Below are 57,022 nucleotides of genomic sequence, written 5' to 3' on the forward strand. Positions count from 1 at the left end.
GAGAAGGACGTCGAGCAGATCCGTCGCGCTCGCAAGATCCACGAGATCCAGACCATCGAGCAGGCCAACCAGATCAAGGGCCAGCTCGAAGGCGTCAAGGTTCGCCTGGCCGTCCGCTCCGGCGAGGCCGGTCGTCTCTTCGGTTCCGTCACCCCGGCCGACGTCGCTTCGGCGATCAAGGCCGCCGGCGGTCCCGACGTGGACAAGCGTCGCATCGAGCTGGGCACGCCGATCAAGACGCTGGGCGCCCACGAGACGTCCGTGCGTCTGCACCCCGAGGTTGCCGCCAAGGTCAACATCGAGGTCGTCGCTGCCTGAGCTCCGCTCACGCTGAAGCGATGAGAAGGGGCCGCATCCTCGCCAGGGGATGCGGCCCCTTCTTCACGGGCGGCCTAGGTGGGACCTGGCCTGCTCTTCGCGGTTCTGTTGCCACCCCTGCCGGGAAACGTCGTGTTTCACGTGAAACGGTCAGCGCGTCGCACCGGTGACGACCCAGCGTCCCGAACGGGTGCGAAGCCACAGGGTCACCAGGCGCACCGCCATCATCAGCGTCATGGCCGCCCACAGCGCGGTGAGCCCGCCCCCGAAGGCTGGGACGAGGAGCGCCGCGGGAGTGAAGACGGCCAGGGTCAGCAGCATGGCCCAGGCGAGGTAGGGGCCGTCGCCCGCGCCCATGAGCACGCCGTCCAGGACGTAGACCACTCCGCAGATCGGCTGCGAGACGGCCACGATGACAAGGGCCGGCAGGGCCGCGTCCGTCACCGCGGAGTCGCCGGTGAACAGGGGCAGGAAGACCGGACGGGACAGCACGACGAGCAGACCGAGTGCGATGCCGACCGCGACGCCCCACTCGACCATCCTCCGGCAGGCTTCGCGGGCACCGCGGGCGTCACCGGCCCCCAGGTAACGCCCGATGATGGCCTGGCCGGCGATGGCGATGGCGTCGAGGGCGAAGGCGAGCAAACTCCACAGGGACAGGATGATCTGGTGCGCCGCGATGTCGGCGTCTCCCAGGCGCGCCGCCACGGCCGTGGTGATCATGAGAATCGCCCGCAGGGAGAGCGTCCGGACGAGCAGCGGGACCCCCGCCTGGGCGGAGGCTCTGATCCCGGCGACGTCGGGACGCAGTGAGGCGCCGTGGCGGCGGGCCCCGCGGACCACCACCCACAGGTACACCGCGGCCATGCCGCACTGTGCGATGACGGTGCCCCAGGCGGAGCCCGCGATGCCGAGGCCGGCGCCGTAGACGAGAACGACGTTGAGGACGGCGTTGGCGACGAAGCCGGCGATGGCCACGTAGAGCGGGGTCCGGGTGTTCTGCAGCCCCCGCAGGACACCGGTCGCGGCCAGCACGACCAGCATGGCGGGGATGCCGAGGGCGGAGATCCGCAGGTAGGTGATGGCGTACGGTGCCGCGGTGTCGGAGGCGCCGAAGAGCTCCACGAGGGCGGGCGCGGTCGGCAGCACCACGGCGATGACGGCGGCGCCCAGCAGCAGGGCCAGCCAGATGCCGTCCATGCCCTGGCGGATCGCCGATTGCAGGTCGCCCGCGCCGACGCGCCGGGACACGGCCGCGGTGGTGGCGTAGGCGAGGAAGACGAAGACGCTGACGGCGGTGGTGAGCAGCGCCGAGGCGATGCCGAGGCCGGCCAGCTGCGCGGTGCCGAGATGGCCGACGATCGCACTGTCGGCCATGACGAAAAGAGGCTCGGCGACGAGTGCGCCGAAGGCCGGGACGGCCAGCGCGATGATCTCTCGGTCGTGTCGGCGCCGGAGGGTCCGCGAGCGCGCTGGGGCCTGTGTCATGAGCACCAATCTAATCGTCCACAGGTAAGAGATGCAAAGCCTTTGCAACCCTTACGCTTCGTCTCACCGTGTGTGCTTCTGGGCACGGTTCGGAACGATCTTGATCCGATGGGGAAAGTTTTTCTTCTGCACAGGCCGTGGACGGTGAAAGTGCAGTTCAGAGGCGTTCTTTCGGGCGGAGGGAGTGCTTGTTCACAGGGCTGTCCACCGGCTCGTGCACAGGTTTGGCCGAGTTCTCCACAGCATCTGGCCCGTCGTCCACATGGCCTGTGGATAACCAGATTGGCTGACGGTGCCCGCAGGCCTACGGTGGTCCGGCACCTGCTCCGTCCGTCGACCTGCGAACCAGCCCAAAACCGACGCGCCAGAAGCGAAGTGGGGCGTCTTATTTGTCAGTGCCGTGCCGTAGAAATGAGAGGCACGGCGAGGTCCGCTCGGCGGACGGGAGGAGGTTGCTCGGTGAGCATTTCCGAGCCCTTGGACGACCCGTGGGCCGACAGCGGGCCCAGTGATCGTCTGCCCGCTTCCCGCCGTCGCGGTGACGGAGGACGCGGCCGCGACGAGCAGCACGAGCGCGGCTCGGACAACGGCGCGTGGGACGGCGGCGGTCCGTCGTTCGAGCGGGTGCCACCGCAGGACCTGGACGCCGAGCAGTCCGTCCTCGGCGGCATGCTCCTCTCCAAGGACGCCATCGCCGACGTCGTCGAGATCCTCAAGGGCCACGACTTCTACAAGCCGGCCCACGAGACCGTCTACCAGGCCATCCTCGACGTCTATGCCAAGGGCGAACCGGCCGACCCCATCACCATCGCGGCCGAACTCACCAAGCGCGGTGAGATCAACAAGGTCGGTGGCGCCTCCTATCTGCACACCCTCGTCCAGACCGTGCCGACGGCCGCGAACGCCGCGTACTACGCGGAGATCGTGCACGAGCGGGCCGTTCTGCGGCGCCTGGTGGAGGCCGGCACGCGGATCACCCAGATGGGATACGCGGCCGACGACGACGTCGACGAGATCGTCAACCGTGCCCAGGCGGAGATCTACGCCGTCACCGAGCAGCGCACGAGTGAGGACTACCTGCCGCTCGGCGACATCATGGAGGGCGCGCTCGACGAGATCGAGGCGATCGGGTCGCGCAGCGGCGAGATGACCGGTGTGCCAACCGGCTTCACGGACTTCGACTCGCTGACCAACGGCCTGCACCCCGGTCAGATGGTCGTCATCGCCGCGCGACCCGCCATGGGCAAGTCGACGCTCGCGCTGGACTTCGCGCGTGCCGCCTCGATCAAGAACAACCTGCCGAGCGTCATCTTCTCGCTCGAAATGGGACGCAACGAGATCGCCATGCGTCTGCTCTCCGCCGAGGCGCGCGTCGCGCTGCACCACATGCGGTCCGGCACCATGACGGACGACGACTGGACCCGCCTGGCCCGCCGGATGCCGGACGTGTCGGCCGCCCCGCTCTACATCGACGACTCCCCCAACCTGTCGATGATGGAGATCCGCGCCAAGTGCCGCCGCCTCAAGCAGCGCAACGACCTCAAGCTGGTCGTCATCGACTACCTCCAGCTCATGCAGTCCGGAGGCTCCAAGCGCGCGGAGAGCCGCCAGCAGGAGGTCTCGGACATGTCCCGTAACCTCAAGCTCCTGGCCAAGGAGCTGGAGATCCCGGTGATCGCGCTCTCGCAGCTGAACCGTGGTCCCGAGCAGCGCACCGACAAGAAGCCGATGGTCTCCGACCTGCGTGAGTCCGGGTCGATCGAGCAGGACGCCGACATGGTCATCCTGTTGCATCGCGAGGACGCCTACGAGAAGGAGTCGCCGCGTGCCGGCGAAGCGGACCTGATCGTGGCCAAGCACCGTAACGGCCCCACGGCCACGATCACCGTCGCCTTCCAGGGCCACTACTCCCGCTTCGTGGACATGGCCCAGACCTGATCCCCGGGCGCGGGCGAATGGGCTCGACGTGCCGCGCACGGGCCGATGGACTGGGGGCATGACGACACCTCAGGAAGACGTGCAGGACTTGCTCCCCGCTACGCGCCGGGCGTTGCTGCACCGGATCGCCGTGGCGCAGTCCGCAGGGCGCACGCCGTCGCTCGTGGCGGCGGTCGTCCGGGACGGGCGAGTCGTGTGGCACGGTGCGCGGACCTCGGTCGACGGGCACGGCCCGGACGAGGACGTGCAGTACCGGATCGGCTCCATCACCAAGACCTTCACCGCCGTGCTCGTTCTGCGCCTGCGTGACGAGGGGGTGCTCGACCTCACAGACGCCTTGGAGAAGCATCTGCCGGGCACCGGCGCGGGCGAGGCCACGATCGCCGAGCTGCTGGCGCATTCGGGCGGGCTGGCCGCCGAGTCGCCCGCGCCGTGGTGGGAGCGGACGCCGGGATCCCTGCGGCCGCAGCTCGCCGATGTGCTGGGCGAGAGGCCGCTCGTGCACCCGGTGGGCCGTCGGCACCACTACTCGAACCCCGGCTACACCCTGCTCGGCGCGCTGGTCGAGCGGCTGCGCGGTGCTCCCTGGGAGGAGGTGTTGCGGCGCGAGGTCCTGGAGCCGCTGGGGCTGGACCGTACGAGCGCCCAGCCGCGGGCTCCGTACGCCGGTGGCTGGGCGGTACATCCGTGGGCGGACGTGATGCTGCCCGAGCCCGCCGAGGATCTCGGGCGGATGGCTCCGGCCGGTCAGCTCTGGTCCACCACCGGGGACCTGGCGCGGTTCGCCGTCTTCCTGACGAAGGGGGACGACCGGGTACTGAGCGCGCGGACCGTACGGGAGATGCGGGCACCGGCGGCACCGAGGCCGCGGACGTCATGGACGGCGCGGCCTACGGACTGGGCCTGCAGATCCAGTGCCGGGACGGTCGGCTGCTCGTGGGCCACTCCGGCTCCCTGCCGGGCTTCCTGGCCAACCTCACGATCAGTGTGGAGGACGACGTGGCCGCCGTGGTGCTGACCAACTGCACCTCCGGGCCACTGACGGCCGAGGTCGGTGCCGATCTCGTGCGCATCGTCGCCGAGGCGGAGCCCCGGATCCCCGAACCGTGGCGTCCCTCGGCGGAAGCCGACGCCGCCGTGCTGGAGCTGGCCGGGCAGTGGTACTGGGGGACGCATGCCTTCGCGCTGCGGTTGACGCCCGACGGGGGAGTGTCGCTGGAGCCGCTCGCCGGCTTCGGTCGCCGTTCGCGCTTCCGCTTGAACGGCGACGGTACGTGGACCGGGCTCGAGGGCTACTACGCCGGAGAACTCCTCCGAGCCGTGCGGCGCCCGGACGGCACCGTGAGCCATCTGGATCTCGGGTCGTTCGTATTCACGCGGCAGCCGTACGACGAGGGGGCCCCGGTGCCGGGAGGCGTGCACCCGGAGGGATGGCGGGGGATCGGCTAGCCACTGCCACCCGGGCGTCCCTATCGGCCCTGTTTCACGTGAAACAGGGCCGACAAGGCGCATATGGGGTGCCCTCGGACGAGGGCCGGACCGGCCGTTCAGAGCGAGAGCTTGAAGCCCGTGTGCGAGGCGGAGAAACCGAGGCGCTCGTAGAAGCGGTGGGCGTCGACGCGGGTCTTGTCGGAGGTGAGCTGCACCAACTGACATCCCTGGCGACGGGACTCGTCGACGGCCCACTCGATGAGCTGTGTTCCCAGGCCCCCGCCACGCTCGTCGGTGTGGATGCGCACCCCCTCGACGATCGACCGGGTGGCGCCGCGCCGGGACAGGCCGGGAACGATCGTCAGCTGCAGCGTGCCGACCACGCGGCCGTCGCGTACGGCGACGACCAGGTGCTGGTTCGGGTCGGTGCTGAGCCGTTCGAACGCGGCCAGGTAGGGGCCCAGGTCGTCCGGTGACTCGCGCTCCGCGCCCAGCGGATCGTCGGCGAGCATCGCGACGACCGCGGGGATGTCGTCCTCGGTGGTGGGTCGTATCTCAAGATCTCCCATGGCCGCACCCTACGCAGAGCCGCCAGAGAGGCACAGCACGGGCGGGCACCACTCCTGCTAGGCGGGCACCGGCGTCTTGAGGGTCTCCACCGCCCGGACCAGCGGGGCCAGGTCGGGATTCTCGGCAGCCTCGTCGAGGGCCTCTCGGAGGGCGGCGTCGTTGGTGGGCCGCGCCTCGTCCAGCAGCTTCAGGCCCGCCGCGGTGACGTTGGTGTAGATGCCGCGACGATCGGTGGGGCACAGGTAGCGCTCCAGCAGCCGGCGCTCCTCGAGTCGGGTCACCAGGCGGGTGGTGGCGCTCTGGCTGAGGACGACGGCGTCGGCGACCTGCTTCATCTGCAGGTGCCCCCCGTCGCCGTCGTGCTGCCGGCTGAGCACGTCGAGCAGGGAGTACTCGCGCACGCTCAGGTCGTGCCCGGCCTGCAGGGCTCGCTCGATGCGGGCCTCGATCCTCCCGTGCAGCAGGGAGAGGGCGCACCAGCCTTGGGAGAGGGCGGTGAGCGCGGGGTCCGTCGTTGTCATGTGGTTCCTCCGTCCCGGAGTGGCTGACACCAGGGTAGACCAGCGCCGCAATTGTCGGCGGTTGCATATTGCCCGCGTCTGCAATTATTGTGAACGCACGCAAAGCGCTCCTGCAATCTCTTGGGAAGGTGTACCCCCTCCATGCCTCTCGCGCTTCTGGCCCTCGCGATCGGGGCCTTCGGGATCGGAACGACCGAGTTCGTGATCATGGGCTTGCTGCCCGAGGTCGCGAGCGACTACGGGGTCTCCATCCCCACCGCCGGCTTCCTGGTGACCGGATACGCGCTCGGCGTGATGTTCGGCGCCCCGCTGATGACCGTGCTCGGCACCAAGGTCTCGCGCAAGCGGATGCTGATGCTGTTGATGGGCCTGTTCATCGTCGGCAACCTGCTCTCCGCCCTCGCCCCCGCCTTCTCCGTCATGCTGGTCGGCCGTGTGGTCGCCTCGCTCGCCCACGGTGCCTTCTTCGGCATCGGCTCGGTGGTCGCGGCCGATCTGGTCGCTCCGCAGAAGAGGGCGGGCGCTATCGCCATGATGTTCACCGGACTGACCGTCGCCAATGTCGTCGGTGTCCCGCTGGGGACACTCGTCGGCCAGTCCGTCGGCTGGCGCGTCACCTTCGCCCTCGTCGCCGCGCTCGGCGTCGTCGGCCTGGCGGGGGTCGCCAAGCTGGTCCCCGACGTACCCCGGGCGGAGGGTGTGCGGCTGCGCCACGAGCTGGCGGCCTTCAAGAACGCGCAGGTCCTGCTGGCGATGGCCATGACGGTCCTCGGCTTCGGCGGTGTCTTCGCGGCCATCACCTACATCGCGCCGATGATGACCCATGTCGCGGGATTCGCCGACGGCTCGGTCACCTGGCTGCTGGTCCTCTTCGGACTCGGCATGGTCGGTGGCAACCTCATCGGCGGCAGGTTCGCCGACCGTGCCCTGATGCCCTTGCTGTACGTCTCACTGGGCGCACTGGCCGTCGTGCTCGCCCTGTTCACGCTCACCGCGCACAACAAGATCGCCTCTGCTGTGACCATCGTCCTGATCGGCGCCCTGGGCTTCGCCACCGTCCCGCCGCTGCAGAAGCGCGTCCTGGACCACGCACACGGCGCCCCGACCCTGGCGTCGGCCGTGAACATCGGTGCCTTCAACCTCGGCAACGCGCTCTCCGCCTGGCTCGGAGGTGTCGTCATCGCCGCCGGCTTCGGCTACACCGCGCCCAACTGGGTCGGTGCCGTGCTCGCCGGCGCCGCTCTGGTCCTCGCCTTCCTCTCGGCCGCACTGGAACGGCGTGACGTCGCTTCCCGGCCGGGGTCCGCGGGCGCCGCGCCCGCCGAGCCGCGGGCCGTCGCCCACCACTGAACCACCGGCCGCAGGGGGCGGGGGGCGGGGCCAGCGTCGTCCCCCTCCCCTGTGGCTCCCCGCCTCACCGACCACCGAGGCACCGCACCACCGACAACCGATCCGACACGGCCACCGAAAGCCGGCATGACCGCACCACCGAGTACCGACCCAGGAGCATCCCCATGAGCACCACCGCTGTCGCCCCGCTGACCATCCAGGACGCCGAGGCCCTGGTCGCCGCGGCCCACCGTGCCGCTGAGGCCGCCGGGGTCGTCGTCAGCGTCACCGTCCTCGACGCGGGCGGTCACCTCCTCGCCTTCCGGCGCGACGACCGGGCCGTGCTGATCTCCGGCGAGACCAGCACCCGCAAGGCCTACACGGCGCTCCAGCTGAACGCCGCCACCGCCGACCTGGTCGACGCCGTCCAGCCCGGAGGCCTCTTCCACACCCTGCCCACCGCGCTCGACCGGCCGCTGCTGTTCATCGCGGGCGGCGTGCCGGTGCACCGCGACGGTCGGCTGATCGGCGCGGTCGGGGTGGGTGGCGGAGCACCCGAACAGGACCACTCCTTCGCCACCGCCGCCGTGCGGACCCTCGCCTGACGGCAGTCATGCGCGCACGCGGCCGGTTCCCGGGATGCCCCGGGAACCGGCTTCGCCGTGCGGCGTCGTACCGCAGGGACCGCCGGTCGGTCAGCCCGCCGCCACCGTCAGCGGAGCGAACCGCCGGTTCCAGTCCCCGGGCAGCTCGGTGATGCCGTACGTCATGACCGAGTTGAAGGCGACGGAGGCGAGTCCGCGTTCCTTGGCCCAGTCCAGCAGCTCTTCGTGCCGTACGTCGATGTCCGTACGCAGTGGACGGTCCGTGCGGGCGGCGAGGGAGGCGAGCAGCGCCTTCGCGGTCTCGGTGTCACGGGCGATCAAAGGGCCCACCACATGGGTGTCCATGTTGGGCCAGGCCGCCGCGTACCCGATGAGGCGGCCGTTCTCCTCGGCGACCCGCAACTGGTCCGCGAAGGCGGGCAGCCGGGTGATGATGTGGGTGCGATCGGCGCCGAACACCTCTTCGTCGAGCCGGAGGATGGCGGGGAGGTCCTCGGCCGTGGCCGCGCGCGTGGACACGCCGGGCTCCGACCCTCCCGGGGTGAGACGCCCGCGCACCATCTCCGCCCGGCCCGTCGCCTTGAAGCCCAGCTCCTCGTAGAGCGGCCGGCCGTACGGGGTCGCGTGCAGCGTCAGGGGCGTCGTGCCCAGTGCGGCGACGACGTGACGCATCAGACGCCGTCCGACGCCCTGACGGGCGTGCCGCTCGGCGACCAGCACCATGCCGATGGCAGCGAGGGAGGGACGCTCGTGCGGTCCGTACTCGGTGACCGCGCAGACGCTGACAAGGCCGCCACCGGGATCGTCGATGCCGTAGCCCTTCCCGGCCGTGAGGAGGAACCCCCACTTGTGCTCCTCGCGGGGCCACCCCCGGTCCTCGGACAGGTCGGCGCACGCGGCGAGGTCGCGGAGCGTCAGACGGCGGATCGGCAGCGAGGCGAGGGAAGGTGTCGGCACGCAGGTCAGGCTGTCCGACAGGAGCCCTCCGCGTCCACCACTTTCCGCTGGAACGGGCGAGCTTTTGGCCACGTCGTGGGCGAACCCACAGTCGCCCGCGACGCGCTGGGCGGCCTGCGGACCGGCAGACCGCCGCTCGCCGCCCGCAGTGGGTCAGCCGAGATCAGGCGCGTGCATCGCGCGCACGCCTTCGATGTTGCCGTCCAGATAGTGCCGCAACGACAGCGGTACGAGGTGGACGGAGGCGATCCCGACCCTGGTGAACGGCACCCGGACGATCTCATACTCGCCCGCGGGCTCGTCGACCTCGGGGCCGTGCCGCAGGGACGGGTCCATGGATTCCAGGCGGCAGACGAAGAAGTGCTGCACCTTCACGCCGGTCGCGCCCTCGTCCTCGCCGATGTGCTCCACCGTGTCGACGAAGCAGGGGACCACGTCGGAGATCTTGGCACCGAGCTCCTCGTAGACCTCACGGTGCAGGGCGTCGACGACGGTGCTGTCGTCCGGCTCGACCCCGCCCCCGGGAGTGACCCAGTAGGGATCGACACCGGGTTTGGTGCGCTTGATCAGGATCAGGTGGTCGCCGTCCAGCAGGACGGCACGGGCGGTGCGCTTGACCACGGGTCGGACGGTCATGGGAGAAATGTGGCCCGGCTGGTTCCACGTGAAACATCGCGGGCGCCCCGCGGTTTCGCGGGCTCAGTTCCAGTCGGAGGCCGCGCGCAGCAGCCACTCGTGGGCTCGGGCGACGTGCGACATCGCCAAGGTGCCGGTCCGCACGATCAGGAAGTACGTCCGCAGCGGCGGCACCACGGGATCGTGCAGGGCGACGACGTCACCGCGCTCCAGCGCGTCGGCGCACAGATAGCGGGGCAGGACCGCTAGTCCGGCGCCGGCGACCGCACAGGCGAGCACCGCACGCAGGTCGGGGACGACGACCGTCCCTGGAAAGGCCGCACGGGCGTCGAAGACGGACGCCCAGTAACGGGCGACGAAGGGCAGCGATTCATGCACCTCGACCACGGGGACGCGTTGCAGAGCGAGTGCGGTGGTGCGGTGGGGCGGCCTCCCGCCACCGGTCCGCTCCACCCAGCGGGGCGCGGCGATCAGGACATGCTCCTCGTCGCAGAGCGGGGTCGCCGTGAGCAGCGCGCCGCGCGGACGGGCCGTGCCGATGGCCAGATCGTGGTGCCCGGCGGCCAGGCCCTCCATGATCGCCTCCGCGTTCCCGAACGAGGCACGCAGGGCGAACGCCTGTCCGTCCTCGCCGGTGAGCCGCGTGAGCGCGGGCAGCGCTCGCTCGGCGATGAACTCGGGTGGTCCGGCGAGATGCAGGGAACGCAGGGACGAGTCGATCTCCAGCCCGGTCTCGGTGATCTCCACCAGTGCGTCCAGGTGCGGTGCGGCCTTGTGGGCGAGCTCGTCCCCGATGGTCGTCGGTGTCACGCCCCGGGCCTGGCGCAGGAACAGAGGGCGGCCGAGTTGCCGCTCCAGCGTGCGGATCTGCGACGTGACGGCCGGCTGGGAGAGGCCGAGCAGGGCTGCCGCGCGCGTGAAGGAACCGGCTCGGTGCACGGTCACGAAGGTGCGGAGCAAGGCCAGATCCACGGCAGCCCTCCCCTCGGCTGTTCTCCTCCAGCCTTTCGGCCGCGCTCAACTATAAATATGTCGATAGGTCGCTGTCGCTCCTGTGATTGGACACTGACACAGAGTCAACTAGCCTGGATCGCGCGGTTCTTCGCGCGCGGAACCGGAGGACGGTCCGAGCCACGAGGGGGGAGGCTCGGACCGTCCGTCGTAGCGGGTCCACACGGCACGCAGGAGGGTGGCGGCGATCAGTCCGCCGATTCCTCCAGCGCGCGCAGCAGGTCCGCCACCAGGTCCTCGGGGTCCTCCGCACCGACCGAGAGCCGGACGAAGCCCTCCGGTACCGCGTCCCCGCCCCAGCGGCCGCGCCGCTCGGCCGTGGACCGCACCCCGCCGAAGCTCGTCGCGCCCTCCACCAGCCGCAACGCCTCCAGGAAACGATCGGCACGCGCGCGTGAGGGCAGCGTGAACGAGACCACGCATCCATAGCGCAGCATCTGCTGCGAGGCGATCCTGTGCGAAGGGTCGTCCGGCAGCCCCGGATACCGCAGCCCGGTGATCTCGGGGCGCGTCCGCAGGGCTTCGGCCACCTTGAGCGCGGTGGCGTTCTGCCGGTCCACGCGCAGATGGAGGGTGGCGATCGAGCGGTGCGCGAGCCAGGCCTCCATGGGGCCCGGAATCGCGCCGACGATCTTGCGCCAGCGCCGTACGGCGGTCATCGCGGCGGCGTCGCGGCCGGTCACGTAGCCCAGGAGGACATCGCCGTGGCCGGTGAGCTGCTTGGTACCGCTGGCCACCGAGAAGTCGGCGCCGAGCTCCAGCGGGCGCTGCCCGAGGGGCGTGGCGAGCGTGTTGTCGACAGCCACCAGGGCGCCGTGCGCGTGGGCCGCCTCGGCCAGCCGCCGGACGTCGCAGACGTCGAGCCCGGGGTTCGAGGGGGTCTCGATCCACAGCAGCTTCGCCCCGGCCAGGACGTCGAGCTGGGCGTCCGCACCGGTCGGCGCGGTACGCACCTCGATGCCGTACGCCTCGAGCTGGGCGCGGACCAGGGGCAGCACCTGGTAGCCGTCGTCGGGCAGAACGGCCACGTCACCGGCGCGCAGCTGCGAGAAGAGCACCGCGGAGATCGCGGCCATGCCGGAGGCGAACACGAGCGTCTCGACGTCGTCCCGCCCTGGCGCCTCCAGCTCGGTGATGGCGCTCTCGAGACGGGTCCAGGTCGGGTTCTCGTCGCGGCCGTAGGCGTACGGACCGGTCGGCTCACCCGGCAGGTGGAAGTGGGCGGCGAACACGGGGCCGGGCAACGTCGGTTCGTGCTTGACGGGCTCGGGCAGCCCGGCCCGTACGGCGCGCGTGCCGTCCCCGGTGTGCGGGCGGCCGTCCTCGCCCGTGCCGGCCTCGTCGTTCTTAGCGGAATCACTCATGCCGCCCGTCCCTCCACTTGCTCGCGTACCGCGGCGAGCAGTCCGGTGCTCGCCGCCTCCACCATCTCAAGGCACTCCTCGAAACCGTCCGCGCCCCCGTAGTAGGGGTCCGGTACGTCGAGATCGGCGCGGTCGGCGGCGGGATCGTAGGACCGCAGCAGCCGTACCTTGGCGGCGTCCTGTTCCGAGGGCGCGAGGCGGCGCAGTTCCCGCAGGTGTTCCGCGTCGAGGGCGATGACCAGGTCCAGGCGGGAGAACCAGGAGGGCCGGAACCGGCGGGCCGTGTGGTCGAGGTCGTAGCCGTTCTCCTCCAGGACGGCCAGAGTGCGCGGGTCGGCGCCCTCGCCCTCGTGCCAGCCGCCGGTGCCGGCGCTGTCGGCCTCCACCAGGCCGTCCAGCCCGGCGTCCGCCACGCGCGCGTGGAAGACGGCCTCGGCCATGGGGGAGCGGCAGATGTTGCCCGTGCACACGAAGCAGACGCGGTAGGTCATCGGGATCAGTCCCCGTCGGGGAGGAACGCGTTGAGGGCCCAGGAGACGATCGAGATGATCAGACCGCCCAGGACGGCGGTCCAGAACCCGTCGACGTGGAAGCTCAGGTCGAGCTTGTCCGCGACCCATGACGTCAGCAGCAGCATCAGCGCGTTGACCACCAGCGTGAACAGGCCGAGGGTCAGGATGAACAACGGGAAGGTCAACACCTGTACGACCGGCTTCACCAGCATGTTCACCAGGCCGAACAGCAGGGCGACCACGATCAGCGTGGCGGCCTTCTCGCCGGTACTGCCCCCGGTCAGTGTGATCTTGTCGAGCAGCCACACGGCGACCGCGAGGGCACCGGCGTTGGCGATCGTCTTGACTAGGAAATTCTTCATGTGTCTGATCGTGGCAGACGCGATCGTGAACGAACGGTGAGGCAGGGGCGGACGAGGCGATGAAGGCATTCCGGCTGGACGAACTGGAGGCGGAGCGCGCCGCCAACGACGGTGCCTACCTTCAGTTCCTGCGTGAGCGGAACATGTCGGTCGGTCTGTACGCCCTCGACGCGGGCGCGGCCGACCCCCAGAAGCCGCACGCGCAGGACGAGGTGTACTTCGTGGTGAGCGGACGGGCCGCGATCACCGTGGGCATGGAGACCACGCAGGTCGCCCGCGGCAGCGTGGTGTACGTGCCGGCCGGGGTCGCCCACAAGTTCCACCACATCAGCGAGGATCTGAGGGTCCTGGTGGTGTTCTCTCCGCCCGAGAGCTGAGCCGCGCCCTCCGGGTTCCCTAGGGGATCGGTCAGGGTGAGACAAGGGCCACGAGGGCCCCGCCGACGCCTTCGCGGTCCTAGCATCGAGTGCAGTGCACAGGTGATTCCCCGAGGGATCCCGGGCCGCTGGAGGTCCCGGCACTCGAACGGGCGGAAAGGTAAGGACGAGGGCGATGCGAGAGATCTTCACGGGACTGCCGTGGTGGGTGAAGTGGATCGCGGTGCCGGTCATCGCCCTGGTCGTGTTCGGCGGGCTGATCGCCAGCGTGGTCGGCTTCGTGATCGGACTGCTGTTCAAGCTGCTGGTCTTCGTCGCGCTCGTCGGCGGACTGATCTACGTCGTACGCAAGTTCATGTCGAGTTCGTCGTCGCGCAGCGACTGGTGAGAGGGGTGGGAGACCGGTGGCGGTAACAGGAACCACCGGTTCCCTCGCGAGGGGGAAGTTTGCCGGACGGGGCGTCGGCGGTCGGTGACCGGCGGTTAGAGTCCGGAACTCCACGCGGGGGCGACCCCGCGAGTGGCGTCCACCCCCACCCGTGTTCCCCGCACGGGCTGCCCCCCTCGCGCCCCGGGAGTGCCCCTTGGCCACGGCTGACACCGCGTCCGTTCCGCTCACCCTGCCCGCGCAGCCCCACTCGACGCCCCGGACACCCACCGCCCCTCCCACGGACGCTCCCTCCGCGACCCTCATCGGCTCCGTGCAACGGGCGATGCGCCTGATGGAGTGCGTCGCCGGCCACGCGTACGGGGCCCCCGCCAAGCAACTGGCCCGGGAGACCGGGCTGGCCCTGCCCACGGCGTATCACCTGCTGCGCACGCTGGTGCACGAGGGTTATCTGCGCCGCGAGAAGGGTCTGTTCTTCCTCGGTGAGTCCGCCGAGCGGCTGAGCAGCAGCGGGGCCGCGCAGAAACGTCGCAGCACGGTGGTCGACGCGCTGGCGCGCTGGCGGGACGCGATCGGCGTGCCCGTGTACTACGCCATGTACCGGGAGGGCGAGATCGACGTCCTGTGCGTCTCCGACACCCCGGCCAACCCCGCGGTGGAGGAGTGGGCGGACTTCCGCGAGACCGGGCACGCCCATGCCATCGGCCAGTGTCTGCTGTCGCAGCTGGACGAGGAGGCCCGCCGGGACCACCTCGACCGCTACCCGGTGCAACCGGTCACGCCGTACACGGTGCGTGATGGCAATGCCATGCTCAAACGACTGGAACGCATGCGTCGGATGACGCCAGTGATCGAACGCCAGGAGTACGCACTGGGGACCGTCTGTGCCGCGATCCCGATCACCGTCGGCACGACCGCCGCGACCATGGCCTTGTCCCTGCCCGTCCACCAGGCCGATCGGCTGCTGCCCGCGGCGCGGCGATTGCAGGACGAAGTGGGGCGGCTTCTGGGGTCGCTCGCCCTCTCTATCAGTATCTGAAAACTCACTCCTTGTGATCTGGTGTGTACGTTGAGCAAGATGCCACCAGTGTTAGAGGTTTGATTCCCGGACAGTCGACGGCGAATGACGGGGTAGGCGATGGGCGAGTCCGTACAGGCAGAGGTCATGATGAGCTTTCTCGTGTCCGAGGAGCTCTCGTTCCGCATCCCGGTGGAGCTGGGGTACGAGACCTGTGATCCCTATGCCGTGCGACTGACCTTCCACCTGCCCGGGGACGCCCCGGTGACCTGGGCCTTCGGCCGGGAGCTGTTGGTGGACGGGGTGGGCCGGCCGTGCGGCGACGGTGACGTGCGCATCGCACCCGTCGATCCCGAGCCGCTCGCCGAGGTGCTGATCCGACTTCAGGTCGGCACCGACCAGGCGCTGTTCCGTTCGTCGGCGGCGCCCCTGGTGGCCTTCCTCGACCGGACCGACAAGCTGGTGCCACTGGGGCAGGAAGGCGCGCTCGCCGACTTCGACGCCCACCTCGACGAGGCGCTGGACCGCATCCTGGCGGAGGAACAGAGCGCGGGCTGAACCGTTCCCGCAGCTCGACCGGGAGTGGCGTAACGCCTCACCGGAACACCTCAGCGCTTGCGGCGACGACCCCGCCCGCCGCGTACGGGAGCAGCGCCCGCACCCGGTGCCGCTCCGGCCGCCTGCGCCGCCGACCTGTCGGCCGGGCGGTCGGCGGACACGACGAGGGCCGCGAGAGCCGTGGTCACCGGCACGGACGCCACCAGGCCGATCGAACCGACCAGGGTGCGCACGATCTCCTCCGCGACCAGTTCACTGTTGGCGACCGTCCCCACTCCGCTCTGCGCGATCGAGAACAGCAGCAGCAGTGGCAGCGCGGCGCCCGCGTAGGCGAGGACGAGTGTGTTGACGACCGAGGCGATGTGGTCACGGCCGATACGGATGCCGGCGCGGTAGAGCCCGCGCCAGCCCATCGTCGGATTGGCCTCGTGCAGCTCCCATACCGCCGACGTCTGGGTGACCGTCACGTCGTCGAGCACGCCGAGCGAACCGATGATGACGCCGGCGAGCAGCAGACCGCTCATGTCGATCGTCGGGTACAACCCGTGGATGAGGCCGGTGTTGTCGTCCGTGTTGCCGGTGAGCGCGGCCCAGTCGATGAACAGCGATCCGAGAACGCCGATGAGCAGCAACGAGATGAGGGTGCCGAGCACCGCGACGGACGTCCGGGCCGACAGGCCGTGGCACAGGTACAGCGCGATCAGCATGATGGCGCTCGCCCCGATGACCGCCACGACCAGCGGATTCGACCCCTGCAGGATCGCGGGCAGGATGAAGAAGTTCAGCAGCAGGAAGCTGATGGCCAGCGAGATGAGGGCCATGAGGCCCCGCAGCCGACCGACGACCACGACGGCGAGCGCGAAGATGCCGGCGAGCAGGGCCAGCGGCAGCCGGCGGTTGATGTCGGTCACCGAGTACTGCAGGTCCTCGGGGGCGGAGGGCTCGTAGGCGACCACGACCTCCTGGCCCTGGTGCAGTTGCCGCGACTGGTCGGGCTGCACGATCTCGGTGAAGGTACGGCCCTTGTCCTTGCCGGTGTCGACGCGGATGGTCGCTCGCTTGCAGTCGCCGTTCGCCCGCTGGACCGCGGAGGAGCCTTCGGCGGTGGAGGTGTCACCGGTCGGCGGGACGCCCGAGTTGCCGGCGGACTGGCAGCTCAGCTCGACCACCTTGGTGACGGTGGCCTGCTGGGTCTGCCGGTCGAAGCCGACGCCCGTGCGCTCGTGCGGGGGCGCACCGCCCGGCCACAGCACCGCCAGCCCGACCAGCACCGCGACGGTGAAGGGGATCAGGATCGCGGCGATGACCTTCCGCAGGTGCCGGGACACGGGCGCGGCCGGACCGTGACTGTGGGAGTGGCCGTGGCCGCCACCGGTTCCGTGGCCTCCGCCACCACCGTGACCGCCTTGGCCTCCGTCACCACCGTGACCGCCTTGGCCTCCGTCACCACCGTGACCGCCTTGGCCTCCGCCACCACCGTGACCGCCGTGGCTTCCGTCACCTCTGCCACCGCCGTGAGCGCCGTGGCATCCGCCACCGCCGTGACCGCCATGAGCGAAATGCCCGCCGCCCGTGTCGTGTCTGGCGTCTCCCGCGCCGGGTGCGGCGTGGGGGCCGTGCGGGGCGGATCCGGCCGCGCGGCCGTCGCCGTCCTCGGCGCCCGGGCCGCGGCGGGGCTCGTGCGGCGGGAAGGGGGGATGCTGCGGTGTGGTCACCGACCGATCATCGCAAGAACGAGGGGGGCCCTCTGTTCACCGCGCCCGAATTGACGCTAGCGTGGGGGCACCTTTGTACACGCGGGAGCTCGGAGCACCGGGCTGAGAGGGCGCTGACCTCCGTCCCAGCGATGTTTCACGGGAAACGTCACCGATACCGAGTGATGTTTGCCACGAAGCGTCTGCCGACGGAAGCCGCTGCGTCGACCGCCGAACCTGTTACCGGGTAATGCCGGCGTAGGGAGTAGGTCTCATGACCATCAAGGACGCACGCACGCCTGCCTCCGCGCAGAACTCCGCCCAGGAGGAGCCCGCGGAGACCGGGAAGTCCATCGGCTGGCACAAGGCGTACGTCGAGGGCTCGCGTCCCGACCTGCGGGTGCCGGTCCGTCAGGTGCACCTCACCAATGGGCAGTCGGTCACGCTGTACGACACCTCTGGCCCGTACACCGATCCGCTCGTCGACACCGACGTCCGCAGGGGGTTGTCGCCGCTGCGGGAGAACTGGATCATCGCCCGCGGGGACACCGAGGAGTACGCGGGCCGCCCCGTCCGTCCCGAGGACGACGGGATCAAGCACACCTCTCCGCGCGGCGGCCTGCGCAACCTCGATGCCGTCTTCCCCGGCCGCCCGCGTCAGCCGCGCCGTGGGCGGGACGGTGGCGCGGTCACGCAGCTCGCGTACGCACGGCGCGGCGAGATTACCCCGGAGATGGAGTACGTGGCCCTCCGGGAGAACGTGGCCCCGGAAGTGGTCCGCGAGGAGATCGCGGCGGGCCGCGCCGTATTGCCGGCCAATGTCAACCACCCGGAGATCGAGCCGATGATCATCGGCAAGCGGTTCCTGGTGAAGGTCAACGCCAACATCGGCAACTCGGCGGTGACGTCCTCCATCGAGGAGGAGGTCGAGAAAATGACCTGGGCGACCCGGTGGGGCGCCGACACGGTCATGGACCTGTCCACCGGACGCAACATCCACACCACCCGCGAGTGGGTGCTGCGCAACTCGCCCGTCCCCATCGGAACGGTGCCGCTCTACCAGGCCCTGGAGAAGGTCGACGGTCGCGCCGAGGAGCTGACCTGGGAGATCTACAAGGACACGGTCATCGAGCAGGCCGAACAGGGCGTGGACTACATGACGGTCCATGCCGGAGTGCGCCTGGCGTACGTGCCGCTCACCGCGAACCGCAAGACCGGCATCGTCTCGCGCGGCGGCTCGATCATGGCGGCGTGGTGTCTGGCGCACCACAGGGAGTCGTTCCTGTACGAGAACTTCGAGGAACTCTGCGAGATCCTCGCCGCCTACGACGTCACGTACTCCCTCGGCGACGGACTGCGGCCGGGCTCGATCGCGGACGCCAACGACGAGGCGCAGTTCGCGGAGTTGCGCACGCTCGGGGAACTCAACACGATCGCCAAGCGTTTCCACGTACAGACCATGATCGAGGGCCCGGGCCACGTCCCGATGCACAAGATCAAGGAGAACATCGACCTTCAGCAGGAGATCTGCGATGAAGCTCCGTTCTATACGCTCGGCCCGCTGACGACGGACGTCGCGCCGGCGTACGACCACATCACCTCCGGCATCGGTGCCGCGATGATCGCCTGGTGGGGCACAGCCATGCTCTGCTACGTCACGCCCAAGGAGCATCTGGGCCTGCCCAACCGTGACGACGTCAAGACCGGCGTCATCACCTACAAGATCGCCGCCCATGCCGCCGACCTCGCCAAGGGGCACCCAGGTGCACAGGAGTGGGACGACGCGCTGTCCGACGCCCGGTTCGAGTTCCGCTGGGAGGACCAGTTCAACCTGGCCCTCGACCCCGACACGGCCCGGCAGTTCCACGACGAGACCCTGCCGGCCGAGCCCGCCAAGACGGCCCACTTCTGCTCGATGTGCGGGCCGAAGTTCTGCTCGATGAAGATCTCGCAGGACATCCGACGGGAGCACGGGGGCAGCAAGTCCGAGATCGAGGAGGGCATGGCCCAGAAGTCGAAGGAGTTCGCCGCCGCCGGCAACCGCGTCTACCTGCCGATCGCCGACTGAGCCAACGGCTCCGGTGACGAAGGGGGCGGCCCATCGGGCCTGCCCCCTCCCCACCGGGGACCCGCCTCGGCAGACTGGGCGTATGACAGCCACATCCCTGAGCAAAGGTGCCAACCTCGCCGTCGACTCCCCCGCGGTGCGCGTCGAACTCGTCTGGTCCGCCGGGCCGGGCGTGCCCGAGGTCGACGCGTCCGCGCTGTTGCTCACAGCGGCCGGACGGGTGCGGGACGACGGAGACTTCGTCTTCTACAACCAGCCCCGCCACACGTCCGATGCGGTGCGGCACGTGGGCAAGCAGGGCGGTGCCGGCACGGCAGCGGGCGTGACCACCGACGCCGTCGAGGTGGACCTGCGCACGGTCGAAGCGGACGTCGACCGGATCGTCCTGTGCGCCTCGGCGGACGGCGGGACCTTCGGCCAGGTGCCGGGGCTGTCCCTGCGGTTGCTGGACGCGGGCACCCGTGCCGAGCTGGCGCGGTTCGACATGACGGCCGGGACGGAGACCGCCCTGGTCGGCGGTGAGCTGTACCGGCGCCAGGGGAAATGGAAGTTCCGCGCGGTCGGTCAGGGGTACGCCTCCGGGCTGGCCGGGGTGGCCACCGACTTCGGTATCACCGTCGACGACGCGCCGCCCGTGTCCGCGCCCGCCGCCGTCCGGCCGACCGTGGAGACTCCCCCGACTCCCCCGACTCCCCCGACTCCCCCGACTCCCCCGACCCCCACGCCGCCGGCAGCGCACCGGGCACCGGCGCCTCCCGCGGCACCGGCTCCGGCACCCAGCGGTGCAGGACCCCGCCTGACGAAGGGAGAGGAACGCCTGCCCGTCGACATGCGCAAGCGGCTGTCGCTGCGCAAGGAGCAGGTCGCGGTCAGCCTGAGCAAGCACGGGGCGGCCGGTGCCACCGCGCGCGTCGTCCTCGTCCTCGACGCGTCCGGGTCCATGTCCTTCCTCTACTCCAAGGGCGTCGTCGCCGATGTCGTGGAGCGGATGGCCGCCGTCGCGGCGCAACTCGACGACGACGGCGAGATGCAGGCCTGGACCTTCGCCTCGAACCCGGCCCGCCTTCCCGACCTCCGCCTCGGTGAGCTGCCCGAGTGGCTGCGGCTGCACGTCCGCGTGGGCGAGATCAGCCTCTTCCGCCGCGGGAGGAAGAAGGGGCTGCACCCCGAGCAGGTCGACATGCGCGCGGTCGGCATCCAGAACGAGGAGCAGAAGGTCATCGCCGAGGTGCGTGCCTTCGTCCGCGACAACCCGGCGACGGCTCCCACCCTGGTGCTCTTCTTCTCCGACGGCGGCGTCTACCGCAACGCCGAGATCGAGCGGGAGCTGCGGGAGGCGGTGGAGGAACCCGTCTTCTGGCAGTTCGTCGGGCTCGGGCGGTCCGACTACGGGGTGCTCGAGCGGTTCGACACCCTGCCGGGCCGACGCGTCGACAACGTCGGCTTCTTCGCCGTGGACGACATCGGCACCGTCCCCGATCCGGAGCTGTACGACCGCCTGCTGTCGGAGTTTCCGTTCTGGATCACTGCCGCCGGCCGGGCGGGCATCCTCTGACCCGTTGCCCGCCCAGGCCGGAGGCTACTCGGGCCGGTGATCCGGGCCGCCGAAGTCAGGACTGCTGAAGTCCGGACTCGAATAACTCGGACGCTGCGACGCGCCCGAGCCCTCACCGGGACTAGTGAACCCCGGTCGGCCGTATCCCAGGTGTGGCATGCGGCTCGTGGGTGCCGCGGGCCCCGTAGGGTGCAGGGCCGTAGTACCCGGAGCCGCCAACGCCTCCCGCAGGAACGGCAGGATGCCCCGTTCCAGCAGGGCCTCGCGCCAGGCGTCCCGGGCCCGGGCCACCTCCCCGTCGAGTTCGCCGTGCGGACCGGACTCGGCCGAAGGGTGGTTGCGCAGCGCGGTGAGCAGCAGCCCCACCGCGGCGACGAGGATCGCCACCGCGGTCATGGCGCCGAACACCCAGCCTGTGGTGAGCATGGTCTGCGCGAAGGCCTGCCCCGGATCGAGCATCCTGAGGATGTACCCGACGAGCAGGAAGATCGCCGCGGCGGTACCGGCCAGGACGGGAGCCAGGACGGCGACGACGGCTACGGCACCCGCGCCGGTCGCCTCGGCGACCTCGCCCACGGTGGCGGCCAGTCCCCCCGCGCCCGTGCCCGACTCCTCGGAGCCGGACTCGCGCGTGGCGGGCGTCCCGGCGGACGGCGCCGGCCGGCGCAGTTCCTCGCGGGCCTTCACGTAGTGCCGGTACTCGGTCGTGGCCGCCGCGGTGATGAGGGCGGTCGCGTTGAGTGCCATGGTGCGCAGTTGTTCGGAGTTCAGCCGCTGTCCGAGGGCGGCCAGTTCCGGGCGGTGTGGTGCGGAGCGCAGCGCCTCGTCGAGGATCCGCTCGTACTCCTGGCGGTCCTCGTTCGGCAGGTGCTGCGGAACGCTGTTCATGTGCATCCCCCGATGCTCCGTAGGGCTTGGGGCTCGCATGCCAACGAGCCGTCGGGCAGAAACGGAGGGGAGCCTGCTACGGATAAGCCGATGGTAGAGCGGTGACGGTGGCGGGTGACAGGGGGTTTCCAGAAATTGGGTGCCGACCTGTACGCACGCCACCGCCGCCCGAAGCGCCCGGGGAACGGTCAGATGTCGAGCGGCAGTTGCTGGACCAGCAGCTTTCCGGCCATGGTCACCCCGCCGTCCATCGCGATGGCCAATCCGTCCGCGTAGACGTGAGGTCCTTCGACAACGGTACGCGTGTCGTCCTCGCCGTCCTCGGAGCCGACCTCGCCCAGCAGGTAGGGGATGGGGCTGTGGCCGTGAACGATGCGGGTGCCGCCGTACGTGTCCAGCAGTGAGCGCACGGCGTCGGCGCCGCCCTCGTCGCGGAAGGAGAAGCGCTTGGTGAACTTGCGGAACAGGTCCCACACCTCTTCCGCGTCGTTGCGCGTCAGCGCCTCGCGGACGGTGTCGTTGACCTCCTCGATGGAGCGGCCGTAGTCGAGGTAGGTGGTGGTGTCGGAGTGGACCAGCAGGTGCCCGTCGACCTCTTCGAGGGCGTCGAGGCGGGCCATCCACTGCAGGTGGTGGTCCTGCAGACGGTCCATGTCGGTCTTCTGCCCGCCGTTCAGCAGCCAGGCCGCCTGGAAGGTGGCGGTGCCCGCACCGGAGTTGACGGGGGTGTCGCCGAACCGCTTGGCGCCGAGCAGCAGCAGCTCGTGGTTGCCCATCAGTGCCTTGCAGTAGCCGCCGGCCGCGGCGGCCTCGGCGGACAGCCGCATCACCAGGTCGATGACGCCGATCCCGTCCGGGCCGCGGTCGGTGAAGTCACCGAGGAACCACAGGCGCGAGGTCCCCGCGCACCACTGGCCCGCGGCGTCGACGAGGCCCTTCTCCCGCAGCGCGGCCAGAAGCTCGTCGAGGTATCCGTGCACGTCACCGACGACGAACAGCGGCCCCTGCCCCGTGGCGGCCTGCTGCACCACGATCGGTTCGGGATCCACGGCCACCTGGACCGTGTCACCCCGGCGGATGACGGGCAGATCCCGCTGAGTGGGTGTGTACCCCTCCGGACAGGCCTCCTCGTCCCTGGCTTCGGAAGGCGGCGCGACCTCGCTCATGTGCGCGCCGGGGCCGGCGTACGGAGCGGTCTCGTGGACGTACGCGGGCACCCGGAAGTCGCGCACCGTCGCCGTCCGCTCCACCTCGGGTCCCTGACCGGCCCCCTGAGTCATCGACCCCTCCACCATCGCGCCGCATCTGCACCGCTTCGGACTGCCTGGTCGCAGCGGCCCGCGGTGTGTGGGCCCATCATAGGAATGCGGATCGCGCTGTGTGATGACCCAGGGGTGGTGAATCGGAACAGGACTCCGCTTCACTGCGGCATTCGCCCCGATTGGGCCGGTCTTGGACATCCGCAGAGGTGACGCGGTCACGCTCCGGACGTGCCGGCCCGGCGCTGTTACTCGCGCTCGGGTGACCGCGGGGGACTGACCGTCGTGCGGGGCGGACGGCGCTGCGACGACGTACGGATGATCAGCTCGGTCGGTATCACCTGCTCGACCGGCTGCTCGGAGTCGAGTCCCTCGATGGCGTCGATGAGGACCTGGACCACCGCCGTGCCGATGCGGCGGGGCTTGAGCGACAACGTGGTGATCGGCGGCTCGGTGCTCGCATAGACGGTGGACTCGCTGCAGCAGACGAGCAACAGGTCCTCCGGGACACGCAGCCCGTAGCGGCGGGCGGCGGCGAGCAGGTCGGTGCCGTTCGGGTCGAAGAGACCGTAGACGGCGTCGGGCCGGTCCGGGCGGGCCAGCAGCCGGTCGGCGGCGACGGCGCCGGCGCACGGATCGTGTGCCGGGTAGGCCTCGTAGACCGGGTCCTGCCCGACGCGCTCGCACCAGCGGAGGTAGGCGGTGGTCGACAGGTGGGTGTACGTGTCGGTCGTGGTGCCGGTGAGCAGGCCGATCCTGCGGGCGCCGGCGTCCGCCAGGTGGTCGAGGATGCCGAGCACGGCGGCCTCGTGGTCGTTGTCGACCCAGGCGGTCACGGGGAGCGTGCCGGCCGGACGGCCGTCGGAGACGACGGGCAGACCCTGCCTTACCAGCTCGCTGACGACCGGGTCGTGGTCGGAGGGGTCGATGACGACCGTGCCGTCGAGCGCGACGTTGGACCACACGTCGTGACGGGAGGTCGCCGGGAGGATCACGAGGGCGTAGCCGCGGGCGAGCGCGGCCGACGTGGCGGCGCGCGCCATCTCGGCGAAGTACGCGAACTCGGTGAAGGTGAAAGGTTCATCCCCGTACGTCGTCACGGTCAGGCCGATCAGTCCCGACTTGCCGGTGCGGAGCGTGCGGGCGGCGGCCGAGGGCCGGTAGCCCAGTCGGTCGGCGACCTCGCGCACGTGGCGCCGGGTGGCATCCGGGAGTCGGCCCTTGCCGTTGAGGGCGTCGGAGACGGTCGTGATGGACACTCCGGCGGCGGCGGCCACGTCCCTGATGCCCGCTCGACCCGGCCGGCTGCCTCGACGGGAGGTTTCCGCGCGGCTCACCTGGTGCTTCCCTGCTGCTGTCATGGCGAGCCGATAGTAGGGCTCATGGGGTGGGGTAGGGCGGACGCATATGCACGCGTTGACAGTCACGTTTCTGCATGATCATTAAGCTTGAACAGCCATAGAAACCACGCTAGTTGGCGTATCCCAACCCAGTATCTGACGTGTCGACCACCGAGGGCCTGCCCCGTGGCGGATGTTGCGAAGAGGTCTCAACTCACCTGCACGGGGGATGCGCGCCACGGCGCGAGCCACCGGCGCGTAGATATATGTGCGGCGCGCCCCCCGAATCGTGCGCCTTCGTGCACTGATGCCCCTGATGCCAGTGTGACGGAGGAGGTCCGGCCTCCCCTATACGCAGGGGCGCCCAATCCTCTTAAGGTGAGAAGTATTCGACGGTGGTGGTCATGAGGAGGACTGCGGTGAGTGAGACGAGCCCCAAGCTGCGCGCCGAGCTGGAGGGAATCCCCACCTACAAGCCGGGCAAGCCCGCCGCGGCCGACGGCCCGGTGGCCTACAAGCTGTCCTCCAACGAGAACCCGTACCCGCCCCTGCCGGGTGTGATGGAGACGGTGACGGCCGCGGCCTCGTCGTTCAACCGGTACCCGGACATGGCCTGTACGGCCCTGATGAGCGAGCTGTCGGACCGGTTCGGGGTCCCTCTCTCCCACCTGGCCACCGGTACCGGATCGGTGGGTGTGGCCCAGCAGCTGATCCAGGCGACCTCGGGGCCGGGCGACGAGGTGATCTACGCCTGGCGGTCCTTCGAGGCGTACCCGATCATCACGCAGATCAGCGGCGCGACCTCCGTGCAGGTACCCCTGACCTCCGGCGACGTGCACGACCTGGACGCGATGGCGGCCGCGATCACCGACCGGACCCGGCTGATCTTCGTCTGCAACCCCAACAACCCGACGGGCACGGTGGTGCGGCGGGCCGAGCTGGAGCGGTTCCTCGACCGGGTGCCGAGTGACGTCCTGGTGGTCCTCGACGAGGCGTACCGCGAGTTCATCCGCGACCCCGAGGTCCCGGACGGCGTCGAGATCTACCGTCGGCGGCCCAACGTCTGCGTCCTGCGGACCTTCTCCAAGGCGTACGGCCTCGCCGGCCTCCGGGTCGGCTTCGCGATCGCCCACGAGCCGGTGGCGGCGGCGCTGCGCAAGACGGCGGTGCCGTTCGGGGTCAGCCAGATCGCGCAGGAGGCGGCGATCGCCTCGCTGCGTGCCGAGGACGAGTTGATCGGCCGGGTCGGCTCGCTGGTGTGCGAGCGCACGCGCGTGGTCGACGGGCTGCGTGCGCAGGGCTGGACGGTGCCGGAGACCCAGGCCAACTTCGTGTGGCTGCGGCTGGGGGAGCGGACGGTCGCCTTCGCGGGCGCGTGCGAGCGGGCCGGTGTGGTGGTCCGACCGTTCCCGGGCGAGGGTGTGCGGGTGACGGTCGGGGAGAGCGAGGCGAACGACATCTTCCTGAAGGTGTCGGAGGAGTTCCGCCAGGAGATGTAAGCCGTCGTACGGCCGGTTGGACTGTGCGGCGGTCAGGTGCGCCGCACAGTCCTAGGCGTCGACGAGTTCGACGCGTACCGGGTCGCCGTCGCGCACGGTGGCCAAGAGGCGCGGGTCGCCGTCGAGGCGCCCGAGCACGTTGCAGGGACTCGCCAGGCGGCACTCGTCGCCCAGCGAGATCGGCGTGGGCCCGTACGGGAGCGCCAGAGCGTCGCCGTCGGTCCAGAAGGCCACCGTGCCCGGTTCTACGACCTGCCGGGCGTCCGTTTCACGTGAAACCGGCACGCCTGTGTCGAAGTACACCTCTTCACCCCAGGTGTGGGCGGAGGCGGTGAGCGGCAGGACCTTCAGGAGGGCCTGCGCGGTCGGCGTGTCGTCGAGTGCCGCGGTGAGGTGACCCGCGGGCCACGAGATCCGTATCTTCATGCGGCGGATTCAACAAGATGTTGAAGTCCTTGCCAAGGGGTTGACGTCACAGGGGACCCCCCTTCCGGTGTCGAAAAGCAGTAAGTCATAATTGCTTGTGAATGTGAACGCGTTCACAAGCGTGTCCCGGTTGCGCCCGAGATAGGTGTGACATACACGCTCAAACTGCCGGTGACACGGCGAGTGGCAACGCAAGGAGAGTGACGACGTGGACTTGGCTCTGGCGCCGGAGACGCTGGCGCGATGGCAGTTCGGCATCACGACCGTCTACCACTTCCTGTTCGTCCCGCTGACGATCTCGCTGGCCGCCCTCACGGCCGGTCTGCAGACCGCCTGGGTCCGTACCGAGAAGGAGAAGCACCTCAGGGCCACCAAGTTCTGGGGCAAGCTCTTCCTGATCAACATCGCCATGGGTGTGGTCACCGGCATCGTGCAGGAGTTCCAGTTCGGCATGAACTGGTCGGACTACTCCCGCTTCGTCGGTGACGTCTTCGGAGCTCCGCTCGCCTTCGAGGCGCTGATCGCCTTCTTCTTCGAGTCCACCTTCATCGGCCTGTGGATCTTCGGCTGGGACAAGCTGCCCAAGAAGATCCACCTGGCCTGCATCTGGATGGTCTCGATCGGCACCCTGCTGTCGGCCTACTTCATCCTCGCGGCCAACTCCTGGATGCAGCACCCCGTCGGCTACCGGATCAACGAGGAGAAGGGCCGCGCCGAGCTGACCGACTTCTGGGCGGTGCTGACCCAGAACACCACCCTCAACCAGGTCTTCCACAGCTTCTCGGCGGCCTTTCTGACGGGCGGCGCCTTCATGGTCGGCATCGCCGCCTTCCACCTGATGCGCAAGAAGCACATCCCGGTGATGCGGACCTCGCTCCGGCTCGGCCTGGTCACCCTGGCGGTCGGCGGCATGCTCACCGCGATCAGCGGCGACACCCTCGGCAAGGTCATGTACGAGCAGCAGCCGATGAAGATGGCGGCAGCCGAGGCCCTGTGGGACGGCGAGGAACCGGCACCCTTCTCGGTCTTCGCCTACGGGGACGTCGACAAGGGCCACAACAAGGTCGCCCTGGAGATACCCGGGTTGCTGTCCTTCCTCGCCCACAGCGACTTCGACTCGTACGTGCCCGGCATCAACGACACCAACAAGGCCCTGCAGGAGAAGTTCGGCCCGGGTGACTACAAGCCCATCGTCCCTGTCGCCTACTGGGGCTTCCGCTGGATGATCGGCTTCGGCATGGCGTCCTTCTCCCTCGGGCTGCTGGGCCTGTGGCTGACACGGAAGAAGTTCCTGCTGCCGGCCGCTCTGCGCACCGGTGAGGACGAGGTGCCCCACCTGGTGCTGTTCCGCAAGCCGCTCGGCACGAGACTCACCCGCCTGTACTGGCTCCTGGCCCTCTGGACGATGGCGTTCCCGCTGATCGCCAACTCATGGGGCTGGATCTTCACCGAGATGGGCCGGCAGCCCTGGGTCGTCTACGGCGTGATGCAGACCCGCGACGCGGTCTCCCCCGGTGTGTCCCAGGCGGAGGTCATCACGTCGATGGTCGTCTTCACCACGCTCTACGCCATCCTCGCCGTCATCGAGGTCAGGCTGCTCGCCAAGTACGTCAAGGCGGGTCCGCCCGAACTCACCGAGGCCGACCTCAACCCGCCCACGAAGATCGGCGGCGACCTGCGGGACGCCGACAAGCCGATGGCCTTCTCCTACTAGGCCGAGGGAGCCGCACCGTCATGGAACTGCACGACGTCTGGTTCGTTCTGATCGCCGTCCTGTGGACCGGCTACTTCTTCCTGGAGGGCTTCGACTTCGGGGTGGGCGTGCTGACCAAGCTGCTCGCCCGGAACCGGGCCGAGAAGCGCGTGCTGATCAACACCATCGGCCCGGTGTGGGACGGCAACGAGGTGTGGCTGCTCACGGCCGGTGGTGCGACCTTCGCCGCGTTCCCCGAGTGGTACGCCACGCTCTTCTCCGGGTTCTACCTTCCGCTGCTCGTCATCCTGGTCTGCCTCATCGTCCGGGGCGTCGCCTTCGAGTACCGGGTGAAGCGCCCCGAGGAGCGCTGGCAGCGCAACTGGGAGACGGCGATCTTCTGGACCTCGCTGATACCGGCCTTCCTCTGGGGCGTGGCCTTCGGCAACATCGTCGGGGGTGTGAAGATCGACCGGGACCTGGAGTACGTCGGCTCCGTCTGGGAGCTGCTCAACCCGTACGCCCTGCTGGGTGGCCTGGTCACGCTGACGCTGTTCACCTTCCACGGAACGGTGTTCACGGCACTCAAGACCGTCGGCGAGATCCGGGCGCGGGCACGGGCGCTGGCCCTGCGTGTCGGCCTCGTGGCGGCGGTGCTGGCCCTGGCCTTCCTGCTCTGGACGCAGTTCGACAACGGTGACGGCAAGAGCCTGGTTGCTCTCGTGGTGGCCGTCGCGGCGCTCGTCGTCGCGCTGCTGGCCAACCAGGCCGGGCGTGAGGGCTGGTCGTTCGCCCTTTCCGGCCTCACCATCGTGGCCTCCGTGGCGATGCTCTTCCTGACGCTCTTCCCGAACGTCATGCCGTCCACGCTGGACGCGGACTGGAGCCTCACCGTCACCAACGCCTCGTCCAGTCCCTACACCCTCAAGATCATGACCTGGCTGGCCGTGGTCGCCACACCAGTCGTCCTGCTCTACCAAGGCTGGACGTACTGGGTGTTCCGCAAGCGGATCGGCACGCAGCACATCGCCGAAGCCGCGCACTGAGTCCGAAGGGGTGTGCATCACGTGGCACAGCGCCGTGTTTCACGTGAAACGCACCTCCGGGACGGGAGGGCATGTTTCACGTGAAACCCATCGACCCACGTCTTCTGCGGTACGCCCGCGCGACCCGATTCTTCCTGATGGCGGTCGTCGTCCTGGGCGCGGTCGGCGCCGGGCTCCTCGTCGCACAGGCGATGCTCATCGCCGAGGTGGTGGTGGGCGCCTTCCAGCACGGTCTCACGGTGGCCGAACTCCGCACGCCTGTGCTGCTCCTGGTGGCCGTCGCCTGCGGGCGGGCCCTGGTCGGCTGGCTGACCGAGCTGGCCGCGCACCGAGCGAGCGCGGCGGTGAAGTCGGAGCTGCGGGGCCGGCTGCTGGAGCGGGCCACCGCGCTCGGTCCCGGATGGCTCAGCGGGCAGCGGACCGGATCGCTGGTCGCGCTGGCCACCCGCGGAGTCGACGCCCTCGACGACTACTTCTCGCGCTATCTGCCGCAACTGGGGCTCGCGGTCGTCGTGCCCGTGGCGGTGCTGGCCCGCATCGTCACCGAGGACTGGGTCTCGGCGGCCATCATCGTCGGCACCCTGCCGCTCATCCCGCTCTTCATGGTGCTGATCGGCTGGGCCACACAGTCCCGTATGGACCGGCAGTGGCGTCTGCTCTCCCGGCTGTCCGGGCACTTCCTGGACGTGGTCGCGGGGCTGCCGACGCTGAAGGTCTTCGGGCGGGCCAAGGCACAGGCCGAGTCGATCAAGCGCATCACCGGCGAGTACCGGCAGGCGACCATGCGGACGCTGCGGATCGCCTTCCTGTCGTCCTTCGCGTTGGAACTGCTCGCCACGCTCTCCGTGGCGCTCGTCGCCGTCACCATCGGCATGCGGCTGGTCCACGGCGACATGGCCCTGTACGACGGTCTGGTGGTCCTCGTGCTCGCGCCCGAGGCCTATCTGCCGTTGCGGCAGGTGGGGGCGCAGTACCACGCGGCGGCCGAGGGTCTCGCCGCCGCCGAGGAGATCTTCGAGGTACTGGAGCGTCCCGTACCGGCGCGGGGGACCGGCCAGGTACCGGCGGACGCTGCCCTGTCCTTCGAGGACGTGACGGTGCGCTATCCCGGACGCGCCGCGGACGCGGTGACGGAGGTGTGCTTCACCGTCCGGCCCGGGGAGACGGTCGCCCTCGTCGGTCCGAGCGGGGCGGGAAAGTCGACGCTGCTCAACGCCCTTCTCGGCTTCGTGCGACCGGCCGGGGGGCGGATCCGTGTCGGGGGAGCCGACCTCGACAGCCTCGATCTGGCGCAGTGGCACGCCCGCGTCGCCTGGGTACCGCAGCACCCGCATCTCTACGCCGGCACCATCGCCGAGAACGTACGGCTGGCCCGGCCGGACGCCGACGACGACGCCGTACGACGCGCGCTGCGGGACGCGGGCGCACTGGCGTTCGTGGACGCGTTGCCCGAGGGGACGGGGACGGTGCTCGGGGAGGACGGGGCCGGGCTGTCCGCCGGGCAGCGACAGCGGCTGGCGCTGGCCCGGGCATTCCTCGCGGACCGGCCGGTCCTGCTCCTGGACGAGCCGACGGCCGCTCTGGACGGGGCCACCGAGGCCGAGGTCGTGGCCGCCGTGCGAAGGCTGGCCGAGGGGCGGACGGTCCTGCTGGTGGTGCACCGCCCGGCGCTGCTGGAAGTGGCCGACCGGGTGGTGCGGCTGGAGGAGCAGGCCCCCGCCGTCGCGGCCGACGGCTCTCGGGGAGCACCGGCCGCACGGGCTCTCGACGAGGCCTCCGGAAGCACCAGTGCGGTGTCCCCCGGTGCCCCGGCCCCTTCACCGATGCCTGGTGGCGGTGTCCTCGCCAGGGTGCGCGCGATGTCGGCGGCGCGGCGCGGGCGGCTCGGCCTGGCCCTGCTGCTCGGCAGTGCGGCCCTCGGCAGCGCCGTCGGCCTGATGGCCACCTCCGGATATCTGATCTCGCGGGCCTCCGAGCAGCCGCCCGTGCTCTACCTGATGGTGGCCGTGACGGCCACGCGTGCCTTCGGCATCGGGCGGGCCGTCTTCCGCTATGCCGAGCGGCTCGTGTCGCACGACGCGGTGCTGAGGATGCTCGCCGACACCCGGGTCGCCGTGTACCGGCGACTGGAGCGGCTCGCGCCCGCGGGGTTGCGCCGCAGCCGACGGGGTGACCTGCTGTCCCGGCTGGTCGCCGACGTCGACGCGCTGCAGGACTACTGGCTGCGCTGGCTCCTGCCCGCCGCGTCCGCGGCGGTGGTTTCGGCCGCGTCGGTCGGCTTCACGGCGTGGTTGCTGCCGGAGGCCGGTGTGGTGCTGGCGGTGGGGCTGCTGGCGGCCGGAGTCGGCGTCCCGATGGTGACCGGCCTTGTCTCACGCAGGGCCGAGGGCCGACTGGCGCCCGCCCGTGGACTGCTCGCCACCCGGGTGACCGACCTGCTCAGCGGCACCGCCGAGCTGACCGTCGCCGGCGCACTGCCCGCGCGGTACGCCGAGACGCGCCGGGCGGACGGCGCGCTCACCCGGATCGCCTCGCGCGCCGCCACCGCCACCGCGGTGGGGGACGGGCTCACGGCCCTGGTGTCCGGGCTGACCGTCGCGGGCGCCGCTCTCGTCGGGGTCCAGGCGGTCGCCGACGGGCGGCTCGCCGGGGTGGCCCTGGCCGTCGTCGTGCTGACTCCCCTGGCGGCCTTCGAGGCCGTACTGGGGCTCCCCCTGGCCGTGCAGTACCGGCAGCGCGTGCACCGGAGCGCCGAGCGGGTGTACGAGGTGCTCGACGCCCCCGAGCCCGTACGGGAGCCGGAGACACCACGGCAGGCGCCCGCGTCACCGTTCCCGGTCGTCCTCAAGGGACTGGCCGCGCGCCACTCCGGGCAGGACCGGGACGCCGTGGCGCAGCTCGACGTGACACTGGCGGAAGGACGCCGTGTCGCCGTGGTCGGGCCGTCCGGGTCCGGCAAGACGACGCTGGCCCAGGTGCTGCTGCGGTTCCTCGACGCGGACGCGGGTTCCTACACGCTGGCCGGTGTCGACGCCTACGCCCTGGCCGGTGACGACGTACGGCGGCTCGTCGGACTGTGCGCCCAGGACGCGCACCTCTTCGACAGCTCGGTGCGCGAGAACCTGCTCCTGGCCCGGAAGGAGGCCACCGAGGACGAGCTGCGCGACGCCCTGGCACGAGCCCGGCTGCTGGAGTGGGCCGACCGTCTGCCCGAGGGCCTGGACACGCTGGTCGGGGAGCACGGCGCCCGGTTGTCCGGCGGGCAGCGGCAGCGACTGGCGCTGGCCCGGGCACTGCTCGCCGACTTCCCGGTCCTGGTGCTGGACGAGCCCGCCGAGCACCTGGACCTGCCGACCGCCGACGCGCTCACCGCCGATCTGCTGGCCGCCACCGAGGGCCGTACGACCTTGCTGATCACGCACCGGCTGGCGGGTCTGGGGGCCGTGGACGAGGTGATCGTGCTGGACGAGGGCCGGGTGGTGCAGCGAGGGACGTACGCGGAGCTGGCCGCGGTGCCGGGGCCGCTGCGGGCGATGGCCGAGCGTGAGGCAGCGTCGGAGCTTCTGGTCGGGGCGCGGTGAGGGAAGGTCCGTGCCGACTTCCCCGAAGCTCTCCTGGAATCCGACTTTCCCGAACAAAAAGGTCTCATTAGGCTCGGGTCATGCCTCCCCCAGCACCCTCTCCCGGCACTCCGCAGCCCCGTCACGGGGCCACGGCCGAGTTCCTGGCACGGGTGCCGAGACTGCTGGACGCGATGCGGTCGGTGGGCAGCGGACTGGAACTGCACTCCACCCTGCACCGGATCTGCGAGACCGCGGCCGACCTGGCGGATGCCCGGTACGCGGCCATCGGTGTCGTGGACGAGGACGGTGACGGCCTCGCGGCGTTCGTGCACCACGGCGTCGACGAGACGACCGCCCGACGGATCGGTCATCTGCCCGACGGCCGCAAAGGCCTGCTGGGCGCGCTCATCCGCGACCCGGCGCCGGTGCGGCTCACGGACCTGACCGACGATCCGCGCTCCTGCGGTTTCCCCGAGCACCACCCGCGGATGCGCGGCTTCCTCGGTGTGCCCATCCGCGTCCAGGGCGAGATCTTCGGCAACCTGTACCTGACCGACAAGCGGGCCGGAGTACCGTTCGACGACTACGACCTCGCCATGGTCCGGGTCCTGGCCACGGAGGCCGGCATCGCCATCGGCAACGCGCGGCTGTACGAGGCCGCCCAGCGGCGGGAGCGCTGGATCGACGGGTCGGTCGCCGTCACCACCGCCCTGCTGTCCGGCGGTGACGTCGATGAGGCCCTCCAGACCGTCGCCGAACAGGCACGCCGGTTGTCCGGAGCGGCGGCCGGCATCGTGCTGCTGCCGGCCGACGAGGGTGGCCTGGAGATCGTGGCCGTGTCGGCGGAGCATCCCGCGGACGTCCTGGGCAGGGTCATCCCGGCGGACAACGGCGTCGTCGGTGAACTCCTCGCCGGACGGTCCGTGTTCGTGGACGATGCCGCCACCGACCGGCGCCTGGAGGCCGGACCGGTACGCGCCTACGGGCCGATCATGCTGCTGCCCCTGTGCAGGGACGCCCGGGTGCTCGGCGCCCTCGTCATGCCCCGCGCCCGGGGCGAGCGCCCCTTCACGCGCACGGAGCGAGCGCTCGGCGAACGGTTCGCCTCACAGGCCGCGCTGGCGTTGATGATGGCCGACGCCCAGCGTGACCGGGAACGGCTCGCGGTGTACGAGGACCGCGACCGCATCGCGCGGGACCTGCACGATCTCGTCATCCAGCGGCTGTTCGCCACGGGGATGATGCTGGAGAGCGCTCGGCGCGGCTCCGCCGTCCCCGAGGTGCGTGACCGGGTGGGCGGGGCCGTGGACGAACTCGACGTCACCATCCAGGAGATCCGCTCGGCGATCTTCGCGCTGCGGCAGCCGGCCGATCCACCCGCCGGGCTGCGCACCCGAGTGCTGCGGGAGGTCGCCCTGGCCGCCGTGCCGCTGGGATTCACGCCCTCGCACCGTTTCGCCGGCCTGGTCGACACCGCTGTCGGCGAGGTGACCGGAAGGAACCTCATCGCGGCGTTGCGCGAGGCTCTGTCCAACGCGTTCCGGCACGCGCACGCCACCCGGATCGAGGTGGTCGTCGATGCTGCGGCGGTCCTGCCGGACGGCCGTCCGGGGGTGCGGCTGTCCGTCGCCGACGACGGGGTCGGGGTCCCGGAGGGCGGCCGGCGCAGCGGCCTGCACAATCTCGAGCGGCGTGCCGAGGCCGTCGGAGGGGTGAGCCGGCTGGGCCCGGGCATCGGCCGGGACGGAGGCGGCACGACGGTGCTGTGGGAGGCACCGTACTGAGCACTGCCGCCGTCGTGGTTGCCCCGGGTGCAGCAGGGCGCACTGCTCCGTGTGAGGTAACGGGTCCCCCGGTCGTACGAATCGCAGGAGGTCGCGCGCCGGCATCCGGTCCACGATCGCTGGCATGCGCTCACCTCGCCGCCATCCGCTGCTCGTTCCGGTGTTGCTGTGCGCGCTCGCCGTGCTCGCGGCCCGCCCCACCGACGCCCTGGACGGGGGCGGCGGCTCCGACACCGGTCTCGGCGCACAGGTGGCGCGGCTCTACGAGGACGCGGCCAGGGCCACCGAGCAGTACGAGGACGGGCGGCGCGAGGCGGAGGCGCAGCGGACGAAGGCGCTGGCGTACGAGAAGCGGCTCGACCGGCAGCGGCGGAGGATCGACTCCGTGCACGAGGATCTGGGCCGGATCGCCCGCGCCCAGTACCGCGAGGGCGGCGGGCTCCCTTACACCGCGCGGATGCTGCTCGCGGACGATCCGGACGAGCTGTTGCGAGGCCGTCGTGCCTTGTCCCGCGCTGATCAGGCCGTCGACAGGGCCATCGGCAAGAGCCTGCGGGCGGAGGCCCGGTTCGCCACGGACGAGGCCGAGGCGCGGGCGGCCTGGCGGGCCCTGGAGGAACGCAACGCACGGCTCGCCGAGCTGAAGCGCAGGATCGAGGGCAGGCTGGAGGCGGCCCGTTCGCGGCTGGAGGGGCAGGCGGATGCCTCGGTGGCGGCCGGCTCCTGTCCCGGCGCGGTCCGTCTCGACCAGCCCGACGCGCGGTCCAGCCGGTCCTGGGTCGCACCGGTGGAGACGTACGAGCTGTCGGCGTCCTTCGGCAGCGCCGGGGCGAGGTGGGCGAACCGGCACACCGGCCAGGACTTCGCGGTGCCGGTCGGGACTCCGGTGCGATCGGTCGGCACGGGCCGGGTGGTCACCGTGACGTGCGGCGGCGCCTTCGGAATGCAGGTCGTGGTCCAGCATGCGGGCGGCTACTACACCCAATACGCCCATCTCGCCGCCGTCGCCGTCGACCAGGGTGAGCGGGTCCGTCCCGGCCAGTGGCTCGGTCAGTCGGGCAGCACGGGGAACTCCACCGGCCCGCACCTGCATTTCGAGGTGCGGATCACTCCGGAGACGGGCTCGGCGCTCGACCCGGTCCCGTGGTTGGCGCGGCGCGGGGTGGCGCTCTGACGGGACGGGAAGGGGCCGCGGGGCGGTTACCGGGGAAGGTCCGCCAGGATCCGCTCGATCACGACCGCCACCCCGTCCTCGTTGTTGGCCACCGTCCGTCCCGAGGCGGCGGCGATCACGTCGGGATGCGCGTTGCCCATCGCGTACGACTGCCCTGCCCAGGTGAGCATCTCCACGTCGTTCGGCATGTCGCCGAAAGCGACGACCTCCTCGTGCGAGATGCCGCGCTCGGCACAGCACAGGGCGAGCGTGCTGGCCTTGGACACCTCCGGTCCGCTGATCTCCAGGAGGGCGCTGGGGCTGGAGCGGGTGACGTTGGCGCGGTCGCCGACGGCGAGGCGGGCCAGGGTGAGGAATCCGTCGGGGTCCAGCTCGGGGTGGAACGCGAGGATCTTGAGGATCGGCTCGGTGGCGGCGCGCCCGTCCGGCGCGAGGATCTCCTCAGCGGGCAGGAGGTCGTCGGGGACCTCCATGTGCAGCTTCGGGTAGGCCGGTTCCTGATGAAAGCCGTACGTCTGCTCGACGGCGTACACCGTGCCGGGCGCCGCCTCGCGCAGCAGCCGTACGACGTCCAGCGCGGTCTCCCGGGCCAGCTCCCGCACCTTGACGAACCGGTGGGTGCCGGGGCCGCCGTGCAGGTCGACCACGGCGGCGCCGTTGCCGCAGATGGCGAGGCCGTGTCCGTGGACATGGGCGCTGACGACGTCCATCCAGCGGGCGGGGCGGCCGGTGACGAAGAAGACCTCGATGCCCGCCTTCTCGGCGGCGGCCAGCGCGGCGACCGTGCGCGGGGAGACCGACTTGTCGTCGCGCAGCAGGGTGCCGTCGAGATCGGTGGCGATGAGTCGCGGGCGGGTGGCGGCGGTGGAGGGCTTCGGCTGTCGGGTCGCTGAGGTCACCGGCTCATTGTCACGCATATGCCTGCACGTCCGTGCGTGAGTCCGCACATCTGTGAGCCATGGCTCTCATCCCTTCAGCTGGGCCGGCGCCTCCATGGCGATCCGCTCGAAGACCTTCTCGTCCGCCGTGAAGTCGGAGTCCGGGATGGGCCAGTGGACGACCAGCTCCGTGAAGCCCAGGTCCCGGTGGCGTCCGGCGAAGTCGACGAAGGCGTCCACGGACTCCAGCGGGCGACTGCGGTCCGGTGTGAAGCCGGTGAGCAGGACCCTGTCGAGCTCGCCCGCCTCGCGGCCGATCGCGGCGCAGGCGTCGGCCAGCTTGTCGGCCTGTCCCCGCAGCGCCCGGTCCGACTGCTCGGGGGTGCCGTCCTCGTACAGCTTCGGGTCTCCGGTGGTCACCCAGGCCTGGCCGTGTCGCGCGGCGAGGCGCAGCCCGCGAGGCCCGGTCGCGGCGACCGCGAACGGCAGCCGGGGGCGCTGCACGCATCCCGGGATGTTGCGCGCCTCGTGCGCCGAATAGAAGTCACCCTCGTACGAGACGGCGTCCTCGGTCAGCAGCCGGTCGAGCAGCGGGAGGAACTCGGCGAGCCGGTCGGCTCGCTCACGCGGCGTCCACGGTTCCTGGCCGAGTGCGGTGGCGTCGAAACCGGTGCCGCCCGCTCCTATGCCGAGGGTGACCCGGCCGCCGGAGATGTCGTCCAGGGAGATCAGCTCCTTGGCGAGCGTCACCGGGTGCCGGAAGTTCGGCGAGGTCACCAGCGTGCCCAGGCGAAGCCGCTCGGTGACCGACGCGGCGGCGGTGAGCGTCGGCACGGCACCGAACCACGGGCCGTCCCGGAAGCTGCGCCAGGAAAGGTGGTCGTAGGTGTACGCGGTGTGGAAACCGAGCTGCTCGGCACGCGTCCAGGTCGAACGGCCGCCGTCGTGCCAGCGGCGGTACGGAAGGATCACGGTGCTCAGGCGCAGACTCATGTCTCCGAGCCTATGCGGAGCGGCCGCGTTTCACGTGAAACAGGGACGGGCGTCACCGTGGGTGACGGATCGGGAACGGGTGGAGGCCGTAGGAGTCCGCGGCCCCGCTGCGGTGGGCGGCGGGTCCGGTCGACGCCCCGATCGCACGGGATCAGTGCGGAGCGGGAAAGCGCAGATACCGAGGCGGCACGTGCTTCGTCAGCCAGACACCGTTCGCGCTGAGGTGGAATACGTGGCCGTCGCGATGCATGGCGGCGGTGTCCACCGTCAGCACGATCGGCCGGCCGCGTCGGGCACCGACCCGGGTCGCGGTCTCGCGGTCCGCCGAAAGGTGCACGTCGTGCCGGTCCATCGCCCTCAGCCCCTCGACGCGGATCGCGTCCAGGTGCCGGGCGACGGTCCCGTGGTAGAGGTGCGAGGGCGGGATCGCCGTGGCCAGTCCGAGGTCCACGTCGACGCTGTGGCCCTGACTCGCGCGGATGCGGGTGCCCTCGGTCGCGAAGCGCCGTTTGTCGTTGGTGGCGACCACGTGGTCGAGCTCTTCGCGGGTGAGGCGGAAACCGTGCGCGGCCGCGGCGGCGATCAGCGTGTCGATCTCGACCCATCCGCCGTCGTCGAGGACGAGCCCGATCCTCTCCGGCTGATGGCGCAGATGCTTGGACAGATACTTGGAGACCTTCACGGTGCGTCTGTCGTCCATGTGTTCCTGTGACATGAGGCCAGCCTGCCGACAGCGACGCACATCACGCGATCGATTTTGCCGTCGAGGTTTGATCCACAGCCAAGTGCGGTTATCCACAGGCTGGTTGGCCTCTCCTGTGGAAACTACAGCGGCGGCTGCACCCGAGCGAGGCGCCTCAACGCCCCCGGAAGGAAACGGGACACGAGGTGGGCGCCCCGCGCCTCCGGCGTCACCGGGACCACGGCCCGGTCGCGCACGACCGCGTCCAGGACGGCATCGGCCACCTTCTCCGGCGGATAGTTGCGCAGACGGTACAGCCGAGCCGTGCGCCGCTGCCGACGCCGCTCCTCGTCGGCGTCGACACCGGTGAAGCGTGCCGTCGAGGTGATGCCGGTGTTGACCAGACCGGGGCAGATCGCCGTGACGCCGATTCCCTGCCCGGCCAGCTCGGCGCGCAGGCATTCGCTCAGCATCAGCACGGCCGCCTTGGAGGTGCTGTAGGCCGGCAGGGCCCTGGAGGGCTGGAAGGCCGCGGCCGAGGCGATGTTGACGATGTGGCCGCCCTCTCCGCGCTCGGCCATCTGCCTGCCGAAGAGGCGGCAGCCGTGGATCACGCCCCACAGATTGATGTCGAGGACCTTCTTCCAGTCCTCCGGCGTGGTGTCGAAGAAGGAGCCCGACAGACCGATCCCGGCGTTGTTCACCAGGACGTCCACCACGCCGTGATCGGCGGCCACCTTGTCGGCGAGTTTCTCCATGGCCCGCTCGTCGGAGACGTCGGTGGTCTCCGCCCAGGCCGCCGTCGCGCCGATCAGGCGGGCCAGCTCCGCGGTGCGGGCGGCCGATTCGGGGTTCCGGTCGACGGCCACCACGCGCGCGCCGGACTCGGCGAACGCGAGCGCCGTGGCTCGGCCGATGCCGCTGCCCGCTCCGGTGACCAGCACCAACTGGCCGGCGAAGCGATCGGCGTGCGGTCCGTCCGCCGTGGTGGCGGGCCGCCCGCCGTCGACGGCGTCGACGAACTCCGTGATCCAGTCCGCCAGCCGGTCGGGCCGGGTGCGCGGCACCCAGTGCTTGGCGGGCAGCGTGCGGCGGGTCAGCCGTGGGGCCCACAGCTCCAGTCCGTCGTAGAGCCGTTCCGACAGGAACGCGTCGTCGAGGGGCGTGATGAGCTGCACGGGCGCGTGCGCGTAGGCGTCGTCGCGCGGCCGGCGCAGCCGGGGCCGTACGTTGTCGCGGTACAGCCAGGCCCCGTGCGCCGCGTCCGTGGGCAGGGACGGGGTCGGGTAGTCGCCGCCGGGCACCTTCTCGACGCGGCGGAGGATGCCCGGCCAGCGCTTGCCCAGGGGACCGCGCCAGGCCAGTTCCGGCAGTACGGGCGTATGCAGCAGGTAGACGTACCAGGACTTGGCCCCCTGGCCGAGCACCTGGCCGACGCGGCGCGGGGTGGGGCGCCTGAGGCGCTTGCCGATCCAGTGTCCGAAGTGGTCGAGGGACGGGCCGGACATGGAGGTGAAGGAGGCGACGCGGCCCTCGGTGCGCTGGACCGTGACGAACTCCCAGGACTGCACCGAGCCCCAGTCGTGGCCCACCAGATGCACGGGCCGGTCGGGGCTGACGGCGTCCGCCACCGCCAGGAAGTCGTCCGTCAGCTTCTCCAGCGTGAACCCGCCGCGCAGCGGGCTGGGCGCGGTGGACCGGCCATGGCCCCGCACGTCGTAGAGGACCACGTGGAAGCGGTCGGCGAGGCGGGCGGCCACCTCGGACCAGACCTCCTTGCTGTCCGGGTAGCCGTGGACCAGGACGACCGTGGGCCGCAGCGGGTCGCCCAGTTCGGCCACGCACAGCTCGACCCCGCCCGTGTGCACCCAGCGCTCGCGCGCGCCCTCCAGCACGGTCATTCCTCCTCCGCCCAGCGCCGCAACTGCGGCAGATCGTGGTCACCGCGGGGGCTGGTGCCCTCTGTCCCTTTGCCACCGGGCCCGTTCGCCACCGGTCTCCTCCGTCACCGGGCCCGCCCGGCGCGGGCCGCGGGCCGTGCAGCTCGCTCGTGACATGACCTGACGTCGCCGAATCTCCCAGTCGTTAGACCCGGCGTCAATAGGGAGGGGTGCGCGACGTCGTCCCCCGGGAGTGGCTCTCAGGTACGGGACCCCCTACGGGTCCGTACTACTCGAGTCTGACGTCAAGACGGCTCTGCGGTCTGACGACCTGAGTGGCGGGCGTCACTACTGTCGTCGATGTGACTGTGATCGCGACCGAAAGCCTGAGCAAGCGGTACCCACGGGTGACCGCGCTCGACCGGCTCTCCGTGGACGTCGGACCCGGTGTGACCGGACTCGTGGGCGCCAACGGCGCCGGCAAGTCCACCCTGATCAAGATCCTGCTGGGTCTGTCTCCCGCCACCGAGGGCCGGGCCGAAGTGCTCGGACTCGATGTCGCCACCAAGGGCGCCGACATCCGCGAGCGAGTCGGCTACATGCCGGAACACGACTGCCTGCCGCCCGACGTCTCGGCCACCGAGTTCGTCGTCCACATGGCGCGCATGTCCGGCCTGCCCCCTACCGCCGCGCGCGAACGGACGGCCGACACCCTGCGCCACGTCGGTCTGTACGAAGAGCGCTACCGGCCCATCGGGGGCTACTCGACCGGCATGAAGCAGCGCGTGAAGCTCGCGCAGGCCCTGGTCCACGACCCGCAGCTGGTCTTCCTCGACGAGCCGACCAACGGCCTCGACCCGGTCGGCCGCGACGAGATGCTCGGCCTCATCCGCCGCATCCACACCGACTTCGGCATCTCCGTCCTGGTCACCTCGCACCTCCTGGGCGAGCTGGAACGCACCTGCGACCACGTGGTCGTCGTGGACGGCGGCAAGCTGCTGCGTTCCAGTTCCACCACGGACTTCACCCAGACCACCACGACCCTCGCGATCGAGGTCACCGACACCGACGCGCACCCCGACGGCACCCGCGCCGTGCGCGACGCGCTCCACGCGCGCGGGGTGACGGCCCAGGACGGCAGCGGCCTGCCCGGCGCCGGCCACGTCCTGCTGCTCACCGCGGCGGGCGAGGAGACCTACGACCTGGTCCGGGACGTCATCGCCGACCTGGGCATCGGCCTGGTGCGGATGGAGCAGCGCCGGCACCACATCTCGGAAGTCTTCACGGACACCGACGCGGAACGGAAGGAGGCGGTCGGCCATGGCAACTGAGCAGCCCCTGCAGGCACCGGTCACGGTGCCGGTTGACCAGACCCGCATCCACAACATCGGCTACCGCAGCTACGACGGCCCCCGCCTCGGCCGCGCCTACGCCCGCCGCTCGCTGTACTCGCAGTCCCTGCGCGGCGCCTACGGACTCGGCCGCTCGGCCAAGTCCAAGGTGCTGCCGATGCTGTTGCTGGCGGTGATGTGCCTGGTCGCGGGCATCCTGGTCGCCGTCTCCGTCGTCACCAAGGCGAACGACCTGCCCCTCGACTACACGCGCTACGCGGTCGTCCTCCAGGCGGTCATCAGCCTCTACGTCGCCTCGCAGGCCCCCCAGTCCGTCTCCCGCGACCTGCGCTTCAAGACCGTGCCGCTGTACTTCTCACGGCCGATCGAGACCTCCGACTACGTCCGCGCCAAGTACGCGTCGCTGGCCTCGGCCCTGTTCATCCTGACCGCCGCACCCCTGCTGGTGCTGTACGTGGGCGCGCTGCTAGCCAAACTCGACTTCGCCGACCAGACCAAGGGTTTCGCACAAGGACTCGTCTCCGTGGCACTGCTCTCGCTGCTCTTCGCCGGCCTCGGACTGGTCGTCGCGTCGGTCACCCCGCGCCGAGGGTTCGGCATCGCGGCCGTCATCGCCGTCCTGACCATCACCTACGGCGCGGTCTCCACGCTCCAGGCCATCGCGGACGTCCAGGGCAGTTCCGGAGCCGTCGCATGGATCGGCCTGTTCTCGCCCATCACCCTCATCGACGGCGTGCAGTCCGCCTTCCTCGGCGCCACCTCGTCGTTCCCCGGCGGAGTGGGCCCGAGCAGCGGCGAAGGCGCGGTCTACGTCCTCGTCACCCTGGGCCTGATCGCCGGCGCCTACGGACTGCTGGTGCGCCGCTACTCGAAGGTGGGACTGTGACCACGCTGAACATCGACCACGTCTCCCGCTGGTTCGGCAACGTGGTCGCCGTCAACGACATCACGATGACGATCGGCCCCGGAGTCACCGGACTCCTCGGCCCCAACGGCGCGGGCAAGTCCACCCTCATCAACATGATGGGCGGCTTCCTCGCCCCCTCCACCGGCAGCGTCACCCTCGACGGCCAACCGGTCTGGCGCAACGAGGCGATCTACCGGCACATCGGCGTCGTGCCCGAACGCGAGTCGATGTACGACTTCCTCACCGGCCGCGAGTTCGTCCTCGCCAACGCCAGACTGCACGGTCTGGGCGACAAGGCGGCCCAGGAGGCCCTCGCCACCGTGCAGATGGAGTACGCGCAGGACCGGAAGATCGCCACGTATTCCAAGGGCATGCGGCAGCGCGTGAAAATGGCCAGCGCCCTCGTGCACAATCCGTCGCTGCTCCTGCTCGACGAGCCGTTCAACGGCATGGACCCCCGCCAGCGCATGCAGCTGATGGACCTGCTGCGGCGGATGGGCGACGAGGGCCGCACGGTGCTGTTCTCCTCGCACATCCTCGAAGAGGTCGAGCAACTCGCCTGGCACATCGAGGTCATCGTCGCCGGACGGCACGCGGCCAGTGGCGACTTCCGGAAGATCCGCCGCCTGATGACCGACCGGCCGCATCGCTACCTGGTGCGTTCCAGCGACGACCGCGCCCTCGCGGCGGCGTTGATCGCGGACCCGTCGACGTCCGGCATCGAGGTCGATCTCGCCGAGGGCGCCCTGCGCATCCAGGCCGTCGACTTCGGCCGGTTCACGGCCCTGCTGCCGAAGGTCGCCCGCGACCACGGCATCCGGTTGCTCACGGTCTCGCCGTCCGACGAGTCGCTCGAGTCCGTCTTCTCGTATCTCGTCGCGGCGTAGGAGGCCGAAGAATGTACGACCCCACAGTCGCCAGGCTCACCTACCGAGCCCTGCTCGGCCGTCGCCGGGCCCTCATCCTGGGCGTGCTGCCCCTGCTGCTGCTCGTCATCGCCGTGGCGGTGCGCGCCCTCGCCGGAGCCGACGACCAGACGGCGGCGGACGTGCTGGGCGGGTTCGCCCTCGCCACCATGGTGCCGATCATCGGTGTCATCGCAGGCACCGGCGCCATCGGCCCCGAGATCGACGACGGCTCGGTGGTGTACCTGCTGTCCAAGCCGATCAAGCGGCCGACGATCGTCTTCACCAAGCTGATCGTCGCCATAGCGGTGACGATGGTCTTCTCCGCCGTGCCGACCCTGCTGGCCGGCCTGATCCTCAACGGCAACGGCCAGCAGATCGCCGTCGCCTACACCGTCGCCGCGCTGGTCGCCTCCATCGCCTACGCCGCGCTCTTCCTGCTCCTGGGCACCGTGTCCCGGCACGCGGTGGTCTTCGGGCTCGTCTACGCGCTCGTCTGGGAGGCGCTGTTCGGCTCCCTGGTACCCGGTGCCCGCACCCTGAGCGTCCAGCAGTGGTCGCTGGCCGTGGCCCAGAAGGTCGCCGACGGGAACCTGGTGACCTCCGACGTCGGCCTGCTGACGGCGACGGTGCTGCTGGCCGGGGTCACCGTGCTCGCCACCTGGTACGCCGGCCAGAAGCTGCGGACGCTGACGCTCGCCGGGGAGGAGTGACCGGCCCCCGGTCCTGACGGGGCCTTCACCCCGGCCCGGGCACACTGGGCCGGGGACGCCCGCGGAAGAACGCCACGCGGACACGCCGCGCGGGACCCATCGTGCAGGACACGGCGACGCAGGGCCGGGAGGACCGGGATGGCGGGCCAGACACCTCAGCAGGACGGCCGCGGAGAACCGGAGGATGGGTCCCGGGACACCACCGGGGGCGGTACGGGGACCGGCGCCGGTGACGACACCTGGGATGACACCTGGGACGACCTCGTCCTGGACGACGAGTTCGTCCGCGGCGCAGGGACCTCCGAGCCGTCGGCACGCGCCCGCATGCTCGCCGCCCGCTGGCGCCGTGAGAAACCGGAGCCGCAGCCGTGGCGTTCCGACGAGGAGCCCGCCGGATGGTTCTTCAGCAAGGGACGGCGCCGCAGGTGGCGCAGACGGTAGGCGGCGTACGTCCGGTTTTAATCGGTGGCGCCCCGCTTTCCGTACCGGCACTGTGGTGCCTGCACGAGGCCGGGCGGCGCCGGCGCATCGGGCGGCCGCTTCGAGCACGCGAGACGCCTCGCGTGGGCCGACCGACGGGGACGTCGGCGCCGCCCGGACCGTGCGACGAGAGCCGCGACCGCGCGCTCGCCGACTTCAGCGCGGGGCGAGCGGGGCGAGCGGACCCGAAGCCGTGACGCCGCGATCACACCCAGCCCCGAGCAGACTCGGACCGGGCGGACTCGGACGCGTCGGACTCGTGCCGGGCAGGAGCAGACGCGTCGGACTCAGGTGCGTAGGGCTCAGGTGGGGCGGGATCAGGCGCGTAGGGCTCAGGCCGCCAAGCGTTCCAGTACCACCGCGATGCCGTCCTCGTCGTTCGAGGACGTCACCTCGTCGGCCACCGCCTTCAGTTCGGCGTGGGCGTTGGCCATCGCCACACCCCGGGCGGCCCAGCCGAACATCGGTACGTCGTTGGGCATGTCACCGAACGCGATCGTGTCCGCGGCCTTCAGACCGAGTCGGCGTGCCGCCAGCGACAGGCCGGTGGCCTTGGACAGGCCGAGGGGGAGCAGCTCGACGATGCCGGCGCCGGCCATGACGACCGTGACGAAGCCGCCCGCGGTGCGCCGGGCAGCCTCGGCCAGTTCGTCGTCGGACAGCGTCGGATGCTGGATGTAGATCTTGTTGAGCGGCGCCGACCACAGGTCCGAGGCGTCGGTGAAGGGCACCGCCGGCAGATCGCCCCCGACCGCGTAGCCCGGGCCGACCAGGACGTCGCCGTCCAGTCCGTCGCGGCTCGCCGCCAGGTACAGCGGACCGGTCTCCGCCTCGATCTTGGCCAGTGCCACCCCGGCCAGCTGGCGGTCCAGCGTGACCGAGGTCAGCAGGCGGTGCTCTCCGGCGTGGTACACCTGGGCGCCCTGTCCGCAGACGGCCAGGCCGTTGTAGCCGAGGTCGTCGAGGATGTGCCGGGTCCACGGGACCGCGCGGCCGGTGACCACGATGTGGGCGGCGCCGGCCTCGGTGGCCGCGGCCAGCGCGTCCCGGGTGCGGCGCGAGATCGTGTCGTCACTGCGCAGCAGCGTGCCGTCGAGGTCGGTCGCGACCAGGCGGTACGGGAAGCCGGCGGCGGAACCGGTGCCGGGACCCGTGGCGGAGGCGGTGTCGGTCACTTCGCCACCGGTTCCAGGACCTCTCGGCCGCCCAGGTACGGGCGCAGCACCTCGGGCACGCGCACCGAACCGTCGGCCTGCTGGTGGTTCTCCAGGATCGCCACGATCGTGCGCGGTACGGCGCACAGCGTGCCGTTCAGCGTGGCCAGCGGACGCACCTTCTTGTCCTCGCGGACACGGATGGACAGCCGGCGCGACTGGAACTCGGTGCAGTCCGAGGTCGAGGTCAGCTCTCGGTACTTGCCCTGGGTCGGGATCCAGGCCTCGCAGTCGTACTTGCGGGCGGCCGAGGAGCCCAGGTCGGCCGAGGCGACGTCGATGACCCGGAACGGCAGCTCCAGCGAGGTCAGCCACTGCTTCTCCCACTCCAGCAGGCGCTGGTGCTCCGCCTGCGAGTCCTCGGGGAGGACGTAGGAGAACATCTCGACCTTGTCGAACTGGTGGACGCGGAAGATGCCCCGGGTGTCCTTGCCGTGCGAGCCCGCCTCGCGGCGGAAGCAGGGGGAGAAGCCGGCGTAGCGCAGCGGCAGGCGGTCGGCGTCCAGGATCTCGTCCATGTGGTACGCGGCGAGCGGTACCTCGGACGTGCCGACCAGGTACAGGTCGTCCTTGTCGAGGTGGTAGACGTCCTGGGCGGCCTGGCCCAGGAAGCCGGTACCGGCCATCGACTGCGGGCGGACCAGCGCCGGCGTCAGCATCGGCGTGAAGCCGGCCGCCGTGGCCTGGGCGATCGCCGCGTTGACCAGGGCGAGCTCCAGCAGCGCACCGACGCCGGTGAGGAAGTAGAAGCGCGAGCCGGAGACCTTGGCGCCGCGCTCCACGTCGATGGCGCCGAGCAGCTGGCCGAGCTCCAGGTGGTCCCGGGGCTCGAAGCCCTCGGCGGCGAAGTCCCGGTGCGTGCCGTGCGTCTCCAGGGTGACGAAGTCCTCCTCGCCGCCGACGGGAACGTCGGGGTGGACGAGGTTGCCCAGCCGCTGGAGCAGCTCCTGGGTCTCGGCGTCGGCGGCGTCGCGCTCGGCGTCGGCCGCCTTGACGTCGGCGGCGAGCTGGCTCGCCCGCTTCAGCAGCTCGGCCTTCTCGTCCCCGGAGGCCTTGCCGATGAGCTTGCCGAGGCCCTTCTGCTCGTTGCGCAGCTCGTCGAAGCGGACGCCGGACGACCTGCGCCGCTCGTCGGCAGACAGGAGGGAGTCGACGAGCGCGACATCCTCTCCACGGGCGCGCTGCGACGCGCGCACACGGTCGGGGTCCTCACGGAGCAGGCGAAGGTCAATCACATGCTCAAGGCTACCGGTGTGTGGTGACGGCTCTCGACTCACTATCGCCGATCGCGGTTCTCACGTTCCGTAATGGGGCAATTGTGCGTTGTGCTCCTTGTGTCTCACCTGGTCAAGGAAAACGGCCGAGGTCCCTGGAACGAGGCAGTCGTCGGAGCTCGGTTGACCGGATTCCCTTGTGTGCAAGGGGACTTGGCGGAGCCACTGTCCACAGGGATCCGCGATCGGGAAAAGTTATCCACAGGCTGTGCGAAAGATCTGTGGACTCCACGGAAGTGGCCGTTCCTCATCGTGGAGGCGGGTACTCCAAACCCTCCCCGCCCTCACTTTCGAGTGGAAACGGGACGCTCGGCGTCACTCCGGAGGATGGCGGGCAAGTAACAGGTGGACGAAGGGTGTCCTGGGCGCCTGTGGAGGGGCAAAGAGGTCGAAGGCGGATTTGTCGACTGAATCCCCCCGTGTTGTCGACTTGTCCCCAGGTCGAGAAGCAGACCTGTGGATAACTTCTGTGGATAACGAAAATCAGCAGGTATCACCGGCCGATCACAGCCGTCGGAACCGGCCGATCGCAATCACCAGGGGACCGGGCCGATCACAGCCCACGGAAGCGCCCGCTCGCAGGGCTGCTCGCAGCCGTCAGAACCGGCCGTCCTGGCAGCGCGCCACCCAGTCCGCCGCCGCCACGAAGTCCTCGTCCGAGGTGCCCGGCCGCAGCGCGTCCACATCCGCCGCCTCGACCTCCGCCCGCGGGTACGACCCGAGGTAGCGCACCTGGAGGCACGTCCGCTTCAGGCCCATCAGAGCATCGGCGACCCGGCGGTCGGAGATGTGCCCCTCGGCGTCGATGCAGAAGCAGTAGTGACCGATACCGGCACCGGTGGGCCGGGACTGGAGCAGCATCAGGTTGATGCCCCGGGTGGCGAACTCGCCGAGCAGGTCGCGCAGGCCACCGGGATGGTCGTCGCGCTGCCAGAGCACGACGGAGGTCTTGTCCGCACCGGTCGGTGCGGCGGGCCTGGCGGGCCGGCCCACCAGAACGAACCGGGTCTGGGCGTTCTCCGCGTCGTGGATGTCGGCTTCGAGGACTTCCAGGCCGTAGCGCTCCGCGGCGAACTCGCCGGCGAAGGCCGCGTCGTACCGCCCCTCCTGCACCAGGCGCGCGCCGTCCGCGTTGGAGGCCGCCGACTCCCACGCGACGTCGGGGAGGTGCGCCTTGAGCCAGTTGCGGACCTGGGGCTGGGCGGCCGGGTGGGCGGTGACCGTCTTGATCTCCGACAGCTTGGTGCCGGGGCGGACCAGCAGGGCGAAGGTGATGGACAGCAGCACCTCGCGGTAGATCATCAACGGCTGGCCGGCGACCAGCTCGTCGAGGGTGGTGGTGATGCCGCCCTCGACGGAGTTCTCGATCGGCACGAACGCGGCCTCGGCCTCGCCGGTGCGCACCGCGTCGAGCGCGGACTGGACGGACACGTACGGGACCAACTCGCGGGTCGCCGTCTCCGGAAGTGTGCGCAGGGCGACTTCGGTGAAGGTGCCTTCAGGGCCGAGATACGCGTAACTGGCTGGCATGTCCTCACCCTAATGGGCCCGGGGAGAGCGGGCTCACGCGTCTCGCGCACGCCCTCCCCCGGGGTGATTCCGGGCCGGATTCACCCCTCCAGAAGGCGCTGCCCCACGTACTCTCCCTCCGCCGCACCGCCCGGGACGGCGAAGAGCCCGCTCGCCTCGTGCCGGATGAACGGCGACAGGGCGTCCCCCCGGTCCAGCTTGCGCTGCACCGGCACGAAGCCGCGCAGGGGGTCCGCCTGCCAGCAGACGAAGAGCAGGCCCGCGTCGGGTACGCCGTCGGCGTCGAATCCGTCGTGGTACGAGAAGGGGCGGCGGACCATGGCCGCGCCGCCGTTCTGGTCGGGGCGCGTGATGCGGGCATGGGCGTTGATCGGCACGACCAGGTTCCCGTTCCGGTCCGTCTTCTCCAGGTCCATCTCGGTCGCCTCAGTGCCCCCGGACAGGGGCGCACCGTCGGACTTGCGGCGCCCGATGACGTCCTCCTGGGCCTTGGCCGAGAGCTGCTCCCAGTCGTCGAGGAGCATCCGGATGCGGCGTACGACGGCGTAGGAGCCGTTCGCCATCCACGCCTGCTCGGGGTTTCCGGGCTGTCCCGTCCGGCCGGGCTGTCCGGGGACGAAGATCCGCTCGTCGAAGTCGGGCTCGTCCGGTTTCGGGTTGCGGGTGCCGTCGACCTGGCCCATCAGGTTGCGGGTCGTCATGGGACGGGCGGTGGCGCCGGGCGAGCGGTTGAAGCCGTTCATCTGCCAGCGGACGCGGGCGGCCGAGCCGGCGTCACGCTGGATCGCACGCAGGGCGTGGAAGGCCACCAGGGCGTCGTCGGCGCCGATCTGCACCCAGAGATCGCCGTTGCTGCGGTTCTTGTCGAGGTGATCGGAGGAGAAGTCGGGCAGCGGGTCGAGGGCGACCGGACGCTGCTTCTCCAGGCCGGTCCGGCCGAAGAAGCTGTGCCCGAATCCGAAGGTGACGGTCAGCGAGGAGGGCCCCGCGTCACGGGCCACGTCCGTGTCACGGGTTCCGGCCGGTTCGCCCGCCATCAGGCGCCGTGCGGTGTCGGACCAGCGGCGCAGCAGCGCGGCGGCCTCCTTGCGGCCGGCGCCCGCCGTCAGGTCGAACGCGACGAGGTGGCCGCAGGCCTGCGTCGGCGTGGTGATGCCGGGCTGATGTTTCCCGTGAAACATCACCTCCTCGCTGCCCAACGAAGTGAGCGGCGTGGCCGCGGAGGAAGGAGCGGCGGCGTATCCCGCGGCGGCGCCCGCCGTGCCGAGCACGAGCCCGGTGGCACCGGCGGTGCCGAGCAGCCGCCGCCGGGAGATGCCGTCGCGGGGAGTCGTGTTCGCGGAGTCGAGGGACTCGGGCCCGCCGGGCGCCTCGCGGGGCGCGCCGGGGGCTCGGGTCTCCGGGGTGGACTGGTCAGCCATGGTGCGGTTCAGCCGATCTGCGCGTTCTTGGAGACGGTCACCTGGTCGATGTCGGAGGTCCGTACGGTGACGGCGACCTCCCAGTCGCCGGCCATCGGAACCTGCACTCCGCTCGCCGACCAGTGTCCGGTGGTGATGTGGTCGGGGGCTACGGGCAGGGGCCCGACACCCTTGTCCTTCAGGGTGAAGGCGACCTTCACCTCGGGGACGTCGAAGGCGCTGCCGTTCGACCGCTCGACGTAGAGGTGCAGGTCGTTGGCGCCCACGCGCGCGGGGTCGAGCTCGACGCGCACGACGCCCTTGCCGTTCCGGCTGCCGGTGTCGAAGGGCATGTCCAGGGTCACTGCTCCGGTGGAGGGGGCCGGTACGGAGGTGGAGGAGGCGGTGCCGGCGGCCGCGGCCTCCTGCTCGGTCCTGCCCGGCTCGGTCTGGGTGAGGATGGTGGTCACGACGAGCAGGACGACGGCGACGCCCGCCTCGGCGAGCACGGAGCGCCGCAGTCCGAAGCGGTCCGGATCGGCATCCCGCTGCCGCTTCTGCCGGGCGGCGTCCACGGCCGCACGCTGCCGCGCCAGCTGGGCGGCACGCTGCGAGGCGCCCGGCCCCTTCGCCGTCCCGGGCGTCTTCTGCGAGTCGTTGGCCGCCTCGGACGTCTTCTGCGAGCCGTTCGCCGGCCCGGACGTCTCCGAAGACCCCTTCGACGCCCCCGACGTGCCCGACGTCTTCCCGCTGCCCTTCGGCGCCGCGGTCGGCTGCTCGGCGTCCTTCGGTGTCCCGGATGCCTGCTCGGCCGTCTTCGAGGACCGGGCGGACGTCTTGGCGGTCTTCGACAGCGCGGAGGCCGTCTCGCCGGTCTTCGACGCCCCGGATGCCGTTCCGGATGCCGTTCCGGAGGCCCGCGCCTTGTCGGTCGTGCGGCCGGTGGACGCCCCGACCCGCTCCTTCTCCCGCTGACGGACCACCGCGGGTGCCGCCCCCGCCAGCCGCGCAGTCCACCGGCGCGAGAAGGAGGCGATGCCCACCAGCACGGCCACGAGCCCGATCTTGAGGAGGAGCAGCTGCCCGTACCGCGTGTCGGTGAAGGCCGTCCACGAGCCCAGCTGACGCCATGACTGGTAGGTGCCCGTAGCCACCAGCGCGACGACGCTACTGAAGGCGACGCGCGAGAACCGGCGTACGGCCGAGGCGGGGACCGGGGTGTCCGCGGGCGCCCGGTACAGGGCGACGAGCAGGGTGGTGAGCCCGCCCAGCCACGCGGCGACGGCGAGCAGGTGGACGACGTCGACGGGCATGGCGAGTCCGGCCTGGAGGCCGACCGAGGCGTGCTCGGACATCGCCCAGGTGGCCGCCAGGCCCGCCGCCACGACCGCCCCGCCCACCGCGAGCCCGAAGGTGAGGTCCCGTTTCTCCTCGTCCTCCCGCTTGTCGTAGGCGCCGAAGAGCACGGCGACGAACAGCGCGGCCGCCGCGAGCAGCAGCAGCCGGGAGACCAGTGAGGCGCCGGTCTTGGTCTGCAGCACCTCGCCGAGCAGGCTCAGGTCGAAGACGTCGCCGACCTTCCCGGAGCCGGTGTACGCACCGCGCAGCAGGAGCAGCAGCAGGGTGGCGGCGGTCAGCGCGAGCCACCCGGCGACCACCAGCCGCTGCACCACCCGTACCCCCGAACCCCGCGACCAGCAGGCGAGGACGAAGGCGGCACCGCCCACCAGCACGGTGAACCCGGCGTAGGACACGTACCGCCCGATGCCGTACAGCCAGCCGACCACCCCACCGCCGGCCTCCGTGCCGTAGACCGAGACGGAGGTCTCGGACGGGGCGCCGATGGAGAAGGTGTAGGCGCCGGCGACGGGATGGCTGTCGGCGGAGACGACCTGGTAGGTCACGGTGTACGTGCCGTCGGGCAGTCCGACGTGCAGTTTCACCGTGTACGTCGTGCCGCCCGTGCCGGACGGACCGCCGTCGTCGACGCGCTTGCCCTGGGGGTCGAAGACGCGCAGCGAGTCGTCGTCCATGGAGACCGACTCGGAGAAGGTGACCGACACGTGGGCCGGCGCCTTGTCGACCACCGCCCCCTGCCGGGGGTCGCTGCCGGTCAGCGCGGCGTGTGCGGAGGCCGGACCGGCGCCGGCGAGCAGCGCGCAGGCCGCGGCCAGGAGCAGCAGCACCAGGGTCCGGACGCGTGGGGCGATGGTCTGCGTCAAGGTGGTCCCTCCCTCAGTGTCCGGAGTGATCGGCGTCGGGCCGGTAGGTGGCCGCCTTCACGGGCAGCTCGACCGTGACGGGGTCGGAGTGGGCGAAGCGCAGCTCGACGGAGACCGTCTGTCCCTCCTCGGGCTGCCGCTTCAGGTTCTCGAACATCAGGTGGTTGCCGCCGCTCTCGAGCACCAGCCGTCCGTGGGCGGGGATCGGGAGGCGGTCGACCTCCTTCATCGTCCCGTCGACGGTCTCGTGCACGGTGACGTCACCGGCGTCGCTGGTCACGGAGGTCAGTTCGTCGCCGGAGTCGCCCTTGTTGGTGACGGTGAGGAAGCCCGCCGCCATCGAGGCGGAGACCGGCCGCGGTATGTAGGCGGCGCCGACGGAGAGTTCGGCCCCGGAGGCCGCGGAGTTCGCGGAGGCCGAGGAGTCGGACCCGGAGTCCGAGCCGCCGCAGCCCGCGAGGACCAGGGCGCCGATCATCGTCGCGGCGGCGAGAGCGGACCGGTTCCTCACGGCTTCTCCCCCTTGACGAGCTTGGGGAGGTCCGCGGTGTAGTCCTCGACGCCGGCGTCCTCGCCGTAGAGGACGTAGCCCGCGTCGGACTTCGGGGAGAACGCGACGACCTGGGTGCCGTGCGTGGAGACGACCTTGCCGTCCTTGTCCTTGGTCGGTGGGTCGATGGAGATGCCGAGGGTGCGGGCGCCGGCCTGGATGGTGGCGAAGTCGCCGGTGAGACCGACGATCTGCGGATCGATGCCCTTGAGCCACTCGCCGAGGGCGGCCGGGGTGTCGCGGTCCGGGTCGGTGGTGACGAACACGACGCGGAGCTTGTCCTGCTCGGCCTGGGGCAGCTGCTTCTTGGCCACGGCGATGTTGTTCATGGTCAGGGGGCAGACGTCGGGGCAGTGCGTGTAGCCGAAGTAGACCAGGGTGGGCGCGCCGGCGGTCTGCTCGCGGAGGTCGTACTGCTTGCCCCGGGTGTCGGTGAGGACCAGGTCGGGCTTCTCGAAGGGCTTGTCGAGGACGGTGGCGGCCTGCCGGCCGGCCTCCTCGGAGACCATGGTGACGGGCTTGTCACTGTCGGAGCCGCTGCCGCAGGCGGACAGGGTGAGGGTGGCGGCGGCGAGCAGGGCGGCCGCGGCGAACGTTGTCTTGCGCATAGAGAAATGTCCCAGATGTGAGGTGCTCCGGTGCGCGCCGGGGTGGTCCGCCGGACCGGCGGAGGGCACCCGGCGCGCACCGGACGAGAGGATGCGCCGGCGTTCTCAGGCCGACGCACCGGCGCGGGCGTCGTGACGCCGACGCACCGGATGGGCGTCGTTACGCCGAGGCACCGGTGTTGCGGCGGCGGCCGGCCAGCACGCCGTAGGCGACGCCCGCGGCACCGACGACGATGCCGACGACGCCGAGGACCCGGGCGGTGGTGTCGCTGCTGTCACCCGAACCGGAGTCGGAGGCGGTGTCGGCGGCGGTGTTCTGGGCGGCGGCCTCGGTGTCGTCGTCGGCCTTGGCGCCCGACGCGCCGTGGGCGTCGTCCTCGGCGGCGGACAGCTTGAGCACCGGCGCCGGGGCCTCGGGCTCCTCCTGGCCCTCCTGCGGCACCTCGATCCAGCGCACGACCTCCTTGTTGGAGTACGTCTGGATCGCCTTGAACACCAGCTCGTCGGCGTCCTCGGGCAGCGCGCCGAGGGAGACCGGGAACTTCTGGAAGTAGCCGGGCTCGACGCCCTTGCCCTCGGCGGTCCAGGTGACCTTGCTGACGACCTCGGTCAGCTGCCTGCCGTGCGACTCCAGCGGCTTGTCGAGCTTGGACTTGGTGACCTCTGCCTTCCAGCCGGGCACCGGCTGCGGCATCACGGACGCCAGCGGGTGGTCGGCCGGGAAGTTGACCTCCAGCTTGGTGGTGGAGGCGTTGTCGCGCTCGTTGGGGACCTTGAAGTTCACGGTCGCGTAGCCGCCCTTGGCGGCCGCGCCCTCCGGCTGCACGCTGACGTGCCCGAAGGCCGGGGCGGACAGGGCGAGGACGGCGATGCCGGAGACGGCGCCGGCGGCGGCGATACGAGAAGCCTTCATGGACGGAACACTCCGCTTCGAGTGGGTCACCGGTGCTGAACCGGTGACGGATGACGGGAGGGGTGCGCACGCGCGCGTGCCGCACGACGGCGGCCCTCCACGCTCCGGCCGAGGGGCGGGCCGGCGGTCAGGGCTGAGGGCACAGCCGGCGGTCGGGGACCGGCGGTCAAAACCGGCGGTCGTGAACCGTTGGGCAGGCCGAGGGACATGGCCGACGGGCCGGCCGACGGTCGCTTGCCGACGGGCGGAGCCGGTGGGCAAGGGCCGAGGGGCCGGAACGGAGCGGTGGTCGCGTCGTGTCAGGCGGCGAGGAGGAACGCGTCGCTGGGCGGGCCGCGCCGGGTCACCGTGTGCTGGAGTGCGGTGGTGTGCGGCCGCGGCGGCGCCGGCAGCGCGGAGTGCGGCAGCCGGGGCCCGGTGCCGGGGCTGCCGGCCAGCCCGGCGTGCAGGGCGCGCACCAGGGAGAGGGCCGCGCGCAGGCCGCGGACGAGCGCCGCCTCGGCCACCGAGTGGGCCGAGTGCGTGGAGAGTTCCACGAGCCGGGCCAGGGCCAGGTCCCCGCGCCGCAGCAGCCAGCCGGCGGCCAGGGCCGCGAGCACGTGGCCGAGCAGCATCGGCAGCGAGGGCACCAGCGAGGCCGAGGAGCCCGTGGTCGTAAGGAGGTCGGCGGGGTGGTGCGCGGCTTCGGCGTGGCCGCCGGCGCTCGGGGCGATCCGCGCGTCGCTGAGGATCCGTTGGGCCTGGGCCGGGGAGATCGCCGCCGCGGTGGTTCCGCAGACCAGCCGTGCGGCCTGCTCGACGAGTGAGGCGTCGGCCAGTGCGCCCGCTCCGCCGGTGGACAGCGCGTCCGGTCCGCCGGCGGTCCCGACGGCCGTGCCGGACGCCGTGTTCGCCGTGGTGCCGTGCTGGCCCAGTCCGAACAGGAGGTGCAGTGCCGTCTGGCCGACGGTGAGCAGCACCACGATGCAGGGCAGCGAGCGCCGCCGCTCGGCCAGGGGCGCGGCGACCACGACCGCCCCGAGGAACCCCACGCCCAGCGACCACGACGGGACCGTGGCACAGGAGGCGAGGGTGTGCCCCGCCGCGGCCAGCACGACGCAGACCGCGGCGAACACCGCGGCCCGCAGGACCCGGGTCGTGTTCCCGGAGCGCGCCGTTGGCGGGTGGGGGGCAGTCATGGCGGGCTCATCATCGCACTGGCACCCCTGGCGCCGTACGGCAGGTCCACAAGATGCCGTACGACCGGAAGGTCACTCTCTGGTGCGAGCCGCCCCACATACACCGATCGGCGGCGGGGTCACATCCGCCATATGGGCGGTCTCCTACGCTCTGCGCGCTTACGCAGGGGCACCGGGGGCAATACGTAACGGTATGTCGAGCCGCGGCCGGGAGGCTGGAGCATGAGCATCTGGTGGTCACTCCATTTGCGGCGCGAGGCTGCGAGCGTGCCCCTGGCCCGCCGCCTGCTGATCGGCACCATGGAGACCGCGGGCGTCGACCCCGACATCTCCTTCGACCTCTCCGTGGCACTGAGCGAGGCCTGCGCCAACGCCGTGGAGCACGGCGGGGACGTCGGCCCCGGCGTCGGCCCGTCGGAGGCGTACCGCGTCACGGCCTACCTCGACGGCGAACGCTGTCGCATCGAGGTCGCCGACACAGGCCCGGGGTTTCCCGCGGCCGCCCCGGGCCGGTCGAACGGAGCGGCCCGCGCGGTGTCCACCGACGCCGAGCACGGCCGCGGCCTGTGCCTCATCCGGGAACTCGCCGACCACGTCCACATCGGCAGCACGCCCGGCCGGGCGGGTGCCGTGGTGAGCTTCGACAAGGTCCTCAAGTGGCGCGCGGACGCCCCGCTGGTGGCGGTGTGACCAGGGAGTCACTCCACTGAGCTCGTCCAGGACCGCGGCTCGGTGGCCGCCCCGGACATGACGACGGCCGGGCACCTGGTGCGGTGCCCGGCCGTCGCAGCGAAGGTCAGCCCTTCAGGGCCGCCATCCACGCCTCGACCTCGTCCGAGCGGCGCGGCAGCCCGGCGGACAGGTTCCGGTTGCCGTCCGCGGTGACCAGGATGTCGTCCTCGATGCGCACGCCGATGCCCCGGTACTCCTCGGGCACGGTCAGGTCGTCGGCCTGGAAGTACAGGCCCGGCTCGACGGTGAGCACCATGCCGGGCTCCAGCGTGCCGTCGACGTAGGACTCCACGCGCGCGGCGGCGCAGTCGTGGACGTCCATGCCGAGCATGTGCCCGGTGCCGTGCAGCGTCCAGCGGCGCTGCAGGCCCAGCTCCAGCACCCGCTCGACGGGGCCTTCGACCAGGCCCCACTCGACGAGCCGCTCGGCCAGCACGCGCTGGGACGCGTCGTGGAAGTCGCGGTACTTGGCGCCCGGCTTCACGGCCGCGATGCCGGCCTCCTGGGCGTCGTACACCGCGTCGTAGATCTTCCTCTGGAGCTCGCTGTAGCGGCCGTTGACCGGCAGCGTGCGGGTGATGTCCGCGGTGTAGTACGTGTGCGTCTCCACGCCCGCGTCGAGCAGCAGCAGGTCGCCGGAGCGGACCGGGCCGTCGTTGCGGACCCAGTGCAGGGTGCAGGCGTGCGGGCCGGCGGCGCAGATCGAGCCGTAGCCGACGTCGTTGCCCTCCACGCGCGCGCGGAGGAAGAAGGTGCCCTCGATGTAGCGCTCGCTGGTCGCCTCGGCCTTGTCGAGGACCTTCACGACGTCCTCGAAGCCGCGCACGGTGGAGTCGACGGCCTTCTGCAGCTCGCCGATCTCGAACTCGTCCTTGACCAGGCGGGCCTCGGAGAGGAAGACGCGCAGCTCCTCGTCGCGCTCGGCGGTGACCTTGTCGGTCAGCGCCGCCTCGACGCCGGCGTCGTACCCGCGCACGACGCGCACCGGGCCGGTGGCCTCGCGGAGCGCACCGGTCAGCTCGCGGACGTCGGAGGCGGGGATGCCGTACCGCTTCTCGGCCTCGGTGAGGGAGTGGCGGCGGCCGACCCACAGCTCGCCCTGGCCGTCCAGCCAGAACTCGCCGTTCTCGCGGTCGGAGCGGGGCAGCAGGTAGACCGTCGCGGTGTGACCGTCGCCCTCGGGCTCCAGGACCAGGACGCCGTCCTCGGTCTGGTTGCCGGTGAGGTAGGCGTACTCGA

General features: G+C 70.9%; 50 protein-coding genes, 1 pseudogene and 1 riboswitch (2 of these 52 running past the window's edge). Of the genes and pseudogenes, 23 read left to right on the top strand and 28 right to left on the bottom strand.

The genetic code is table 11. From position 1 onward, the window contains the following. A protein-coding gene (rplI, locus tag ACGF5T_RS05855; protein WP_356602668.1) for a 50S ribosomal protein L9 crosses the window boundary here: on the top strand, positions 1-318 show its 3' portion. Its footprint begins 129 nt before the window's first position; the window shows 318 of its 447 coding nt (coding positions 130-447); its start codon lies beyond the left edge, outside the window; it ends in the stop codon at positions 316-318. A gap of 150 nt (positions 319-468) precedes the next feature. Here rplI and ACGF5T_RS05860 read toward each other — a convergent pair whose 3' ends face one another. Beyond that, positions 469-1,806 carry an MATE family efflux transporter gene (locus tag ACGF5T_RS05860; RefSeq protein ID WP_366768328.1) on the bottom strand — a complete coding sequence of 446 codons (1,338 nt, stop codon included), beginning with the start codon at positions 1,804-1,806 and terminating at the stop codon, positions 469-471. 459 nt (positions 1,807-2,265) lie between these two features. Here ACGF5T_RS05860 and dnaB point away from each other — a divergent pair, with 459 nt between their 5' ends. Both dnaB and ACGF5T_RS05870 read left to right on the top strand, forming a co-directional pair. Beyond that, on the top strand, positions 2,266-3,744 hold the full coding sequence (gene dnaB / locus ACGF5T_RS05865; protein ID WP_361015950.1) for a replicative DNA helicase: 1,479 nt from the start codon (positions 2,266-2,268) through the stop codon (positions 3,742-3,744). A 58-nt stretch (positions 3,745-3,802) separates the two neighbouring features. Next, positions 3,803-5,193 (top strand): annotated as a pseudogene (locus ACGF5T_RS05870) (serine hydrolase domain-containing protein). A gap of 98 nt (positions 5,194-5,291) precedes the next feature. Here the strand turns inward: ACGF5T_RS05870 and ACGF5T_RS05875 are convergent. Both ACGF5T_RS05875 and ACGF5T_RS05880 read right to left on the bottom strand, forming a co-directional pair. Continuing rightward, the gene (locus ACGF5T_RS05875; protein ID WP_366768329.1) at positions 5,292-5,744 is read right to left on the bottom strand and encodes a GNAT family N-acetyltransferase; all 453 of its coding nucleotides are present in this window, start codon (positions 5,742-5,744) and stop codon (positions 5,292-5,294) included. 57 nt (positions 5,745-5,801) lie between these two features. After that, entirely contained in the window at positions 5,802-6,266 is a 465-nt protein-coding gene (locus ACGF5T_RS05880; protein ID WP_366768330.1) for a MarR family transcriptional regulator, read from the bottom strand. A 141-nt stretch (positions 6,267-6,407) separates the two neighbouring features. Here ACGF5T_RS05880 and ACGF5T_RS05885 point away from each other — a divergent pair, with 141 nt between their 5' ends. Then, positions 6,408-7,616 carry an MFS transporter gene (locus ACGF5T_RS05885; protein ID WP_366768331.1) on the top strand — a complete coding sequence of 403 codons (1,209 nt, stop codon included), beginning with the start codon at positions 6,408-6,410 and terminating at the stop codon, positions 7,614-7,616. 164 nt (positions 7,617-7,780) lie between these two features. Further along, on the top strand, positions 7,781-8,200 hold the full coding sequence (locus tag ACGF5T_RS05890) for a heme-binding protein (protein ID WP_356602682.1): 420 nt from the start codon (positions 7,781-7,783) through the stop codon (positions 8,198-8,200). A gap of 90 nt (positions 8,201-8,290) precedes the next feature. Here the strand turns inward: ACGF5T_RS05890 and ACGF5T_RS05895 are convergent, their stop codons facing one another. The 6 genes from ACGF5T_RS05895 to ACGF5T_RS05920 form a co-directional block, all read right to left on the bottom strand. Further along, positions 8,291-9,157, bottom strand: coding sequence for a GNAT family N-acetyltransferase (locus tag ACGF5T_RS05895; RefSeq protein ID WP_366768332.1), 867 nt, complete (start codon positions 9,155-9,157; stop codon positions 8,291-8,293). 153 nt (positions 9,158-9,310) lie between these two features. Then, positions 9,311-9,793, bottom strand: a complete 483-nt coding sequence (locus tag ACGF5T_RS05900) for an NUDIX hydrolase (protein WP_366768333.1) — start codon at positions 9,791-9,793, stop codon at positions 9,311-9,313. A gap of 63 nt (positions 9,794-9,856) precedes the next feature. After that, positions 9,857-10,765 carry a LysR family transcriptional regulator gene (locus tag ACGF5T_RS05905; protein WP_366768334.1) on the bottom strand — a complete coding sequence of 303 codons (909 nt, stop codon included), beginning with the start codon at positions 10,763-10,765 and terminating at the stop codon, positions 9,857-9,859. 227 nt (positions 10,766-10,992) lie between these two features. Beyond that, positions 10,993-12,168 carry a cystathionine gamma-lyase gene (locus ACGF5T_RS05910; protein ID WP_366768335.1) on the bottom strand — a complete coding sequence of 392 codons (1,176 nt, stop codon included), beginning with the start codon at positions 12,166-12,168 and terminating at the stop codon, positions 10,993-10,995. Continuing rightward, entirely contained in the window at positions 12,165-12,659 is a 495-nt protein-coding gene (locus tag ACGF5T_RS05915; RefSeq protein ID WP_356602692.1) for a low molecular weight protein-tyrosine-phosphatase, read from the bottom strand. The genes ACGF5T_RS05910 and ACGF5T_RS05915 overlap by 4 nt, the downstream gene beginning before the upstream one ends. Positions 12,660-12,664: 5 nt before the next feature. Next, the gene (locus ACGF5T_RS05920) at positions 12,665-13,042 is read right to left on the bottom strand and encodes a phage holin family protein (RefSeq protein ID WP_356602694.1); all 378 of its coding nucleotides are present in this window, start codon (positions 13,040-13,042) and stop codon (positions 12,665-12,667) included. A gap of 59 nt (positions 13,043-13,101) precedes the next feature. Here ACGF5T_RS05920 and ACGF5T_RS05925 point away from each other — a divergent pair, with 59 nt between their 5' ends. From ACGF5T_RS05925 to ACGF5T_RS05940, 4 genes are all read left to right on the top strand, one after another. Further along, positions 13,102-13,419: a cupin domain-containing protein gene (locus ACGF5T_RS05925; protein ID WP_366768336.1), complete on the top strand. Its 318-nt coding sequence runs from the start codon at positions 13,102-13,104 to the stop codon at positions 13,417-13,419. Positions 13,420-13,594: 175 nt separating this feature from the next. After that, on the top strand, positions 13,595-13,807 hold the full coding sequence (locus ACGF5T_RS05930; protein WP_007388908.1) for a DUF5326 family protein: 213 nt from the start codon (positions 13,595-13,597) through the stop codon (positions 13,805-13,807). A gap of 313 nt (positions 13,808-14,120) precedes the next feature. Further along, entirely contained in the window at positions 14,121-14,846 is a 726-nt protein-coding gene (locus tag ACGF5T_RS05935) for an IclR family transcriptional regulator C-terminal domain-containing protein (RefSeq protein ID WP_356603003.1), read from the top strand. A 99-nt stretch (positions 14,847-14,945) separates the two neighbouring features. Then, positions 14,946-15,383, top strand: a complete 438-nt coding sequence (locus ACGF5T_RS05940) for an SsgA family sporulation/cell division regulator (RefSeq protein ID WP_053133836.1) — start codon at positions 14,946-14,948, stop codon at positions 15,381-15,383. 50 nt (positions 15,384-15,433) lie between these two features. Here ACGF5T_RS05940 and ACGF5T_RS05945 read toward each other — a convergent pair whose 3' ends face one another. Further along, the gene (locus ACGF5T_RS05945) at positions 15,434-17,098 is read right to left on the bottom strand and encodes a YibE/F family protein (RefSeq protein ID WP_366768337.1); all 1,665 of its coding nucleotides are present in this window, start codon (positions 17,096-17,098) and stop codon (positions 15,434-15,436) included. A 71-nt stretch (positions 17,099-17,169) separates the two neighbouring features. Further along, positions 17,170-17,359, top strand: a riboswitch (TPP riboswitch). Between ACGF5T_RS05945 and thiC the strand changes: the two genes are divergently transcribed. Then, on the top strand, positions 17,352-19,145 hold the full coding sequence (thiC, locus tag ACGF5T_RS05950) for a phosphomethylpyrimidine synthase ThiC (RefSeq protein WP_356602699.1): 1,794 nt from the start codon (positions 17,352-17,354) through the stop codon (positions 19,143-19,145). It overlaps the preceding riboswitch by 8 nt. Positions 19,146-19,227: 82 nt before the next feature. Further along, positions 19,228-20,700: a VWA domain-containing protein gene (locus ACGF5T_RS05955; protein ID WP_366768338.1), complete on the top strand. Its 1,473-nt coding sequence runs from the start codon at positions 19,228-19,230 to the stop codon at positions 20,698-20,700. Between the two features lie 24 nt (positions 20,701-20,724). Here the strand turns inward: ACGF5T_RS05955 and ACGF5T_RS05960 are convergent, their stop codons facing one another. The 3 genes from ACGF5T_RS05960 to ACGF5T_RS05970 all read right to left on the bottom strand — a co-directional run bounded on the left by ACGF5T_RS05960 (position 20,725) and on the right by ACGF5T_RS05970 (position 24,208). After that, positions 20,725-21,594 (bottom strand): hypothetical protein, encoded by an 870-nt coding sequence (locus ACGF5T_RS05960; RefSeq protein ID WP_356602703.1) that lies wholly within the window; start codon positions 21,592-21,594, stop codon positions 20,725-20,727. 182 nt (positions 21,595-21,776) lie between these two features. After that, positions 21,777-22,883, bottom strand: coding sequence for a metallophosphoesterase (locus ACGF5T_RS05965; RefSeq protein ID WP_356602705.1), 1,107 nt, complete (start codon positions 22,881-22,883; stop codon positions 21,777-21,779). Positions 22,884-23,095: 212 nt separating this feature from the next. Further along, entirely contained in the window at positions 23,096-24,208 is a 1,113-nt protein-coding gene (locus ACGF5T_RS05970) for a LacI family DNA-binding transcriptional regulator (protein WP_361015929.1), read from the bottom strand. Positions 24,209-24,606: 398 nt separating this feature from the next. Here ACGF5T_RS05970 and hisC point away from each other — a divergent pair, with 398 nt between their 5' ends. Continuing rightward, complete coding sequence (gene hisC / locus ACGF5T_RS05975) at positions 24,607-25,686, top strand: histidinol-phosphate transaminase (RefSeq protein WP_366768339.1); 1,080 nt, start codon at positions 24,607-24,609, stop codon at positions 25,684-25,686. Between the two features lie 51 nt (positions 25,687-25,737). Here the strand turns inward: hisC and ACGF5T_RS05980 are convergent, their stop codons facing one another. Continuing rightward, the gene (locus tag ACGF5T_RS05980; RefSeq protein ID WP_366768340.1) at positions 25,738-26,112 is read right to left on the bottom strand and encodes a cyclophilin-like fold protein; all 375 of its coding nucleotides are present in this window, start codon (positions 26,110-26,112) and stop codon (positions 25,738-25,740) included. Positions 26,113-26,320: 208 nt separating this feature from the next. Here ACGF5T_RS05980 and ACGF5T_RS05985 point away from each other — a divergent pair, with 208 nt between their 5' ends. From ACGF5T_RS05985 to ACGF5T_RS06005, 5 genes are all read left to right on the top strand, one after another. Beyond that, a complete protein-coding gene (locus tag ACGF5T_RS05985) occupies positions 26,321-27,826 on the top strand; it encodes a cytochrome ubiquinol oxidase subunit I (RefSeq protein ID WP_366768341.1) in 1,506 nt (501 codons plus the stop codon). 20 nt (positions 27,827-27,846) lie between these two features. Beyond that, the gene (gene cydB, locus ACGF5T_RS05990; protein ID WP_356602715.1) at positions 27,847-28,851 is read left to right on the top strand and encodes a cytochrome d ubiquinol oxidase subunit II; all 1,005 of its coding nucleotides are present in this window, start codon (positions 27,847-27,849) and stop codon (positions 28,849-28,851) included. An 80-nt stretch (positions 28,852-28,931) separates the two neighbouring features. Further along, complete coding sequence (gene cydD / locus ACGF5T_RS05995; RefSeq protein ID WP_366768342.1) at positions 28,932-32,432, top strand: thiol reductant ABC exporter subunit CydD; 3,501 nt, start codon at positions 28,932-28,934, stop codon at positions 32,430-32,432. Between the two features lie 80 nt (positions 32,433-32,512). Further along, on the top strand, positions 32,513-34,198 hold the full coding sequence (locus tag ACGF5T_RS06000) for a GAF domain-containing protein (protein WP_366768343.1): 1,686 nt from the start codon (positions 32,513-32,515) through the stop codon (positions 34,196-34,198). 124 nt (positions 34,199-34,322) lie between these two features. Then, a complete protein-coding gene (locus ACGF5T_RS06005; protein WP_366768344.1) occupies positions 34,323-35,372 on the top strand; it encodes a peptidoglycan DD-metalloendopeptidase family protein in 1,050 nt (349 codons plus the stop codon). Between the two features lie 26 nt (positions 35,373-35,398). Here ACGF5T_RS06005 and ACGF5T_RS06010 read toward each other — a convergent pair whose 3' ends face one another. From ACGF5T_RS06010 to ACGF5T_RS06025, 4 genes are all read right to left on the bottom strand, one after another. Continuing rightward, positions 35,399-36,289 (bottom strand): Cof-type HAD-IIB family hydrolase, encoded by an 891-nt coding sequence (locus ACGF5T_RS06010; RefSeq protein WP_356602723.1) that lies wholly within the window; start codon positions 36,287-36,289, stop codon positions 35,399-35,401. Positions 36,290-36,337: 48 nt separating this feature from the next. After that, on the bottom strand, positions 36,338-37,243 hold the full coding sequence (locus ACGF5T_RS06015; protein ID WP_356602725.1) for an LLM class flavin-dependent oxidoreductase: 906 nt from the start codon (positions 37,241-37,243) through the stop codon (positions 36,338-36,340). Positions 37,244-37,394: 151 nt separating this feature from the next. Further along, positions 37,395-37,943, bottom strand: coding sequence for an RNA 2'-phosphotransferase (locus tag ACGF5T_RS06020; RefSeq protein WP_366768345.1), 549 nt, complete (start codon positions 37,941-37,943; stop codon positions 37,395-37,397). Between the two features lie 125 nt (positions 37,944-38,068). Next, the gene (locus ACGF5T_RS06025; protein WP_366768346.1) at positions 38,069-39,826 is read right to left on the bottom strand and encodes an SDR family oxidoreductase; all 1,758 of its coding nucleotides are present in this window, start codon (positions 39,824-39,826) and stop codon (positions 38,069-38,071) included. Positions 39,827-40,173: 347 nt separating this feature from the next. Here ACGF5T_RS06025 and ACGF5T_RS06030 point away from each other — a divergent pair, with 347 nt between their 5' ends. From ACGF5T_RS06030 to ACGF5T_RS06050, 5 genes are all read left to right on the top strand, one after another. Beyond that, the gene (locus ACGF5T_RS06030) at positions 40,174-41,136 is read left to right on the top strand and encodes an ABC transporter ATP-binding protein (RefSeq protein ID WP_366768362.1); all 963 of its coding nucleotides are present in this window, start codon (positions 40,174-40,176) and stop codon (positions 41,134-41,136) included. Next, the gene (locus ACGF5T_RS06035) at positions 41,126-42,043 is read left to right on the top strand and encodes an ABC transporter permease (protein WP_356602731.1); all 918 of its coding nucleotides are present in this window, start codon (positions 41,126-41,128) and stop codon (positions 42,041-42,043) included. The genes ACGF5T_RS06030 and ACGF5T_RS06035 overlap by 11 nt, the downstream gene beginning before the upstream one ends. Beyond that, the gene (locus ACGF5T_RS06040) at positions 42,040-42,951 is read left to right on the top strand and encodes an ABC transporter ATP-binding protein (protein WP_366768347.1); all 912 of its coding nucleotides are present in this window, start codon (positions 42,040-42,042) and stop codon (positions 42,949-42,951) included. Before ACGF5T_RS06035 ends, ACGF5T_RS06040 begins: the two co-directional genes overlap by 4 nt. Before the next feature lie 11 nt (positions 42,952-42,962). Beyond that, positions 42,963-43,682 carry an ABC transporter permease gene (locus ACGF5T_RS06045; protein ID WP_356602735.1) on the top strand — a complete coding sequence of 240 codons (720 nt, stop codon included), beginning with the start codon at positions 42,963-42,965 and terminating at the stop codon, positions 43,680-43,682. A 138-nt stretch (positions 43,683-43,820) separates the two neighbouring features. Further along, entirely contained in the window at positions 43,821-44,123 is a 303-nt protein-coding gene (locus tag ACGF5T_RS06050; protein ID WP_366768348.1) for a hypothetical protein, read from the top strand. Positions 44,124-44,494: 371 nt separating this feature from the next. On the opposite strand, the gene ACGF5T_RS06055 is transcribed toward ACGF5T_RS06050, so the two are convergent. The 9 genes from ACGF5T_RS06055 to ACGF5T_RS06095 form a co-directional block, all read right to left on the bottom strand. Next, positions 44,495-45,337: an HAD family hydrolase gene (locus ACGF5T_RS06055; protein ID WP_356602739.1), complete on the bottom strand. Its 843-nt coding sequence runs from the start codon at positions 45,335-45,337 to the stop codon at positions 44,495-44,497. Next, on the bottom strand, positions 45,334-46,611 hold the full coding sequence (gene serS, locus ACGF5T_RS06060) for a serine--tRNA ligase (protein ID WP_356602741.1): 1,278 nt from the start codon (positions 46,609-46,611) through the stop codon (positions 45,334-45,336). The genes ACGF5T_RS06055 and serS overlap by 4 nt, the downstream gene beginning before the upstream one ends. A gap of 636 nt (positions 46,612-47,247) precedes the next feature. Then, positions 47,248-48,180, bottom strand: coding sequence for a prephenate dehydratase (gene pheA / locus ACGF5T_RS06065; RefSeq protein ID WP_356602743.1), 933 nt, complete (start codon positions 48,178-48,180; stop codon positions 47,248-47,250). An 80-nt stretch (positions 48,181-48,260) separates the two neighbouring features. After that, positions 48,261-49,601: an iron uptake transporter deferrochelatase/peroxidase subunit gene (efeB, locus tag ACGF5T_RS06070; protein ID WP_366768349.1), complete on the bottom strand. Its 1,341-nt coding sequence runs from the start codon at positions 49,599-49,601 to the stop codon at positions 48,261-48,263. Between the two features lie 8 nt (positions 49,602-49,609). Then, positions 49,610-51,802 carry a copper resistance protein CopC gene (locus ACGF5T_RS06075; protein ID WP_366768350.1) on the bottom strand — a complete coding sequence of 731 codons (2,193 nt, stop codon included), beginning with the start codon at positions 51,800-51,802 and terminating at the stop codon, positions 49,610-49,612. 13 nt (positions 51,803-51,815) lie between these two features. Further along, positions 51,816-52,313 (bottom strand): copper chaperone PCu(A)C, encoded by a 498-nt coding sequence (locus ACGF5T_RS06080; RefSeq protein WP_392887033.1) that lies wholly within the window; start codon positions 52,311-52,313, stop codon positions 51,816-51,818. Continuing rightward, positions 52,310-52,960, bottom strand: a complete 651-nt coding sequence (locus ACGF5T_RS06085; RefSeq protein WP_366768351.1) for an SCO family protein — start codon at positions 52,958-52,960, stop codon at positions 52,310-52,312. The genes ACGF5T_RS06080 and ACGF5T_RS06085 overlap by 4 nt, the downstream gene beginning before the upstream one ends. Before the next feature lie 160 nt (positions 52,961-53,120). Beyond that, the gene (locus ACGF5T_RS06090) at positions 53,121-53,873 is read right to left on the bottom strand and encodes a YcnI family protein (protein WP_366768352.1); all 753 of its coding nucleotides are present in this window, start codon (positions 53,871-53,873) and stop codon (positions 53,121-53,123) included. Positions 53,874-54,172: 299 nt separating this feature from the next. Next, a complete protein-coding gene (locus tag ACGF5T_RS06095) occupies positions 54,173-55,051 on the bottom strand; it encodes a hypothetical protein (RefSeq protein ID WP_366768353.1) in 879 nt (292 codons plus the stop codon). A 222-nt stretch (positions 55,052-55,273) separates the two neighbouring features. Here ACGF5T_RS06095 and ACGF5T_RS06100 point away from each other — a divergent pair, with 222 nt between their 5' ends. Beyond that, positions 55,274-55,741, top strand: a complete 468-nt coding sequence (locus ACGF5T_RS06100; protein ID WP_366768354.1) for an ATP-binding protein — start codon at positions 55,274-55,276, stop codon at positions 55,739-55,741. 106 nt (positions 55,742-55,847) lie between these two features. Here the strand turns inward: ACGF5T_RS06100 and ACGF5T_RS06105 are convergent, their stop codons facing one another. After that, positions 55,848-57,022, bottom strand: partial view of an aminopeptidase P family protein gene (locus tag ACGF5T_RS06105; protein ID WP_356602756.1) — the 3' portion only. 328 nt of this gene lie beyond the right edge of the window; the window shows 1,175 of its 1,503 coding nt (coding positions 329-1,503); its start codon lies beyond the right edge, outside the window; its stop codon occupies positions 55,848-55,850.

The organism is Streptomyces sp. NPDC047853 (assembly GCF_043204535.1).
Classification (GTDB): Bacteria; Actinomycetota; Actinomycetes; order Streptomycetales; family Streptomycetaceae; genus Streptomyces.

Coding starts and splice junctions, on each gene's coding strand:
- ACGF5T_RS05860 (WP_366768328.1), bottom strand. CDS start 1,806: ATGACACAGGCCCCAGCGCGCTCGCGGACCCTCCGGCGCCGACACGAC.
- ACGF5T_RS05875 (WP_366768329.1), bottom strand. CDS start 5,744: ATGGGAGATCTTGAGATACGACCCACCACCGAGGACGACATCCCCGCG.
- ACGF5T_RS05880 (WP_366768330.1), bottom strand. CDS start 6,266: ATGACAACGACGGACCCCGCGCTCACCGCCCTCTCCCAAGGCTGGTGC.
- ACGF5T_RS05885 (WP_366768331.1), top strand. CDS start 6,408: ATGCCTCTCGCGCTTCTGGCCCTCGCGATCGGGGCCTTCGGGATCGGA.
- ACGF5T_RS05890 (WP_356602682.1), top strand. CDS start 7,781: ATGAGCACCACCGCTGTCGCCCCGCTGACCATCCAGGACGCCGAGGCC.
- ACGF5T_RS05900 (WP_366768333.1), bottom strand. CDS start 9,793: ATGACCGTCCGACCCGTGGTCAAGCGCACCGCCCGTGCCGTCCTGCTG.
- ACGF5T_RS05910 (WP_366768335.1), bottom strand. CDS start 12,168: ATGAGTGATTCCGCTAAGAACGACGAGGCCGGCACGGGCGAGGACGGC.
- ACGF5T_RS05915 (WP_356602692.1), bottom strand. CDS start 12,659: ATGACCTACCGCGTCTGCTTCGTGTGCACGGGCAACATCTGCCGCTCC.
- ACGF5T_RS05920 (WP_356602694.1), bottom strand. CDS start 13,042: ATGAAGAATTTCCTAGTCAAGACGATCGCCAACGCCGGTGCCCTCGCG.
- ACGF5T_RS05925 (WP_366768336.1), top strand. CDS start 13,102: ATGAAGGCATTCCGGCTGGACGAACTGGAGGCGGAGCGCGCCGCCAAC.
- ACGF5T_RS05930 (WP_007388908.1), top strand. CDS start 13,595: ATGCGAGAGATCTTCACGGGACTGCCGTGGTGGGTGAAGTGGATCGCG.
- ACGF5T_RS05940 (WP_053133836.1), top strand. CDS start 14,946: ATGGGCGAGTCCGTACAGGCAGAGGTCATGATGAGCTTTCTCGTGTCC.
- thiC (WP_356602699.1), top strand. CDS start 17,352: ATGACCATCAAGGACGCACGCACGCCTGCCTCCGCGCAGAACTCCGCC.
- ACGF5T_RS05955 (WP_366768338.1), top strand. CDS start 19,228: ATGACAGCCACATCCCTGAGCAAAGGTGCCAACCTCGCCGTCGACTCC.
- ACGF5T_RS05960 (WP_356602703.1), bottom strand. CDS start 21,594: ATGCACATGAACAGCGTTCCGCAGCACCTGCCGAACGAGGACCGCCAG.
- ACGF5T_RS05965 (WP_356602705.1), bottom strand. CDS start 22,883: ATGGTGGAGGGGTCGATGACTCAGGGGGCCGGTCAGGGACCCGAGGTG.
- ACGF5T_RS05970 (WP_361015929.1), bottom strand. CDS start 24,208: ATGACAGCAGCAGGGAAGCACCAGGTGAGCCGCGCGGAAACCTCCCGT.
- ACGF5T_RS05980 (WP_366768340.1), bottom strand. CDS start 26,112: ATGAAGATACGGATCTCGTGGCCCGCGGGTCACCTCACCGCGGCACTC.
- cydB (WP_356602715.1), top strand. CDS start 27,847: ATGGAACTGCACGACGTCTGGTTCGTTCTGATCGCCGTCCTGTGGACC.
- ACGF5T_RS06000 (WP_366768343.1), top strand. CDS start 32,513: ATGCCTCCCCCAGCACCCTCTCCCGGCACTCCGCAGCCCCGTCACGGG.
- ACGF5T_RS06005 (WP_366768344.1), top strand. CDS start 34,323: ATGCGCTCACCTCGCCGCCATCCGCTGCTCGTTCCGGTGTTGCTGTGC.
- ACGF5T_RS06010 (WP_356602723.1), bottom strand. CDS start 36,289: ATGCGTGACAATGAGCCGGTGACCTCAGCGACCCGACAGCCGAAGCCC.
- ACGF5T_RS06015 (WP_356602725.1), bottom strand. CDS start 37,243: ATGAGTCTGCGCCTGAGCACCGTGATCCTTCCGTACCGCCGCTGGCAC.
- ACGF5T_RS06020 (WP_366768345.1), bottom strand. CDS start 37,943: ATGGACGACAGACGCACCGTGAAGGTCTCCAAGTATCTGTCCAAGCAT.
- ACGF5T_RS06025 (WP_366768346.1), bottom strand. CDS start 39,826: ATGACCGTGCTGGAGGGCGCGCGCGAGCGCTGGGTGCACACGGGCGGG.
- ACGF5T_RS06035 (WP_356602731.1), top strand. CDS start 41,126: ATGGCAACTGAGCAGCCCCTGCAGGCACCGGTCACGGTGCCGGTTGAC.
- ACGF5T_RS06045 (WP_356602735.1), top strand. CDS start 42,963: ATGTACGACCCCACAGTCGCCAGGCTCACCTACCGAGCCCTGCTCGGC.
- ACGF5T_RS06050 (WP_366768348.1), top strand. CDS start 43,821: ATGGCGGGCCAGACACCTCAGCAGGACGGCCGCGGAGAACCGGAGGAT.
- pheA (WP_356602743.1), bottom strand. CDS start 48,180: ATGCCAGCCAGTTACGCGTATCTCGGCCCTGAAGGCACCTTCACCGAA.
- efeB (WP_366768349.1), bottom strand. CDS start 49,601: ATGGCTGACCAGTCCACCCCGGAGACCCGAGCCCCCGGCGCGCCCCGC.
- ACGF5T_RS06085 (WP_366768351.1), bottom strand. CDS start 52,960: ATGCGCAAGACAACGTTCGCCGCGGCCGCCCTGCTCGCCGCCGCCACC.
- ACGF5T_RS06090 (WP_366768352.1), bottom strand. CDS start 53,873: ATGAAGGCTTCTCGTATCGCCGCCGCCGGCGCCGTCTCCGGCATCGCC.
- ACGF5T_RS06095 (WP_366768353.1), bottom strand. CDS start 55,051: ATGACTGCCCCCCACCCGCCAACGGCGCGCTCCGGGAACACGACCCGG.
- ACGF5T_RS06100 (WP_366768354.1), top strand. CDS start 55,274: ATGAGCATCTGGTGGTCACTCCATTTGCGGCGCGAGGCTGCGAGCGTG.